The organism is Streptomyces sp. NPDC035033 (genome assembly GCF_040636735.1).
GTDB lineage: Bacteria > Actinomycetota > Actinomycetes > Streptomycetales > Streptomycetaceae > Streptomyces.
This window is the reverse complement of sequence record NZ_JBEZUZ010000048.1, coordinates 1-56,908: the sequence shown is the minus strand read 5'-3', so window position 1 is coordinate 56,908 and position 56,908 is coordinate 1. Positions and strand designations below refer to the sequence as shown.

29 protein-coding genes are annotated in these 56,908 nt (G+C 76.1%); 21 read left to right on the top strand and 8 right to left on the bottom strand.

Annotated features, from left to right (window positions below; all coding sequences use genetic code 11):
- The first annotated feature begins 70 nt into the window (after positions 1-70).
- The 5 genes from AB0E83_RS20460 (at position 71) to AB0E83_RS20440 (ending at position 4,767) form a co-directional block, all read left to right on the top strand.
- On the top strand, positions 71-697 hold the full coding sequence (locus AB0E83_RS20460; RefSeq protein ID WP_362113446.1) for a nucleoside/nucleotide kinase family protein: 627 nt from the start codon (positions 71-73) through the stop codon (positions 695-697).
- Between the two features lie 52 nt (positions 698-749).
- Positions 750-1,835 carry a hypothetical protein gene (locus AB0E83_RS20455; protein WP_362113443.1) on the top strand — a complete coding sequence of 362 codons (1,086 nt, stop codon included), beginning with the start codon at positions 750-752 and terminating at the stop codon, positions 1,833-1,835.
- Between the two features lie 80 nt (positions 1,836-1,915).
- Positions 1,916-2,452, top strand: a complete 537-nt coding sequence (locus AB0E83_RS20450) for a tetratricopeptide repeat protein (protein ID WP_362113440.1) — start codon at positions 1,916-1,918, stop codon at positions 2,450-2,452.
- Positions 2,453-2,564: 112 nt separating this feature from the next.
- Positions 2,565-3,524 (top strand): hypothetical protein, encoded by a 960-nt coding sequence (locus AB0E83_RS20445; RefSeq protein ID WP_362113437.1) that lies wholly within the window; start codon positions 2,565-2,567, stop codon positions 3,522-3,524.
- A 91-nt stretch (positions 3,525-3,615) separates the two neighbouring features.
- Positions 3,616-4,767 (top strand): aminopeptidase P family protein, encoded by a 1,152-nt coding sequence (locus AB0E83_RS20440; RefSeq protein ID WP_362113434.1) that lies wholly within the window; start codon positions 3,616-3,618, stop codon positions 4,765-4,767.
- A 7-nt stretch (positions 4,768-4,774) separates the two neighbouring features.
- Here the strand turns inward: AB0E83_RS20440 and treZ are convergent, their stop codons facing one another.
- A complete protein-coding gene (gene treZ / locus AB0E83_RS20435; protein ID WP_362113431.1) occupies positions 4,775-6,526 on the bottom strand; it encodes a malto-oligosyltrehalose trehalohydrolase in 1,752 nt (583 codons plus the stop codon).
- Positions 6,527-6,582: 56 nt separating this feature from the next.
- Positions 6,583-7,551: a GNAT family N-acetyltransferase gene (locus AB0E83_RS20430; protein ID WP_362113428.1), complete on the bottom strand. Its 969-nt coding sequence runs from the start codon at positions 7,549-7,551 to the stop codon at positions 6,583-6,585.
- Positions 7,552-7,703: 152 nt separating this feature from the next.
- Here AB0E83_RS20430 and AB0E83_RS20425 point away from each other — a divergent pair, with 152 nt between their 5' ends.
- The 3 genes from AB0E83_RS20425 (at position 7,704) to AB0E83_RS20415 (ending at position 10,099) form a co-directional block, all read left to right on the top strand.
- A complete protein-coding gene (locus AB0E83_RS20425) occupies positions 7,704-8,252 on the top strand; it encodes a DUF1707 and FHA domain-containing protein (RefSeq protein WP_362113425.1) in 549 nt (182 codons plus the stop codon).
- 166 nt (positions 8,253-8,418) lie between these two features.
- Complete coding sequence (locus tag AB0E83_RS20420; RefSeq protein ID WP_362113422.1) at positions 8,419-9,510, top strand: cytochrome P450; 1,092 nt, start codon at positions 8,419-8,421, stop codon at positions 9,508-9,510.
- An 88-nt stretch (positions 9,511-9,598) separates the two neighbouring features.
- Complete coding sequence (locus tag AB0E83_RS20415; RefSeq protein WP_362113419.1) at positions 9,599-10,099, top strand: hypothetical protein; 501 nt, start codon at positions 9,599-9,601, stop codon at positions 10,097-10,099.
- 58 nt (positions 10,100-10,157) lie between these two features.
- On the opposite strand, the gene AB0E83_RS20410 is transcribed toward AB0E83_RS20415, so the two are convergent.
- The gene (locus tag AB0E83_RS20410) at positions 10,158-10,373 is read right to left on the bottom strand and encodes a hypothetical protein (RefSeq protein ID WP_362113416.1); all 216 of its coding nucleotides are present in this window, start codon (positions 10,371-10,373) and stop codon (positions 10,158-10,160) included.
- Positions 10,374-10,417: 44 nt separating this feature from the next.
- A complete protein-coding gene (gene treY, locus AB0E83_RS20405; RefSeq protein ID WP_362113413.1) occupies positions 10,418-12,838 on the bottom strand; it encodes a malto-oligosyltrehalose synthase in 2,421 nt (806 codons plus the stop codon).
- A gap of 81 nt (positions 12,839-12,919) precedes the next feature.
- Between treY and AB0E83_RS20400 the strand changes: the two genes are divergently transcribed.
- Complete coding sequence (locus AB0E83_RS20400) at positions 12,920-14,182, top strand: MFS transporter (RefSeq protein WP_362113410.1); 1,263 nt, start codon at positions 12,920-12,922, stop codon at positions 14,180-14,182.
- On the opposite strand, the gene glgX is transcribed toward AB0E83_RS20400, so the two are convergent.
- Positions 14,136-16,256: a glycogen debranching protein GlgX gene (gene glgX / locus AB0E83_RS20395; protein WP_362113407.1), complete on the bottom strand. Its 2,121-nt coding sequence runs from the start codon at positions 16,254-16,256 to the stop codon at positions 14,136-14,138. The two genes, AB0E83_RS20400 and glgX, sit on opposite strands and share 47 nt — an antisense overlap.
- 137 nt (positions 16,257-16,393) lie before the next feature.
- Between glgX and AB0E83_RS20390 the strand changes: the two genes are divergently transcribed.
- The 10 genes from AB0E83_RS20390 (at position 16,394) to AB0E83_RS20345 (ending at position 27,458) form a co-directional block, all read left to right on the top strand.
- Entirely contained in the window at positions 16,394-17,278 is an 885-nt protein-coding gene (locus AB0E83_RS20390) for a Tat pathway signal sequence domain protein (protein ID WP_362113404.1), read from the top strand.
- 68 nt (positions 17,279-17,346) lie between these two features.
- A complete protein-coding gene (locus tag AB0E83_RS20385; protein WP_362113401.1) occupies positions 17,347-18,669 on the top strand; it encodes a copper amine oxidase in 1,323 nt (440 codons plus the stop codon).
- Positions 18,670-18,778: 109 nt separating this feature from the next.
- The gene (locus tag AB0E83_RS20380; RefSeq protein WP_362113398.1) at positions 18,779-20,065 is read left to right on the top strand and encodes an SAV2148 family HEPN domain-containing protein; all 1,287 of its coding nucleotides are present in this window, start codon (positions 18,779-18,781) and stop codon (positions 20,063-20,065) included.
- A gap of 66 nt (positions 20,066-20,131) precedes the next feature.
- Positions 20,132-20,854 (top strand): 3'-5' exonuclease, encoded by a 723-nt coding sequence (locus AB0E83_RS20375; RefSeq protein WP_362113395.1) that lies wholly within the window; start codon positions 20,132-20,134, stop codon positions 20,852-20,854.
- A gap of 183 nt (positions 20,855-21,037) precedes the next feature.
- Positions 21,038-21,880, top strand: coding sequence for an AfsR/SARP family transcriptional regulator (locus AB0E83_RS20370; protein ID WP_362113392.1), 843 nt, complete (start codon positions 21,038-21,040; stop codon positions 21,878-21,880).
- A 330-nt stretch (positions 21,881-22,210) separates the two neighbouring features.
- Positions 22,211-22,612 carry a DUF4440 domain-containing protein gene (locus AB0E83_RS20365; RefSeq protein ID WP_362113389.1) on the top strand — a complete coding sequence of 134 codons (402 nt, stop codon included), beginning with the start codon at positions 22,211-22,213 and terminating at the stop codon, positions 22,610-22,612.
- A gap of 65 nt (positions 22,613-22,677) precedes the next feature.
- A complete protein-coding gene (locus AB0E83_RS20360) occupies positions 22,678-23,571 on the top strand; it encodes an NAD(P)-binding domain-containing protein (RefSeq protein ID WP_362113386.1) in 894 nt (297 codons plus the stop codon).
- 142 nt (positions 23,572-23,713) lie between these two features.
- Positions 23,714-25,222, top strand: a complete 1,509-nt coding sequence (locus AB0E83_RS20355; RefSeq protein WP_362113383.1) for an FAD-dependent oxidoreductase — start codon at positions 23,714-23,716, stop codon at positions 25,220-25,222.
- Between the two features lie 43 nt (positions 25,223-25,265).
- Positions 25,266-26,456 carry a cytochrome P450 gene (locus AB0E83_RS20350; RefSeq protein ID WP_362113380.1) on the top strand — a complete coding sequence of 397 codons (1,191 nt, stop codon included), beginning with the start codon at positions 25,266-25,268 and terminating at the stop codon, positions 26,454-26,456.
- 126 nt (positions 26,457-26,582) lie between these two features.
- Positions 26,583-27,458, top strand: coding sequence for a hypothetical protein (locus tag AB0E83_RS20345; RefSeq protein ID WP_362113452.1), 876 nt, complete (start codon positions 26,583-26,585; stop codon positions 27,456-27,458).
- 84 nt (positions 27,459-27,542) lie between these two features.
- On the opposite strand, the gene AB0E83_RS20340 is transcribed toward AB0E83_RS20345, so the two are convergent.
- From AB0E83_RS20340 to AB0E83_RS20330, 3 genes are all read right to left on the bottom strand, one after another.
- On the bottom strand, positions 27,543-27,902 hold the full coding sequence (locus tag AB0E83_RS20340) for a nuclear transport factor 2 family protein (protein WP_362113378.1): 360 nt from the start codon (positions 27,900-27,902) through the stop codon (positions 27,543-27,545).
- A gap of 132 nt (positions 27,903-28,034) precedes the next feature.
- Positions 28,035-33,653, bottom strand: coding sequence for a thioester reductase domain-containing protein (locus AB0E83_RS20335; protein WP_362113449.1), 5,619 nt, complete (start codon positions 33,651-33,653; stop codon positions 28,035-28,037).
- A 34-nt stretch (positions 33,654-33,687) separates the two neighbouring features.
- Positions 33,688-38,409 carry a type I polyketide synthase gene (locus AB0E83_RS20330; RefSeq protein WP_362113376.1) on the bottom strand — a complete coding sequence of 1,574 codons (4,722 nt, stop codon included), beginning with the start codon at positions 38,407-38,409 and terminating at the stop codon, positions 33,688-33,690.
- 302 nt (positions 38,410-38,711) lie between these two features.
- Here AB0E83_RS20330 and AB0E83_RS20325 point away from each other — a divergent pair, with 302 nt between their 5' ends.
- Together AB0E83_RS20325 and AB0E83_RS20320 are read left to right on the top strand one after the other, a co-directional pair.
- Entirely contained in the window at positions 38,712-40,322 is a 1,611-nt protein-coding gene (locus AB0E83_RS20325; protein WP_362113373.1) for an aminotransferase class III-fold pyridoxal phosphate-dependent enzyme, read from the top strand.
- Between the two features lie 196 nt (positions 40,323-40,518).
- Positions 40,519-56,908 (top strand): SDR family NAD(P)-dependent oxidoreductase (locus tag AB0E83_RS20320; RefSeq protein ID WP_362113370.1); only part of this gene is annotated, 16,390 nt, incomplete at its 3' end.

Genomic DNA, 56,908 nt, shown 5'->3' with positions numbered 1-56,908 from the left:
CGGGCGCCGCTCCGGGCCCGTACCGCGGCGCGCCCCCACCGCCCCGCGGCCCGGTGTGAGAATGCCCCGTATGGACGTGCAGGGGTTCGAGGGGCTGGTCGGGCGGGCGCGGGGGCTGGCCCTGAGCGGCGGGCGGCGGGTGCTGGGGATCGCCGGGGCGCCGGGGGCCGGGAAGTCGACGCTGGCCGCGCGGCTCGTCGAGCGGCTCGACGGGCTCGCCGTCCTCGTCCCCATGGACGGCTTCCACCTGGCGGGCGCCGAGCTGGCGCGGCTCGGCCGGGCCGACCGCAAGGGCGCCCCCGACACCTTCGACGCCGCCGGGTACGCCGCCCTCCTCGCCCGCCTGCGCGCGCCGGAGCCCGGCACCGTCGTCTACGCCCCCGCCTTCGACCGCGCCCTGGAGGAACCGGTCGCCGGCTCGGTCCCCGTACCGCCCCGGACCCCGCTCGTCGTCACCGAGGGCAACTACCTCCTCCTCGACGCCGGACCCTGGGCGGCGGTCCGCCCCCTCCTCGACGAGGTCTGGTACGTCGACCTCCCCGACGCCGTCCGGGTGTCCCGCCTCGTCGACCGCCACGTCCGCTTCGGCCGGACCCGGGCCGAGGCCGAGGCGTGGGTGGCCCGCTCCGACGAGGCCAACGCCCGCCTGGTCGCCGCCCACCGCCACCGCGCCGACCTGGTGGTGACGCCGGACTGACCGTTCGGTCACCATGGGGGCGGGCGTCATGCCCGCGACGACAGGGGGAAGCGTGAACGAGGTCCTCTACGGCGAGCGGTCGTGGAATCCGCTGGCCCGGACGGTGGAGCTGAGCGAGGACGGGGTGCGGCGGGGCGACCACCTCATGCCGCTCGCCGAACTGAACCTGGCCGCCATGGCGGAGGCGTACCTGCGCGGCTGGTGGCTCGGCGGCGGCGGGGCGGAACGGACGCTGGACCGGCTGGGGGAGGGACCCGGCGTCGTCCCGGTCGTCCGCGTCACCGGCACCAGCGTGCCGTTCAAGGTGCGCCGGGCCGCCGAGTTCGCCCGGGCCCTCGGGGAGCTGGCGGTGCGGCACAGCGGCGGCCCGGAGCGGGTCGCCGCGCTGCGGGAACGGGCCCGCGCCGAGGGCGTGCCGCTGTGGATGGCCCGGCGCACCGCCCCCGGGCCCGCCGGGGACGTCACCGTCGCCGTGGACCGGCGGCTGGTGCGGGTGGACGTCTGGGGCCCGTACGCCCCCGCCGTACGGCTCCGCGCGCCGTACGGGTTCCACCAGGACGAGCCCGACCCGTCCCGGGGGCTGGTGCTCACCGTCGGCGACCAGCGGGCCGAGCTCCGCCTGACGAAGAGGAAGCTGCGGAGGTCGAAGAGCTCGGTGGAGGCCGAACTGCCCGGGCAGCGCTGGGAGCTGCGGTGGGAGAGCCCGACCTCCTCGTGGCTGCTGCGCGACGGCCGGCGGGTCGCCCTGCTGGCCCGGCCGCCGCGCCGGCGCCGGGGCGCCCCCCGGCCGGCGGCGCTCCTGCTGCCGCTCGGCCCGGTGGGCCTGGAGACCTCCGACCCGCTGGACGCGGTCATGGCGCACGCCTTCGCCGCCGCCTTCGGCCTCGGCGACACCACGGGCCTCGCCCGCTTCCCGTCCCAGTGGCGCCTGCGGGAGGGCCGCGAGCCCGTCCTCCTCGACGCCGACTGGTCCCGCCACTGGTTCAGCAACCTCGGCACCGGCGGCGACGACAACCAGGCCGGCGGCGGCGACGGCTGGGGCTCGGACGGCGGCGACGCCGGGGACTCCGGCGGCGGGGACGGCGGGGGCGACGGCGGTGGCGGCGGCGACGGCGGCGGTGGCGGGGGCGGCGACTGAGCGCGGACCCGCCGGGGCGCGGACGGGCCGAAGCGCCCCGCCCGCCCGGGCCCCGGGAGCGCCCCGGTTAGGGTGACGCCATGACTGATGCGCACGCCGGGGACGCCGGGTGGGAGGGGCGGGTCGCCGCCCTCTGGGAGAAGATCGACGCGTACGAGCCGGCGGAGTTCCGGGCCCGGATCGCGGAGCTCGCCGCCGAGCGGCCGGAGGACGACGCCGCCGCGCTCTTCGAGCAGGGCGCCGCGCACGACTCCACCGGGCTGCCCGTCGAGGCCGTCGCGTACTACGAGCGCGCGCTCGACCGGGAGCTGACCGGGCTGCGGCGCCGCCGGGCCGTCGTCCAGCTGGCCAGCAGCCTGCGCAACCTCGGCCGCCCCGACCGGAGCGTGGAACTGCTCACCGCCGAGCGGGACCTGCCCGCCGACCGGCTCGACGCCGACGAGCGGGCGCTCGCCCCGGCCGTCGACGCCTTCCTCGCCCTCGCGCTCGCCGACACCGGCCGCGAGCGGGAGGCCGCCTCGCTCGCCCTCGGCGCGCTCGCCCCGCTGCTGCCCCGCTACAACCGCTCCCTCGCGCACTACGCCCGCGCCCTCCTCACCGCCCCCGACGGCTCCTGACCCGCGCCGCCCGCCCGTCCGTCCGCCCGGCGGACGGGTTCGCCGGGCGCCCGATGGGGGCAGGGACCCAGTCGCTACGCTGAACGCAACGGCGACGGAAGGGCGGACGGACGTGGGGTGGCTGCGCAGAAGGCCCAGGCGGGACGGCGAGGACGCGCCGCGCGACCCGGAGTTCGCGTACTTCTCCGAGCGCGAGGCCGCGCTCTTCCGCGCCACCGTCCGCGAGGCCTTCGCCGAACTCGGCCTGGAGGTCACCGTCTACGCGGCCGCCGTCGAGGACGACCGGCAGCGCCGCTTCGGGCTCGGCAACCTCGCCGCCGTCTGCCACCGCGACCGGCGCGGCCCCCGCGTCTGGCCCGACCTGATCCGCCGTCACGTCTCCCTCGTGGTGAAGACCCTGGACGGCCCCTCGGCCCTCGACACGCTGCCGCCCGAGCAGATCCGCGCCCAGCTCTACCCCCGGGTCGTCAACGCCGAGGGCATCGACCCCGGCGCCTTCGGCTACGCCCGGACGCTCGCGCCCGGCCTGTACGAGGTGCTGGCGCTCGACCTGCCGGAGAGCGTCATGATGCTCACCGACGACGCCCTCGACCGGCTCGGCGACCCCGCGCAGCTGCGCGCCCGCGCCCTGAAGAACCTGCGGGGCCTGCCGGTCGAGGAGCACGAGACCGTCCGGGACGCCGACGGGATGTCCTTCGAGGTCGTCCTCGGCGACTCCTTCTACACCGCGAGCCGCGTCCTCGACCTGGACGCCCTGGCCCAGCGGGTCACCGGCCTGCCGCTCGGCGAGCACGGCGCCCTGGTCGCCCTGCCCTTCCGGCACCAGCTCGCCTTCCACCCCATCCGCGACACCTCGATCATCCCGGCGCTCGGCGCGATGGCCTCCTTCGCCGCCTCCGAGTACGAGGACACGCCGGGCGCCATCAGCCCCTACGTCTTCTGGTGGCGGGCCGGCACGCTCACCCAGCTCAGCGAGCACGACGAGGAGGGCGGCGAGCTGCGGATCGTCGTCGGCGACGACTTCCAGGAGCTCCTGGAGCGGCTGATCGCCCAGGGGCCCGGGCCGCGCTGACGGGGCCCGGAGCGGTCGCGGGGGCCGGGCCCGGCGGGCAGGATGCTGGAGGACGCCCGCCCGCTCGCCGCCGCGAAGGAGAGACCGCCCCATGACGAGCACCCCGGCCGCACGCTCCGACGACGCCCCCGCGCCCTTCACCGCCGACGACTACCGGGCCCGGATGGACCGGGCGGCCGCCTCCGCCGCCGACGCCGGACTCGCCGGGGTGCTCGTCGCCCCCGGCCCCGACCTGGTGTACCTCACCGGCTACCGGCCGACCGCGATCACCGAACGGCTCACCGTCCTCGTCCTCGCCCCCGGCCGGGACCCCGTCCTCGTCGTCCCCACCCTGGAGGCCCCCGACGCGGAGAAGGCCCCCGGCGCGTCCGCGCTCACCCTCCGCGACTGGACCGACGGCCAGGACCCGTACGCCGCCACCGCCCCGCTGCTCGACGCCGGGGGCCGCTTCGGCGTCAGCGACAACGCCTGGGCCCTGCACCTCCTCGGCCTCCAGCAGGCCCTGCCGTCCACCTCGTACGTCTCCCTCACCGAGGCCCTGCCGATGCTGCGGGCCGTGAAGGACGCCCACGAGCTGGCCCGGATCGCCGCCGCCGGGGCCGCCGCCGACCGGGCCTACGAGGAGATCCTGAAGGTGCGGTTCGCGGGCCGCCGCGAGACCGAGGTCGCCGCCGACCTCGCCCGGCTGCTCCTGGAGTCCGGCCACTCCCAGGTCGACTTCACCGTCGTCGGCTCCGGGCCCAACGGCGCCGACCCGCACCACGAGGCCGGCGAACGGGTCATCGAACGCGGCGACATGGTCGTCCTCGACTTCGGCGGGCTCAAGCACGGCTACGGCTCCGACACCACCCGCACCGTCCACGTCGGCGAACCCACCGACGAGGAGCGCCGGGTCCACGACGTCGTCCGCGAGGCCCAGCAGGCCGGCTTCGAGGCCGTGAAGCCCGGCATCGCCTGCCAGGACGTGGACCGCGCCGCCCGCGAGGTCATCACCGACGCCGGGTACGGCGAGTACTTCATCCACCGCACCGGCCACGGCATCGGCGTCACCACCCACGAACCGCCCTACATGATCGAGGGCGAGGAGCGGCCCGTCGTCCCCGGCATGTGCTTCTCCGTCGAACCGGGGATCTACCTCCCGGGCCGCTTCGGCGTCCGCATCGAGGACATCGTGACGATGACCGGGGACGGCACCGGCCGCCGCCTCAACGCCACCCCGCACGAGATGGCGATCGTCGAGTAGCCGTCGCCTACCCGTCGGCGAGGACCACCGCGGACTCGCCGCCGAGGCGCAGCAGCCCGTCCCGACCGGGCGCCCCGGTCGGCTCCCAGGCGGCGAGGACCCGGTCCCGGCCGTTGGAGCCCAGCGGGATCACCGCCGGCTCCGGGCCCAGGTTGACCGCCACCCGCACGTCACCGCGGCGGAAGACCAGCCAGCGGGCCTCCTCGTCGAAGGCGACCCGCACCCCGCCCAGGTCCGGGTCGGTCAGGTCCGGCAGGGTGCGGCGCAGCGCGATCAGCTCCCGGTGCCAGGCGAGGAGCCGGCGGTGCGGGTCCCGCTCCCGCTCCGCGCGGTCGAGGACCGAGCGGTCCCGGGTCGCCGGGTCCTGCGGGTCGGGCACCTCGCCCTCGTCCCAGCCGTGCGCCGCGAACTCCCGCCGCCTGCCCTTCCGTACGGCCTCCGCGAGCTCCGGGTCGGTGTGGTCGGTGAAGTACTGCCAGGGGGTGCGCGCCCCCCACTCCTCGCCCATGAAGAGCATCGGCACCGACGGGCCGGTGAGGACGAGCGCCGCCGCGCAGGCCAGCAGACCGGGGGAGAGGGAGGCCGCGAGGCGGTCCCCCAGGGCCCGGTTGCCGATCTGGTCGTGGGTCTGGGCGTACCCCAGGAAGCGGTGGGCGGGGGTCCGCTCGCGGTCGACGGGACGGCCGTGGTGCCGGCCCCGGAAGGACGAGTACGTGCCGTCGTGGAAGAAGACCCGGGTCAGGGTCTTGGCGAGCGCCGCCATCGGGGCGCGCGCGAAGTCCGCGTAGTAGCCCTGCGACTCGCCGGTCAGCGCGCAGTGCAGGGCGTGGTGGAAGTCGTCGTTCCACTGGGCGTGCAGCCCGAGGCCGCCGAGCGCCCGCGGGGTCGTGGTGCGCGGGTCGGCGAGGTCGGACTCGGCGATCAGGAAGTGCTGGCGGCCCTGCTCCTTCGCCAACTCGTCGACGGCCGCCGACAGTTCCTCCAGGAAGGTGAGGGCCCGGTCGTCGGCGAGCGCGTGCACCGCGTCGAGCCGCAGCCCGTCGATCCGGTAGTCCCGCAGCCAGGCGAGCGCGCTGCCGAGGAAGTACGCCCGCACCTCGTCCGAACCGGCCGCGTCCAGGTTCACCGCCGCGCCCCACGGGGTGTGGTGGCTGTCGGTGAAGTACGGGCCGAAGGCCGGCAGGTGGTTGCCGGACGGACCCAGGTGGTTGTGGACCACGTCGAGGACCACGCCCATGCCGAGGCCGTGCGCCGCGTCCGTGAACCGCTTCAGCGCCGCGGGGCCGCCGTACGGCTCGTGCACCGCCCACGGCGCCACCCCGTCGTACCCCCAGCCGTGCGTCCCGGGGAAGGGGCAGAGCGGCATCAGCTCCACATGGGTGATGCCGAGCCCGGCGAGCTCGCCGAGCCGGGCGGCCGCCGCGTCGAGGGTGCCCTCCGGGGTGAAGGTGCCGACGTGGAGCTCGTAGAGGACCGCGCCGCGCAGCCGCAGCCGGGGCGGCTCGTGGCGCCAGACGTGGGCCTCGTGGTCGACGACGGCGCTGAGCCCGTCCGGCCCGTCCGGCAGCCTGCGGCCGCGCGGATCGGGGAGGACGGGCCCGTCGTCGAGGCGGAAGCCGTACCGGTCGCCGTCGGAGGCCGGCACGGTGCCGGTCCACCAGCCGTCCCTCAGGGGGTCCCGGTCGAGGGGGTGCCCGGTGCCGTTCAGTTCCAGGGTCACCCGGTCGCGGGCGTGCGGCGCCCAGACCTCGAAGAGCACGGCGGATCTCCTCGCAGACGTCGGTACGGTCGGTTACGTCGCTCTCATCCTGGCAGTCAGGACGGCGACGCGCCCGGCGCGTCCCACACGTAGTCCACCTGGCGCTGGAAGTTCACGTACCCGGCGCGGGCGAAGGCGGCGGCCATCGGCACGTTCCCCAGGTCGGTCGCGGCCCGGACGCGCGGCATCCCGGCCTCGGCGAGGATCCGGGTGCCCTCGGCGAGGATCTCGTCGATGTACCCCCGGCCCCGGTGGGCGGGGAGCACGCCGATGTAGGCGATGATCGGGTTGTAGCTGTTGCGGGCGGGGACGACGAAGCCGACCGGCTCGCCGGTGCCCGGCAGTTCGGCCACCTGCCACCACTCGCGCGGCGACGCGTAGTGCGGGAACTCGTCGTCGTAGTGCCGCTCGGCGGCCTCCCGGAGCGACAGCCCCTCGGCGAGGTCGGCCCGCCCGTGCGCGTCGAGCGTGCCCTCCATCACCGGGGTCATCAGCGCGAGCAGGTCCTCGCGGTCGCGCACCGGGCGGAAGACCAGCCGGCCCGTCCGCTCCGCGATCGGGGTCCCCGGCAGCCACTCCAGGCGCAGCCGCTCGACCAGCGGCCGGGCCCCCGTCTCCGCCAGCAGGGACAGGAGCAGCTCCACGCGCTCCCGGGTCTCCGGGACCTCGCGCCAGTCGGGCGGCAGGTACCGGTTGAACTCCGGCGGCACGGTGCCGGCCGGGACGACGGCGGGCAGGGCGTCGGCCAGCAGGCGCCGGCCCACCTCCGCGGCCTCCCCGGCCGGGAGTTCCGGGTCGAGGTCGAAGAAGTCGAGGGCGAGCGGCTCGCCCCCGTCCTTGTTGGTCCACCAGGCGATCCGGCCGAGCAGCCGGCCGCCCCGGAGGGCCACCCACAACCATTCGGGGCGGCGGCGGCCGGTGCCGAGGTCGTCGGCGAGTTCGTGGTCGAGCGTGTAACGGAGGCCGAGGAACAGGTCCAGCTCCTCGGGCCCGGCGAGCGGGCGGACGACGAGGTCGTCGGTCATGCGGTGGTTCCCCCACGGGTGCGGTCGGTCGAAGCCCGCAGAACGTATCAGCGATCTTGTGCGGGGGGTACGGGGTTTCGTGCCGGAGCCGGTACGGCCCCGGGACGGGACGCTTCTGGACAGCCCGGCCCGGACACTTGGACAATCACGGTGTGACGACCCCTTACGAGCCTCCGGCGCACTCCCCCCGGCTGACCGACGCCGAGCGGGACCGCGCGCTGGTCCTGCTCCGGGAGGGCGCGGCACAGGGCCGTCTCTCGCACGACACCTTCCTCTTCCGGATGGAGCGGGCCCTCCAGGCCCGCCGCCCCGACGAGCTCGCCGTGCTCACCGCCGACCTGCGCGGCGAGGGCGCCTGGACCCGGCGGGTGGTCGGCGCGGTCGAGCGGATGTCGGCGTTCACCGCCCGCGTCCGCCGGGCCTGGCACGCCGAGCGGCTGCCGAAGCTGCTGCTGCCGCAGCCGGGGCCGTACCCCCTGCGGATAGGCCGCGACCCGGTGAACGGGCTGCGGCTCAGCCACGAGACGGCCTCCCGGCTGCACGCCGAGCTCTCCCTCCAGGACGGCCTGTGGGTGCTGCGCGACCTCGGCTCCACCAACGGCACGACCGTCAACGGGCGCCGGGTCACCGGCGCGGTCGTGGTGCGGGCCGGTGACGTGGTCTCCTTCGGCGAGATGTCCTTCCGGCTCTCCCTGGACTGACCCGGCCCGCCCGGAAGCTTCCCTCCTGGTCAGAGCGGTGCCCTGTCACCCGTTCGGCGGTGCGCGGCGGGCGGGGCGGGGCCGTGGGTGGTGGGGTGGGGGGACGCGCGCCACGATCCCGGCCGCGGCCAGTCACCGCCGAACGAGCCGAACGACAGGGGGCGCGATGCGCGACGAGCCGAACCGCGAGACGGGGGACCGGGGGGCGGGGCGGGGCGCCGGGGACGGGGACCCCTGGCGGCGGCTGCCCGCCATGGGGCCCGCGGGGCGCGCCGTCGCGGTCACGCCCGGACGGGTGCGGACCGTGGCCGACCCGGCCGCGGCGCCGCCCGCGCCGCCCGGCGGACGGACCGTCGCCCCCAGCCCCCTGGACCCGGGCGCCGCCCTCGACCCGTACCCGGTGCACCGGAGGCTGCGCGAGGAGTTCCCGCTCACCTACGACCCGCTGCTGCGCGCCTGGGTGCTCAGCCGGTACGCGGACGTGGCCACCGCCCTCACCGACGCCCGCTTCACCCACGGCCACCGCCCCGGCGACCCGGACTGCGCCCGCGCCCACGTCGACGTGGACCTCGCCGAGCTGCGGTCCGTCGCCGAGCGCACCGCCCACGTCCTGGCCCGCCGGATCGCCGGCCGGCCGCGGGCCGACCTGGTCGCCGACTTCTGCCACTGGCTGCCCGCCGGGACCGTCGCGGCGGCCGTCGGCGTGCCCTACCGGGACATGATGCGGCTGGTCCGGGGCCGGGCCGCGACGGCGCTCGCCGGGGAGTGCGGCGGGCAGATCGCCGTCCGGGAGAAGGCGCTGGCCTCCTTCCTCGGCAACGTCCTCACCGACCCCGACCAGGTCGCCGCCCTGCGCGACGCCCCCCGGGCGCTGGTGGCCCGGGCCTGGGCGGAGTCGCTCCGCCGCGACCCGCCGGTGCAGATCGCCGTCCGGCGCACCCGGGAGGACGTGCCGGTGAGCGGCGGGATCCTGCCGGGCGGCTCCTCGGTCGCGCTGCTCATCGGCTCGGCCGGGCGCGACCCGGAGCGGTTCCGGGAGCCGGACCGCTTCGACCCGCTCCGGGACGACCCGGGCCAGCTCACCTACGGCCCCGGCTTCTGCCCGGCGGTGATGCTGGCCGGGTTCGAGGCGGAGTACGCGCTCCGGGCGCTCTTCGAGGCGATGCCCCGGCTGCGGCTCGCGGACGGCTTCCGTCCGGTGGCGGCCGGTCTGATCACCCGCGCCCCGCGCACGCTGATCGTCCGGCCCGGCGGTTGAGACGACCCGCCCCGCCCCGCTGCTAGGGTGACGTGCGCTCGTCAAAAGAGCCCTTCTGATGAACCACGTCCAACGGGGAAAGAAACACGTGAAGCTTCGTCATGCCCGCGCGATCGCCGTCTTCGGCATCGCCGTCCTCGCCCTCACCGGTGCCCGCGGCTCGAACGGCGGCGGCTGCGACAACAGCAGCTCCGGTTCCGGCTCCAGCTCCAGCTCCGGCGGCAGCGGAAGCCACAGCGACAGCGACAACAACGACAACGGCGGCGGCTCCGGCGGCTCCCTGCCCGGCGGCGGTGGCGGCGGCGACAAGGCGGCCCGCGACATCACCATCGTCAAGTGCGCCTACGACCCGGCGACGAAGAACCTCACCGCCCGGATCACCGTGAAGAACGACGGCGCGCTCGACCACGACTACAGCGTCACCATGAAGTTCACCGGCAGCGGCGCGGTCCCGGCGACCGCCGTGAAGACCGGCATCGCGGTCGCGGCGGGCGCCTCCGCCGACGCCGAGCTGACCACCCCCTACCCGGGCGTCGGCGACGGCTCCGAGTACACCAAGTGCGAGGTCACGCGCGCCGCTCGGCTCTGACCGGCGGGCGGGACACCGGTGGCGCGGCCCGACGGGCCGCGCCACCCGCGTCCCCCGTTCAGCGCCGCCGGTAGGCGTCGCTCTGGTTCGGCGGGGCGTTGTGCACCGCGAAGGCGTTGTACGAGACCCGGTCCTGGGACGCCTGGAGCCGGGCCCGCTCCTCGATGCGCAGGCCCTCCGCGTCCTCGGTCCGGGACCCGCCCCGGCGCAGCAGCACCGTCACCAGCAGGGCGACGGCGCCCCCCAGCACTCCGAACAGCACCCATACAGCCACGGTGTTCCCCCTCGTCCGACCGGCGTGTGCCGCCCAGTATGCGGTCAGTCCGTGATCCGCGCGAGGAGTGCGACCGGCCGGTCGGCGAAGAGCTCCGCCAGCTTGAGCTCGCTCTCCGGGCCGCCGGTGAACTCCCGTACGCCGTCCAGGACGTCGGCCCACCGGCCCTCGGGCAGCACCAGCTCGGTGTCCCGCCAGCCGCCCGCCTCCGCGAGCCGCAGCGACAGCCGGGTCACCGCGGTGACCACCTCCTCCGCGCGGGCGAAGGCCAGACAGTGCGCCGCGGCCGGCCCCTCGGCGACGAGCGGCCGGTAGCCGCCGCCGGGACCGAAGGCCGCCGGGCGCTCCCGCCGCAGCCGCAGCGCCGCCCGGACCAGCGCCGTCCGCCCGTCGTCCGGACCCGGCGCGAACGGCGCCCGGTTGTCGGGGTCGACGAGCGCCCGGTACTCCCGCTCGGTGTTCTGGTACAGCTCCGGCACCCCCGGCATGGTCAGCTGCACCAGCGCCGCGCCGTCCGCGTGCGCCCGGATGTGCGGCTCCAGGGCGAACGCCGCCTCGGACGCCGACCGCAGCGGCACCCGGCCGGGCCCCGCCGCCGTGAACTCGGCCACCGCCCGCTCGTACGCCGGGTCCTGCTCGGTCCACGAGGTCCGCAGCCCCTCCTCCCGCACGGCCTTGAGCACCGCGCCCCCGATCCGCTCCGGGTCCGGCGTGCCGAAGCCGAAGGCGGTCTGCCAGGCCGTCCAGGCGAGGTGCGGGTCCGGCGCCGGGACCGCGGCGACCTCGGACAGCAGCCCGGCCCACACGCCGGGGCACTGGGCGAGGACCGCGATCGCCGCGCGCACGTCGGCGCTGCGCTTGGTGTCGTGGGTGGTGAGGACGGTGCCGGTGGCCGGCCAGTCGCGGGCCAGCCGGGTGCAGGCGGCGTGGAACTCCGTCACGTCCACGGCGGGCCGGCCCGGGTCGCCGCCCACCTCGTTGGCCGACAGCAGCGGGGCGTACCGGTAGAAGGCGGTGTCCTCGGTGGACTTGGCGCGCAGCGCCGAGGAGGTCTGCGCGAACCGGGCCCGCAGCGCCCGGTGGCCGGGCGAGTCGCCGAAGGCGCCGAGGAGGAGCCCCCGGACGGCGTCCACGGCGGCGGCCTCCTCCTCCACCGCGAACGCGGCCCGCGCGCCCCGGGCGGCCTCCGGGGTGAGGACCCGCTCGGCGCCGGTCCGGTAGGGCCGGTAGACCGGCATCCGGACGAGCAGCTCCTCGATCGCGGTCCGCAGGGCCCAGGGCGCGTGGTCGCGCAGCGCGGGGTGGGCGGCGCAGAGCCGGACCGCCGCCCGGGTCAGGGCGGCGGTCTCGGCCGCCAGGTCGTGCCGCACCACCTCGTACGCCGCGCGCCGCGCGGTCGCCTCCCACTCGCCTCCCCGGTCCGCCGCCCGGCCGGTGAACTCCCGGTACACACCGGCGAGTTCGTCCGCCCCGTCGGGGTCGGTGAGGACGCCGTCGACGAGCCGCAGGGCGTCGTAGCCGGTGGTGCCGGCCACCGGCCAGTCGGCCGGCAGGGTCTCGGCGCCGGTGAGGATCTTCTCGACCACGGTCCAGCACCGCCCGCCGGTCACCTCCGCGAGGCGCTCCAGGTACCCCTGGGGGTCGGCGAGTCCGTCCGGGTGGTCGATCCGCAGCCCCTCGATCACCCCGTCGGCGACCAGCTCCAGGACCTTCGCGTGGCTGCCCGCGAACACCTCCGGGTCCTCCACCCGCACCCCGATGAGGTCCGAGACGGTGAAGAAGCGCCGGTAGTTCAGCTCGGTGCGGGCCAGCCGCCACCAGCCGAGCCGGTACCACTGGGCGTCGAGGAGCTCGTCGAGCGGCAGCCCCTCGGTGCCCGGCCGGAGCGGGAACTCCTGCCCGTCCAGGCGGAGCACGCCGTCCTCGACCCGCAGCCGGTCCCGCACCTCGGAGAGCCGGGCGGGCAGCACGGGCAGCAGCATCCGGCCGTCCCCGGCCGTCCACTCGACGTCGAACCAGCGGGCGTACGGGGAGTCCGGGCCGTGCCGCAGCACCTCCCGCAGCGCGTGGTTGTGGCGCGGCGAGGCCGCCATGTGGTTCGGCACCAGGTCCACCACCAGGCCGAGGCCGTGGGCGCGCGCGGCGGCGGCGAGCGACCGCAGTCCGGCCTCGCCGCCGAGCTCCGCCCGGACGGACCGGTGGTCGGTGACGTCGTACCCGTGGAGGGAACCGGGGACCGCCTCCAGGACGGGGGAGAGGTGCAGGTGCGAGACGCCGAGCCCGGCGAGGTGCGGCACGGCCCGCTCGGCGGCGGCGAAGGGGAACGACGGCTGGAGCTGGAGCCGGTAGGTGGCGGTGGGCACGACGGCGGGGGCGCGGGGGACGGCCGGGCCGGGCGCGGGCGGGGCGGCGGCGGGCCTGGAGGGGGCGGGGTCGGGCCGGTGCGGGGCCGGGTTGGGCGTCATGCGAACGTACGTACCCCGTGCGGCGGCTTCCGTGTCATCGCCCGATGCACCCGTTCGGGTGCATCGCGTTAGTTTCGGCCGATGCTCCGGACCTACCGCGCCACCCTCGCCCTGCTCGGCCCCGCCCTTCCGGCCCTGTCCTTCCTCGGCCGGCTGCCGACCGCGACGTGCCAGCTCGGCAGCGTGCTGCTGGTCGCGGAGACCAGCGGCTCCCTCGCCACCGCCGGGCTCGCCGGCGGCGCGCTGGCCGCCGGGCAGACCGTCGCGGGCCCGCTCCTCGGCCGGCTCGCCGACCGGCGCGGCCAGCGCGGCCCCGTCCTCGCCGCCTCCCTCGCCAACGCCCTCGCGGTCGCCGCCCTGGTCCTCGCCGCCGTCGCCCGCGCCCCCGTGGGCCTGCTGGTGCCGCTGGCCCTGCTCGCCGGGGCGACCGTCCCGCAGATCGGGCCGCTCGCCCGGACCCGCTCGGTGGCGCTCGCCCGCCGGGCCGGCGCCGACGACCGGACGGTGGGCGCGGTCCTCTCCTTCGAGGGCACCCTCGACGAGGTGTCCTTCGTGCTCGGCCCGGCGCTCGTCGGCCTCGCCGCCGCCCTCGCCCACCCGGGCGCCGCGCTGCTCGGCGCGGCCCTGCTGCTCGCCCTCTGCGGCACCGGCTTCGCGCTCCACCCCACCGCCCGCGCCACCGCCCCCGCTCCGGCCGGAGCCACCACCCGCACGGGTGCCGCCGAACGGACGCGGCTGCCCGGTTCCGCCTACGCCCTCCGGGTCACGATGGTCCTCCAGGGCGCCATGTTCGGCGCCTCCCAGGCCGGCATCACCGCCCTCACCGCCGGTCTCGGCGCCCCCTCCCAGGCCGGGCTCGTCTACGCGGCGATGGGCGTGATGAGCGCCGCCGTCGGCCTCTCGCTCGCCGCGCTGCCCGCCCGGATCGGCCTCGCCCTCCGCTGGCGCGCCGCCACCGCCGGGCTCGTCCTGCTCTCCCTGCCGCTGCTCGCGGTCGACTCGCTCCCCGGCCTGTACGCGGTGGTGACCGTGCTCGGCGCCGCCTACGCCCCGCACCTCATCACGGTCTTCGCGCTGACCGAGCGGGCCGTCCCGGCCGCCCGGCTCGCCGAGTCCATGGCCTTCCTGACCAGCGGGATCGTCGGCGGCCAGGCGCTCGCCCTGGCGCTCTCCGGAAGGCTCGCCGAACGGCACGGCGCCCCCGCCGCCTTCGCGGTGGCGGTGGGGGCGGCCGTGGCCTGCGCGGTGCTCTCCTGGACCGTACGGACCGCACGGACCGGGGATCCGGCCGGGCGGCTCAGGCCGGCCGGCGCAGCACCGTCAGACTCAGCGGCGCGAGGGTGACGCGCTCGCCCGCCGCGATCTCCGGCCCCTCGTGCGGCGGCATGCCCTCCGGGTCGGCGGTGTCCACCACCGTCCGCCAGCACCGCCCGTGGCTGTCCGGCACCGCGAACTCCAGCTCCTGGGAGGAGGCGTTGAACATCAGCAGGAAGGAGTCGTCGGCGATCCGCTCGCCCTGCGGGCCCGGCTCGGAGATCGCGTTGCCGTTGAGGAAGACGGTCAGCGCCCGGGCGTGCGCGGCCTGCCAGTCCCGGGCCGTCATCTCCTCGCCCTCCGGCGTGAACCAGGCGATGTCGGTGAGCTCGTCGTGGGTGCCCTCCACCGGCCGGCCGTGGAAGAAGCGGCGCCGCCGGAAGACCGGGTGCTCGCGGCGGAGCCGCACCATCGCCCGGGTGAAGCGCAGCAGCGTCGCCTCCGCCTCGCTGTTCTCCTTCGGCCAGCGCACCCAGGAGATCTCGCTGTCCTGGCAGTAGGCGTTGTTGTTGCCGCCCTGGGTGCGGCCGAACTCGTCGCCGTGGCTGAGCATCGGCACGCCCTGGGAGAGCATCAGCGTGGCGAGGAAGTTGCGCATCTGACGGGCCCGCAGCTCGATGATCCCGACGTCGTCGGTCTCGCCCTCCGCCCCGCAGTTCCAGGACCGGTTGAAGCTCTCGCCGTCCCGGTTGCCCTCCCCGTTGGCCTCGTTGTGCTTCTGGTCGTACGAGACGAGGTCGCGCAGGGTGAAGCCGTCGTGGCAGGTCACGAAGTTGACCGAGGCGAGCGGGCGCCGGCCGTCGTCCTGGTACAGGTCGGAGGAGCCGGTGAGCCGGGAGGCGAACTCGGCGAGCGTGCGCGGCTCGCCCCGCCACAGGTCCCGCACGCAGTCCCGGTACTTGCCGTTCCACTCGGTCCACAGCGGCGGGAAGTTGCCCACCTGGTAGCCGCCCTCGCCGACGTCCCACGGCTCGGCGATCAGCTTCACCTGGCTCACCACCGGGTCCTGCTGCACCAGGTCGAAGAAGGACGACAGCCGGTCCACCTCGTGGAACTGCCGGGCCAGGGTGGCCGCCAGGTCGAAGCGGAAGCCGTCCACGTGCATCTCGGTCACCCAGTACCGCAGACTGTCCATGATCATCTGGAGGACGTGCGGGGACCGCATCAGCAGCGAGTTCCCGGTCCCGGTGGTGTCCATGTAGTACCGGGGGTCGTCGGCGAGCCGGTAGTACGAGGGGTTGTCCAGGCCCCGGAAGGAGAGCGTCGGGCCCAGGTGGTTGCCCTCCGCGGTGTGGTTGTAGACGACGTCGAGGATGACCTCGATCCCCGCCTGGTGCAGCGCCCGCACCGCCGACTTGAACTCCAGCACCTGCTGGCCCCGGTCGCCCCAGGAGGCGTAGGCGTTGTGCGGGGCGAAGAAGCCGATCGTGTTGTAGCCCCAGTAGTTCGCGAGTCCCGCGTCGACCAGCCGGTGGTCGTTCACGAACTGGTGCACGGGCATCAGTTCCAGGGCGGTGACGCCCAGTTCCTTCAGATGGCCGATCACCGAGGGGTGCGCGAGCCCCGCGTAGGTGCCGCGCAGCTCCTCCGGGAGGTCCGGGTGGAGCATCGTCAGGCCCTTCACGTGGGCCTCGTAGATCACCGTGTGGTGGTACTCGGTGCGCGGCCGCCGGTCGTCGCCCCAGTCGAAGTAGGGGTTCACCACCACCGAGGTCATCGTGTGCGGGGCCGAGTCCAGGTCGTTGCGCGCGTCGGGGCGCCCGAAGGGGTACCCGTACACCGCCTCGCCCCAGGCGATCGATCCCGACATCGCCCGCGCGTACGGGTCGAGGAGGAGCTTCGCCGGGTTGCAGCGCAGCCCGCGCTCCGGCGCGTACGGCCCGTGCACCCGGAAGCCGTACCGCTGTCCGGGCATCACGCCCGGCAGGTACGCGTGGCGGACGAAGGCGTCCGTCTCGCGCAGTTCGACGGACGTCTCCGTGCCGTCGTCGTCGATGAGACACAACTCGATGCGGTGCGCCGCCTCCGAGAAGACCGCGAAGTTGGTGCCCGCTCCGTCATAGGTGGCGCCCAGGGGGTACGCCTGTCCCGGCCAGACCTGCATGGGTACGAATCTTCCTCTTCTGTCCGGGTTCATGCGTGCTCTTCGGCCAGATCCTGCCCGAAAGAGGCGCAACCTCGTGGGAACCCGCCCCGTCCTACTGGGTGACCGCAGACCAAGCGGGGGATAGAGGGGGAAATGTGTACGAAATAGTACGCCGTCACCTGGGGAAGGTGATGGCCGGCGCGGCCATGGCGGTGACGGGGACCGCCGCCGCGGTCGCGATCACCCTGCCGGGCACCGCCGGAGCGGACGGCGTCCCGTCCGCCGCCGCTCCCGGCGCGTCCGGAACCCCCCGGCCCGGCGGACCCGCCGGGACCCCGGGGACCGACGGGGCGCGGGGGACGGACGGGACCGGCGGGGCGGAGGGGACGAGCGGCCGGGGGGCCGCGGCGCCCCCTCCCGCCCCCGCCGACGTCCTCCCGGCCGCCGCCGAGGGCGACCGGGGCACCGGCACCGACCCGCTCACCGACACCGAACTGGACCGGGCCCGGGCCCTCGCGCTCGCCCCGGCCGACACCGCGGCCCGCCAGGACGTCGACGGCGACCGCGGCCGCCCGCAGCACCTCGGCACCGAACTCGCCGACCCGGAACCCGGCCGGGAGGACGTCCGCCGCGCCCGGGTCCGCTTCTACGACTACGCCCGCGACGAACTCGTCACCCGGACCGTGAACCTGGCCACCGGCGAGGTCGAGTCGAGCGCCGCCCGGCGCGGGGTGCAGCCCTCCGCCCACCCCGAGGAGCTGCGCACCGCCCTGGAGCTCATCCTCGCGAGCCCGCTCGGCGACGGCGTGCGGGAGGACTACCGGGACGCCACCGGCAAGGAACTGAAGGGCGCCGACCAGCTCTGGTTCAACGGCGACGTCTACCGCACCTACCGGGAGAGGAACGTCCCCCGGGCGCTCTCCCGCTGCGGCGAGCACCGCTGCGTCCGGCTCGTCACCAAGGTCCGCGACGGCGCCTGGATCGACACCCGGAACCTGATCGTCGACCTCTCCGCGAGGAACGTCGTCCGCGTCGGCTGACCACCGCCGCCCGCCGTTCCGTCCACCGCCCCGGCCACGGGGCCCGCGCACCCAAGGAGCACGCCCGCATGACCACCCGGCACCACCGGCGAGCCAGGGGGATCCTCGCCGCCGCCGCGGCCACCGCCGTCCTCGGCGCCACCGCCGCCGCGGCGCCCGCCTCCGGCGCCCCCGCCTTCCCGAACCCGCCCGGCCCGCTGCCCACCGCCGTGCCCCCGCCCGTCCAGCCCGCCTGCTCGACGGCGTACCGCATCACCCGGAAGCTCGAAGGCGGCGCCGCCTGGGACATGTGCTGGCGCTACAGCACCGACGCCGGCCTGATCCTCGACCACGTCACCTACCGGCCGCCCGGCGGCGCCCCCGTCCGCGTCCTGACCACCGCCCGGCTCGCCCAGATCCACGTGCCGTACGACGACGGCGGCGCCGAGTACGACGACCTCACCGGCGCCGGCTTCGGCTGGGGCCTCCAGGACCTCAAGCCCGCCGAGTGCCCCGGCGGCACCCTCTCCACCGTCAAGGTCCCCGAAGTCGGCACGGTCAAGGGCCTGTGCACCACCACCCGGGCCCGCGGCCACGCCTACCGCATGGCCGCCGACAGCGGCTCCGGCGTCTACCAGACCCAGGCCAAGGACCTCCTCGTCTACACCGTCAACAAGGTCGGCTGGTACGAGTACATCTCCGAGTGGCGCTTCTCCTCCGACGGCACCGTCGGCGCCAACGTCGGCGCCACCGGCAGCCTCTCGCCCGTCGACTACAACGCCACCGACGGCCGCGGCTGGCCCCTCGGCAAGGGCGCCCGCGGCTACGCCACCAGCCACGCCCACAACGTCTTCTGGAAGCTCGACTTCGGCCTCGACGGCGGCAAGGACCGGATCGAGCAGTACGACTCCACCGTCACCCCGCCCGCCGGCGACGGCGGCCCCACCGTGAAGACCAAGCGCACCGCCGTCACCAGGGAACTCGCCGGCGACGCCAGGAACATGCGCTGGTGGCGGGTGGTCAGCGGCACCGGCAGGAACGCCGACGGCCACGCCCGCAGCTACGAGATCGTCCCCGGCCGCACCGACACCCACGCCGGCCGCGGCTTCACCAAGCACGACGTCTACTTCACCCAGGCCCGCGCCTGCGAGCAGTACGCCAGCAACAACATCGGCAACTGCCCCGCCGGCGCCGGCGACAGCGTGGACAAATGGGTCAACGGGGAGACTCTGACCAAACCGACCGTGTGGGTCAACATCGGGTTCCACCACATCGCCCGGGACGAGGACCAGCAGCCGATGCCCGTCCACTGGCAGGGCTTCCAGCTCGCCCCCAGGGACGTAACCGCTATGAATCCGCTCACTCCGTCCGATCTCGCCTCCCAGAACGGACAGCCGCCCTCCGAGAGTTGAGCAAGCGGCCGACCGATCCTGCTGCACCGCCTCCCGCTCGCGGAGTACCCTTCCTTGATCTTGTCGGAAGAATCGGGACGGGCGTCCGGGAGCAGAAGGCGGTGCGCGGGTGAGCTCGGGAGGTCGTGAGCTGCCCCCAGGTGACGCGGGTCACGAGGGGGGACCGGCCGACCCCGGGGAGGCTCCGGCCGGAGCGGTCCTGCCCCCGGGGACGGCCGGTCCGCCCGGCGCGGTCCCCGTGGTCCGCCCGGTGGAGATCGGCGCCGAACTCGACTGGGGCGCCGAGGCGTGGAGCGAGGTCCGCACCCGCGCCCAGCGCGCCGGCCGCGCCTACATCTGGCTCAACCTCGTCGAGCAGCGGATGCGGGCCGTCGTCGCCGCCGTCCTCCGGCCCGTCTACGAGCCCGTCCACGGCGACGAGTGGGTCGTCGCCGCGGCCGGACCGGCCGGCCAGGAATGGGTCCGCCGCGCCGTCGCCGTCCGCGAGGTCTCCCGCCGCAAGGGCTACCTCCTCGACCCCGCCGACGACAACGTCCTCTCCTTCCTCACCCTGCCCCAGCTCCGCGAGCTGATGGTGCAGCACTGGCCCTGCTTCGAGCCCTACTTCGACGACCGGCGCGAGGTCGAACTGGCCCTCGACGAGCTGGAGGTGACCCGCAACGTCGTCTCCCGCAACCGGGCCCTGTCGCCCACCGTCCTCGCCCAGGCCGAACGGGCCTCCGCCCGCATCCTGGAGATCCTCGGCAGCGGCGCCGGCGCCCCCTCCGCCGACCGGCTGCCCGTCGACGCCGTCGAGGACCTCGTCGGCGACCGCTACGCCGACGTCGTCTCCGTCCACCCCGACCGCGTCCGGCTCCAGCGCCAGCTGCCCGCCGAGGACCTCTTCGGCGGCGCCCGCCGCCTCGACGCCACCGGCATAGGCCTGAACCTGCTCGTGCAGAACTTCTCCGGCCGCCGCATGGTCCGCCTCGCCGAGTCCGGCTGCCGGATACGGCTCCTCTTCCTCAACCCCGCCAGCAGCGCCGTCAAGCGCCGCGAGCGGGAGCTCGGCATCAAGAAGGGCGAGCTGAGCCGCTCGGTCGAGATGAACATCCTGCACATGCGCCGGGTCCGCTCCCGGCTCCGCGACCCCGACGCCTTCCAGATCCACGTCTTCGACGAGACCCCCCGCTTCACCGCCTACCTCGTCGACGGCGACGGACCCGACGGGGTCGGCGTCGTCCAGTCCTACCTCCGCAGGGCCCGCGGCATGGAGGCGCCCGTCCTGGTGCTCCGCGGCGGCGGCCGGACCGTCGTCCGGCACGACCCCTCCGGACGCGACGCCGACCACGGACTCTTCGAGACCTACCGGGAGGAGTTCGAGTCCGTCTGGCTCGACTCCCGGCCGGTCTCCTGACGCCGTTGTCAGTGGCCCGTGCGAGGCTGGTGAACACCACGGGGGAGATCACGTAAGGAGGACCCGATGGCCTGGCACGGTGAACCGCTGGTCGGCTTCGACCTGGAGACGACCGGCACCGATCCGCTGGAAGCGCGCATCGTGACGGCCTCGGTCGTCGGCTTCCACGGCGGACGGGTGGTCCGGCAGCGCGACTGGCTCGCCGACCCGGGCATCCGCATCCCCGAACAGGCCTCCGCCATCCACGGCATCAGCAGCGAGCGGGCCGCCGCCGAGGGCCGGCCGGCCCGCGAGGTCGCCGACGAGGTCGCCGAGACCCTGGCCGGGTACTGGAAGCAGGGCGTCCCGGTCGTCGCGTACAACGCCTCCTTCGACCTCAGCCTCCTCGCCGCCGAGCTCCGCCGCCACGGCCTGCCCTCCCTGGAGGAGCGGCTCGGCGGGACGGAGATCGGCCCCGTCGTCGACCCGTACACCATCGACCGCGCCGTCGACCGCTACCGGCGCGGCAAGCGGACCCTCGAAGCGGTCTGCGGCGAGTACGGCGTGGTCCTCGAAGCCGCCCACCAGGCCGCCGCCGACGCGCTCGCCGCCGTCCGGGTCGCCGTCGCGATAGCCGAGCGCCACCCGCAGGTGGCGGCCCTCGACCCGGCCGAGCTGCACCGGCGGCAGATCGGCTGGTACCGCGCCTGGGCCGAGAACTTCCAGGTCTTCCTCCGCCGCAAGGGCGACGAGGACGCCGTCGTCGACCCGGTGTGGCCGCTGCGCGGGGCCCCGGCCGCCGTCCGCTGACCGGACCCCGGCCGGAGCGGGGGGAAGCCGCCGGGCAGGCGCGCCGCGCCCGCCCACTGGGCTGTCCGACAAGGTGACATTCTCGGCCCGGGGCGGCCGTGGGGACGCGCGCGCCTTCCTACGATGCACGGACCCCCACCAGCACCCACGAGGCGCCCACGCGCCGGAGTAGGAGCGCGCCCCGTGCGGTTCAACCTCATCGGCCCCTTCGAGATCGTGACCGGTGACGGCCGGACGCACGCGCCCAAGGCGCCGAAGATCTGCCAGATGCTCGCCGTGCTCGCGCTCCACCCGGGCGAGGCCGTCGCCACCGACACGCTGATCAGGGAGCTGTGGGGCGAGAGCGCGCCGGGCAACGCGCCCAAGATCCTCCAGACCCACGTCTACCACGCCCGCCGCATGCTGGACGAGACGCTGGGCGACACCGTCGACCGCCGGCTGCTCCTGACCCGGGTCCCCGGCTACCGGCTCGACATCGACGGCGACCAGACCGACGTGCACCTCTTCGAACGGCTGGTGCGGCAGGCCCAGCGGGAACTCGACCAGGGCTTCCCGGAGACCGCCGCCGACCGCCTCGCCCGCGCCCGGAGGCTCTGGCGCGCCCCCATGCTGTGCAACGTCCAGGCCGGCCCGGTGCTCACCGGCCGGGTCGCCCGCATGGAGGAGCTGCGGATCCGCGCCCTGGAACTGTGGGTGGAGTCCGGGACGCGCCTCGACCGGCACCGCGAACTCCTCCCCGAACTGCGCACCCTGGTCAACGACCACCCGCTGCACGAGTGGTTCCACGGCCAGCTCATCTCGGCCCTGCACCGCGCGGGCCGCCGGGGCGAGGCCCTCCAGGCGTACCAGCACCTCTACTCGATCCTCAAGAGCGAACTCGGCCTCGAACCCTCCGCCGAGCTGAGGCGGCTCCAGGCCGAGATCCTGCACGCCCCCGACCCGGACGGCGCGCGCCCGGTCGCCCGCCGCGGGGTGGGGCCGCAGCCGCGCGTCACCCCGCTCTGGCCCTCCGCCGCCGCCAGCTGAACCGACCCCCTTTCCGGCCCCGGGGCCCGCCTCCCCGGGGCCGCTCCGTGTCGCCCTCCGTTCCTCCGGGCATTTCCCGTACCCACCCGCGCATTCACCGGACGAGGGTGCGCCGACCCGCTTTCGGTGAACTCGGGGCCGGGCGTTCCCGCCCGGTGAATCCGCCGGTCACTCACCGGTAATCGGAATCCCCTCCACCCCGGGGAAGAGCGATTACCGGCAGGAGACCGGGGTGGGAGGGGGCCGCTGCTATCGTCCGGATCAGATTTGTGCAGGTGTTTCAGACACGAATGGAGCGAATGCGCCGTGACCGATGCCCATTACACGCTGGTGACCGATATCGAAAAGCACCAGGAGGCTTTCGGAATAGCGTTCAACTCCGGCGACGCGGACGCGGTCAACGCCATGTACGTCGACAACGCGCTCGGAATGTGGGAGCCGGGATTTCCGCTCTACGGCGATGCCCGGCGTGACTACGTGGTCGAGTTCCTGAAGAAGCGCAAGCCCACCGTCGACGCCACGGTGCGCCAGCAGCTCGTGGTCGGCGACACCGCCCAGCTGGTGGTCGAGTGGCAGATGGCCGCGCTCGACGAGGACGGCCGCCCCGAGCTGCTCAAGGGCGTCGCCATCGACGTCCTGCACCGCGGCGAGGACGGCTACTGGCGCTACGTCGTCGACAACCCCTTCGGGGTCAGCGGCCCCTGGGACGCCGAGGGCGCCGCCCAGGGCTGACCGCCCCGCCCCACCGCTCAACCACCCACCGCGGCGCCCGCCGCACGACGTACGGAGAACTCCCCGTGTCCACCCTTCCCGCCGCCGGCGCGCCGGTCACCGTCATCGGCCTGGGCCTGATGGGCCAGGCCCTCGCCGGGGCCTTCCTCGCCCAGGGCCACCCCACCACCGTCTGGAACCGCTCCGCCGCCAAGGCCGACGAGCTCGTCGCCCGCGGCGCCGTCCTCGCCGACTCGGTCGGGAGCGCCGTCGAGGCGAGCCCGCTCGTCGTCGTCTGCGTCTCGGACTACGACGCCGTGCACCAGCTCCTCGGCCCGGTCGGCGAGTCCCTCGCCGGCCGCACCCTGGTCAACCTGACCACGGCCAGCTCCACCCAGGCCCGCGAGACCGCCGAGTGGGCGGAGAAGCTCGGCGCCGCCTACCTCGACGGCGCCATCCTGGCCCTGCCCCAGGCGATCGGCACCGCCGAGGCCACCCTGCTGTACGCCGGCCCGCGGGCCGCCTTCGAGGAGCACCGGGCCACCCTGGAGGTGCTCGGCGGGGAGGCGACCGTCTACCTGGACGAGGACCACGGCCTGTCGGCCCTGTACGACCTCTCCGTGCTCAGCATCATGTGGGGCGTCCTCAACAGCTTCCTGCACGGCGCCGCGCTGCTCGGCACCGCGAACGTCAAGGCGTCCACCTTCGCGGAGCTCGCCGTCACCGCGATCAACGTCACCGCCGAGTACGCCTCCGCCTACGCCCAGCAGATCGACGCGGGCGAGTACCCGGCCACCGACGCCACCGTCAACGTCCACGTGGGCGGCATGACGCACCTCGTCGAGGAGAGCGAGACGCTCGGCGTCAACGCCGAACTGCCCCGCTTCTTCCTGGAGCTGGCCCGCCGCGCCGTCGCCGCCGGCGACGCCGAGAACAGCTACGCCGCGCTGATCAAGCAGTTCCGCAAGCCCTCCGCCTGATCCCGCGCCCCGCACCGGCAGGACAGAGCCGGGAACCCGGACGACGCCCTTCGCGCCTCGGATTCCCGGCTCTGCTGTGCCTCCCGCCGTCAGCACACCGCACCGACACACCACGACAGCACACCTTCACGGGGGAACAACCATGTCCGTCGACCGTGGCCGGAAGGCCGTCACCCGCCAGGCGATATCCCGCAGAAACGCGCTGAGGACGGGTGGCCTCGCCCTCGCCGGCACGGCGCTCGCCACCGGCCTGCCCACCCTCGCCGAGGCCGCCGAGAGCGCCGACCTCACCGCGCAGACCACCTACGACAGCATCGTCGTCGGCGCCGGCCTGGCCGGCCTCGTCGCCGCCCGCGAACTGCGGGCCCAGGGCCGCCGGGTCCTCCTCCTGGAGGCCCGGAACCGCATCGGCGGCCGCACCTGGACCGACCGCTTCAACGACTACGAGATCGAGCGCGGCGGCGCCTGGGTCGACCCGCTCCAGCCGCACGTCTGGCGCGAGATATCCCGCTACCGGCTCAACGTCGTCGCCGACGCCGGACCCGAGCGCGTCCTCATGCCGACCACCACCGGCTTCGCCGAGTCCGACCCGGTCACCGCCTACACCCGGCAGGGCGAGCTGTTCACGCCCTTCTTCGAGGGCTCCCGCGACTACTTCCCCCGGCCCTACGCGCCGTTCACCCGCGAGGACCTCATCACCCCGCTCGACGCGCTCTCGCTGCGCGACCGGCTCGACCAGCTGGCCTACGCGCCCGAGGACGAGATCCGGATGACCAGCACCACCGGCCTGTACGGCGCGCCGACCGCGCGCGGCTCCCTGCTCCAACTCGCCCAGTGGTGGGCGCTGTCGGGCTGGAACTACACCGGCTTCTCCGGGATCAACACCTACCGCATGGAGCGGGGCACCGCCGCGCTGGCCGGCGCGATCCTCGCGGACGGCCGCCCCGACCTCAAGCTGAACTCCCCGGTCGCCTCCGTCACCGAGCAGAACGGGCGGGTCACCGTCGTCACCCGGTCCGGCCTCTCCTACTGCGCGGCCGAGGTCGTCATGGCCGTCCCCGTCAACGTCTGGAAGCGGATCACCTTCAACCCCGGCCTCCCGCAGGCCCACCGGACGGCCACCGAGCAGGGCTACGGCGTCCCCCGGCAGAAGAAGGTCTGGCTGGACCTGGCGACGCCCACCGACCGCTTCCTCGCCGAGGCGCCCGAGGACCACCCCTTCGTCATCATGGGCCGGATGAACGACAACGCCCCCGTCGTCGCCTTCACCGTCGATCCCACCCTGAACCTCGCCAGCCACGCCGCCGTGGAGGCCGCGGTCCGCCGCATCGTCCCCTCGGCGACGCTGCGCTCGTACACCGTCTGCGACTGGCAGGCCGACGAGTTCTCCCTCGGCGGCCCCGCCTACCGCACCCCCGGCCAGCTCACCGCGCTGCACCGGGCGATCGCCCGGCCGCTCGGCAGGATCAAGTTCTGCGGCGACGACCTGGCCCTCGGCTGGACCGGCTACATGGACGGGGCCATCGAGTCCGGCCTGCGGGTCGCCGGCTCGCCCACGCTGGCCCCGCTGCCGGCCGCCGCGCCCGCCACCCACGGGGTCGCCGTACCGCGGGTCGACCGCAGGGTCTACCGCTCGATGATCGGCCTGTGACCCCCGGACCGCACGACCCTCCGACCTCACGACAGGGGTGACCATGACGACCTCCCCGGAGCGCTCCGTCACCGAACCGGTGGACGCGGTGTTCGCCTGGTTCCGCGAGATGCACGAGAACCACCCGATCCACCACGACGAGGAGTACGGCTGGCAGCTCTTCCGGCACGCCGACATCACCCGCGTGCTGACCGACCCCACCACCTTCTCCTCGAACACGGTCCCGCTCTACAACGACCCGCAGCCCGACTTCGACCTCTTCCTCATGGGCAACCTGGTCACCAGCGACGCCCCGCACCACAAGAAGCTGCGCCGCGCGATCAGCGGCGCCTTCACCCCGCGCGCCGTCTCCGGCCTGGCCGGGCGGATCGAGCGCACCATGGCCGCGCTGCTCGACGGCGTCTCCGGCTCGGACGGCTTCGACCTCATCGGGGAGGTCGCCTACCCGCTGCCGATCCTGGTGGTCGCCGAGATGCTCGGACTGCCCGCCGAGGACGTCCCGATGTACCGGGGCTGGGGCGACGCGCTGGGCGCCCTCGACGCCGCGACCGTGCCGCCCGAGGTGATGGCGGCCGACATCGTCCCCGCGATCCGGGAGATGAACGCCTACATCCTGGAACACGTGCGCAGGCGCCGGGAGAACCCCGGCGACGACGTCATCACCATGCTCACCCGCGCCACCATCGACGACGCGCCGCTGCGCGACGGCGATCTGATCGGCCTGATCGGGCTCACCCTCTTCGCCGGCCACGCGGCCTCGATGGCGCTCCTCGGCAACGCGGTCCTCACCTTCGACCGCCACCCCGAGGCCTTCGCCGCGCTGCGGGCCGACCGGGAGCTGCTGCCCAACGCCGTCGAGGAACTGATGCGGCTGTACCCGCCGTTCTCCCGCCTGGCGCGCGTCACCACCACCGATACCGAGCTGCTGGGGCGGACGATCGGCGAGGGCGAGCTGGTGACGCTCTGGTCCGGCGCCGCCAACCGGGACCCGCTGCGCTTCCCGGACCCGGACCGCTTCGATTTCCGCCGGGACACCAGCGGGCACATCGCCTTCGGCCTCGGCGCCCACTTCTGCCTCGGGGCGCCGCTGGCCCGGCTCCAGGGCCGGATCGCGCTCGACATGCTGTTCGACCGCTTCGAGACCATCACCGTGGACCACGCCGCCGGCGTCGAGTTCGAGGACCCGATGCAGATCGTCTGCCCGAGGCGGCTGCCCGTACGGGTCTCCGGCTGACCCGGCCGACCGATCCCGAGGAAACCCATGTCCCTGTCATCGAAGAGCTCCGCGCCGCCCGAGGCGGCGACGGAGCCGGCCCCGTGGCGGTCGTGGCACCGTCCGCTGCTCCTGGCGGCGGCGCTGATGGTCCCCGCGGCGCTCGTGTCCGCCGTGGGGCTCGTCGTCGACGACCGCTTCCTGATGGGCGCCCCGATCTGGCTCAAGCCGTTCAAGTTCGCGCTGTCCTTCGCCGCCTTCTGCCTCACCCTGGGGTGGATGGCGTCGTTCGTCCCCCACCGCCGGCGCCTCGTGTGGTGGGCGGGGACGGTCGTCGCGGTGGGCAGCGTCATCGAGATCGTGATCATCTCGGGGCAGGCGGCGCGGGGGAGGCGCAGCCACTTCAACTACGCGACCGCCCTGGACGAGACGCTCTACAACGTGATGGGAGGGACGGTCGTCCTGCTGTGGCTGGCCACCCTCACCCTCGCGGTGCTGCTGGTCCGCACCCGCCCGGCGGACCGGGCCTCGGCCTGGGCGATGCGCTGCGGCATCGTCCTCGCGCTGGCCGGGACCGCCGTCGGCTTCCTGATGGACCGGCCGGCGCCGGGCCAGAAGGCGGGCGTCACCGACATCGTGGGCGCGCACAGCGTCGGCGTCCCGGACGGCGGCCCCGGCATGGCCCTGACCGGCTGGTCCACGACCGGCGGGGACCTGCGGGTGCCGCACTTCTTCGGCATGCACGCGCTCCAGCTCCTGCCGCTGCTCGTCCTCCTGCTCGCGCTCCTCGCCCCGCGCTTCGCCCGGCTCGGCGACGACCGGGTGCGGCTGCGGCTGGTGCTGCTCGCCTCGGGCACGTACGCCGCGGTCTTCGCGCTGATCCTCTGGCAGGCGCTGCGCGGCCAGGCGCTGCTCGACCCGGACGGGGCGACGCTGACGGCGGCCGGCCTGATCCTGGCCGCCGCGGTCGCCGGGACCCTGGTGGCGCTGCGGCCGGGCGGCGCCCGGGCGGACGGCCCCTGACCCGCGTGCCGGTCCCCCCGCCGGTTCTCCCGGGGAAGAGGGAAGGGCGGAGGGGGGAGGGAGGAGGGGGGAGGGGGAAAGGGCTCAGAAGCCGTCGAAGAAGCCGTACAGCCGGCCGATCCGGCCGTCCTCCGCCACCCACGCCACGTCGGAGCCGCTGGCCACCGGCGGCCGGCCGTCGGGGCCGACCCGCCAGGTGAAGTGCACGGCGTCGTGGTGCGCCAGGACGGTGCCGAAGGTGAACCGCATTCCCCGGAAGTTCTTCTGCGCCGAGGCCAGGTACGCGTCGATGGCCGCGGGGCCCGCCGCGTCCGCCACCGGATCGGTGTAGGTGCCCTCCGGGGTGAAGACCTCGTCGACCAGAGCCCGCCGCGGCCCCTCGTCCGTCTCGTTCCACATCGCGATGTACTTCTCGACCAGTGCGGTCGCGGCCTTCTTGTCCATATCCGCAGACTACAACAGGGAAGAGGCCCGGAAATCGCCAACGGGCCTTTTCCGTCAGGTGGTTGGTATTCCCGGGGAAAAGAACGAGCCGCCTTCCGGACCGAAGTCCGGAAGGCGGCTCGATTCGGCCGGTCATTCCCCCGCGCGGTCCCCGACGGGCGGGAAATACCCCGCCCGGACGAAGAAGTCGACGTACGTCGCGAACAGGTCGCGGTCGACCGGCGGACAGACGAGGCCGGTGCCGGCGAGGGCCCGTTCGGTCTCCGAGACGTCGATCGGCGGGTAGGTCGTCGTGCCGGACCCGGCGTTCATGCCCTCGAAGGAGTCGAGCAGCGGCACCATCGCGTTCTTCCGGTCCGCGCGGACCCGCGCCGACCACGACTCCCAGTCCAGCGCGGGCAGTTCGTACCCGAGGGAGCGGAGGTGGCCGACGAGCTCGGTGAACGTCTGGTCCTGCCGGTTGTAGAGGTGGAAGGTCCGGCCCGCCGCGTCCGCCCGCCGCGACAGCGTCACGATCGCGCCGCTGACGTAGTCCACCGGCACCATGTGCAGGACGCCGGCCAGGCTCTCCGGCACCGCCCCGGTCTCCAGCAGCCCCTTGAGGCTCAGCCAGACGAAGTCCTTGGTCTGGCAGGCGCCCGTCTCCCGGTCGCCGCAGACCACGTCCACGCGGTAGACCGAGACGGGCAGGCCGCGGTCCCGGGCGAGCTCGATGACCTGCTCGGCCACCCACTTGCTCTGCAGGTAGCCGTTGTGCAGCAGGTGCCCGGGCCCGGTCGGGTCCGTCACGCCGGCCGGGGCCGCGCCGGGGCCGGGCGCGGGGAACACGCCGGTCGTCGACACGTAGTGCACCGGAACGGTCCGGTGGGCCGCGGCGAGCCGCAGCACCTCCCGGGTGCCGCCCACGTTGCCCGCGGCGAGCGCGGTGTACGGCCGGACCCAGCTGACCGTCGCGCCGGCGTGGTAGACGGCGTCGGCCCGGCGGGCCAGCCCGTCGAACTCCTCCTCGGACAGGCCGAGCCGGGGCGCGGACAGGTCGCCGACGACGACGCGGACCCGGTCCGGGTCGATCTCGTCCGCCACCCGGTACCAGGCGAGCCCCTCCCACAGCCGGGCCGCCGCCTCGGCCGGGCCGGCGCCCCGCACCAGGCAGTGGACCACGGCCCGGGTCGAGCGCATCAGGTCGCGCAGCAGGAAGGCGCCCAGGAAGCCGGTGGCGCCGGTCAGCAGCACCTCCCGGGGGTCGGCGGCCACCGGGGAGGCGTCCCCGGACGGCCGGACGTCCTCGTCGAGGCGGACCTCGGCGGCGAAGTCGACCGCCGGCGCCGCCTCGGCGCCGTCGGACGCGGCCCCCAGCAACGCACCCAGCCGGCCCGCCAGTTCCTCCGGCGTGGGGTGCTCGAAGATCAGCGAGGGCGGCAGCCGGAGCCCGGTGGCCTCGGCGAGCCGGTTGCGCAGCTCCACCGAGGTGAGCGAGTCGAAGCCCATCGCGGAGAACCGCTGCCGGGGGTCGACCGAGTCCGGCGCCGCGTGCCCGAGCACCAGCGCCACCTCGCGGCGGATGAACTCCGCCACCGCCTCGTCCCGGTCCTCCGGCGTCAGCCCCGCCAGCCGCTCCGGCAGCAGCTCCGCCCCGGCCGGCTCCCGGCCCTCGGCCCCGTCGGCCGGCTCGACGAGCCGGCGCAGCAGCAGCGGCGCCCGCCGGCCGTGGGCGCGCAGCGCGGCCCGGTCGAGCGGGGTGACCACCAGCGCGGGCCGGGCGGCCAGCAGGGCCCGGTCCATCAGGGCGGGACCGGCCCCGTCGGTGATGGTGCTCAGGCCGGACCGGGCGATGCGGTCGAGCTCGGTACGGGTCAGGTGGCCGCTCATGCCGTCCTCGTGCGCCCACAGCCCCCACGCCAGCGAGGCCGCCGGCAGCCCGAGGCCGGCCCGGTGGGCGGCCAGGGCGTCGAGGAAGGTGTTGGCCGCCGCGTAGTTGGCCTGGCCGGTGCCGCCGATGACGCCCGCCACGGACGAGAACAGGACGAAGGCGTCCAGCTCCCGGCCGAGGGTCAGCTCGTGCAGGTTCCACGCGGCGTGCACCTTGGGCCGCAGGACGGCGGAGAGCCGCTCCGGCGTGAGGTCCTGGAGCATGCCGTCGTCGAGCACGCCGGCGGCGTGCACGACCGCGGTGAGCGGGTGCTCCTCCGGGACGGAGGCGAGGAGCGCGGCGGTCTCCTCCCGGTCGGCGAGGTCGCGGGCGACGATCCGCACCTCGGCGCCGAGCGCGGTGAGCTCCTCGGCGAGCGCGGCCGCCCCGGGCGCGTCGGGCCCGCGCCGGCCGACCAGCAGCAGCCTGCGGACGCCGTGGGCGCGGACCAGGTGGCGGGCGAAGAGGCCGCCGAGCGCCCCGGTGCCGCCGGTGATCAGCACCGTGCCGTCGGTGCGCCACCCGTTCCCGCGCGGCGGGGTGCCCGCCCGGGACACGGTGGCCAGGCCGGGGACGAGCACCCGCCCGGAGCGGACGGCGAGCTGCCCCTGGCCGGTCGCCAGGGCCGCGGGCAGGGCCGCCGCCGAGGCGTCCTCCGCGTCGACGTCGACCAGCACGATCCGGTCCGGCGCCTCCGACTGGGCCGAGCGGAGCAGGCCCCACAGCGGCGCCGCCGCGAGGTCCGTGAGGTCCGTGCCGTCCGGGCGGGCGGAGACGGCCCCCCGGGTCAGGACGACCAGCGGGATCCCGGCGGCCCGCTCGTCCGCCAGCCACTCCTGGACCAGCGCCAGCGCCCGGCGCGCGGTCTCCTCGGCCCGCCGCGGCACGGAGCCGTCCGGCGCGGGCACGAGGGGGACGAGCAGGGCGTCGTACGCGGGCGGCGCGGCCAGCGCCTCCGCCACGTCCCGGAAGACGCCGGCGGCGGGCTCCGGCAGGCCGGCGGGGCCGGAGCCGTCCGGGCACAGGGCCGCCAGGACCGGCGGGGCGGCCGGTCCGGCCGGGGCGGGCTCCGTCCAGCCGACCCCGAAGACCGCCTCCTCGACCGCCCCGCCGGCGGCCGCCGACGGGGTGTGCGTCACCCAGTACCGCTCCCGCTGGAAGGGGTACGCCGGCAGGTCCACCGGCCGCGCCCCGGAGCCGGCGAAGAACGGCGCCCAGTCCACGGCCACCCCGGCGGACCAGAGCCCGCCCAGCGCCGCGACCACGTCGCGCGCCTCGTCCGGGCCCTTCCGGACGGCCGGCACGGGCGTCAGCGGGGCCGCCGCGGCGACCAGGGCCGAGAGCACCCCGGCCGGGCCCAGCTCCAGGGCGGCGGTCACGTGCTGCCCGGCGAGGGTGCGGACCGCGTCGTGGAAGCGGACCGGCCGCCGCACCTGGTCGACCCAGTACTCCGGCGAGCACAGCTGCTCCGCGGTGGCGGGCCGGCCGGTCAGCGTGGAGACGAGGGGGACGGCCGGTGGGCGGAAGGTGACCTTCCGCAGGACCCGCCCGTACTCCTCCAGCATCGGGTCCATGAGCGGCGAGTGGAAGGCGTGGCTGACCGTCAGCTCCTTGGCGCGGCGGCCCCAGGAACGGACCGTCGCGGCGATCTCCCCGACCGCCGCGCGCTCCCCGGACACCACCGTGGACACCGGGCCGTTGACGGCGGCGAGCGTCGCGCCGGGGTGGTCCCGCAGCAGCCGCGCCAGCTCCTCCTCGGTGGCCTGGAGCGCGGCCATCGCGCCGCCCTCCGGCAGGGCCTGCATCAGCCCGCCCCGGGCGGCCACCACGGCCGCCGCGTCGGGCAGCGACAGCACCCCGGCCACGTGGGCGGCGGCGAGTTCGCCGATCGAGTGCCCCACGAGGACGTCCGGGACGATCCCCCACGACGCGAAGAGCCGGAAGAGGGCGACCTCCATCGCGAACAGCGCCGGCTGGGCGTACCCGGTCCGGTCCAGTCCGGTCCCGTCCTCGATCACCCGGCGCAGCGGGACGTCCAGGTACGGGTCGAGCTCCGCGCACACGGCGTCGAACGCCGCCGCGTACGCCGGGAACTCCGCGTACAGGCCGAGGCCCATGGCGGTCCGCTGGGCGCCCTGGCCGGTGAAGAGGAAGGCGAGCCTGCCGCCGTCCCGGGCCGCGGCCGGCGCGGGGCGCGCCCCGCCGTCGGCGAGCGGCCGGAGCGCGGCGAGCAGCGACGGCACGTCCGAGCCGACCGCCACCGCCCGGTGGGGGAGCGCGGCACGGGTCGTGGCCAGGGAGAGGGCCAGGTCCGCCGGGGCCGGCACGGGGCCCTCCTCCAGGAGGGCGACCAGGTCCCGGGCCCGCGCGGCCAGGGCCGCCGGGGAGGCGGCCGACAGCGGCAGCGGCAGGAACGGGGGCACCCGCACCGGCGCCCCGTCCGCCGGCTCCGCCGGGAGCTCGGCCGGCGCCTGCTCGATGATGACGTGCGCGTTGGTGCCGCTGACGCCGAAGGAGGAGACCGCCGCCCGGCGCGGCCGGCCCGTCCTCGGCCACGGCCGCGCCTCGCCGAGCAGCTCGACCGCCCCCGCCGACCAGTCGACCAGCGGGGTCGGCTCGTCGAGGTGCAGGGTGCGGGGCAGCTCGCCGTGCCGGATCGCCTGCACCATCTTGATCACGCCGCCGACGCCGGCCGCCGCCACCGAGTGCCCGATGTTCGACTTCAGGGAGCCCAGGTACAGGGGGTGTTCCCGGCCGTTCGCGGCGCCGTAGGTGGCCAGCAGCGCCTGGGCCTCGATGGGGTCGCCGAGCCGGGTCCCGGTGCCGTGCGCCTCGACGGCGTCCACGTCGGCCGCGTCGAGCCGGGCGGCGGCGAGCGCGGCCCTGATCACCCGCTCCTGGGAGGGGCCGCTCGGCGCGGTCAGGCCGTTGGAGGCGCCGTCCGAGTTGACCGCCGAGGAGCGCAGCACGGCCAGCACCCGGTGCCCGTTGCGCACCGCGTCGCCGAGCCGCTCCAGCAGGAGCAGCCCGACCCCCTCCGACCAGCTGGTGCCGTCGGCCGCCGCCGCGAAGGACTTGCACCGCCCGTCGGGGGCGAGGCCGCGCTGCCGGGAGAAGTCGACGAAGCCGCCGGGGGTGCCGGCGATCATCACCCCGCCCGCGAGCGCCAGGGCCGACTCGCCGGACCGCAGCGACTGCGCGGCGAGGTGCAGGGCGACCAGGGACGACGAGCAGGCCGTGTCCACGGTCATCGAGGGGCCCTCGAAGCCGAAGGAGTACGAGAGCCGGCCGGAGGCGACCGCCCCGAGCTTCCCCGTCAGGAGGTACCCCTCCAGCTCCGCCGGGCCGTCGAGCCCCAGGTAGGACTGCTCCACGGCGCCGACGAAGACGCCCACGTCGGAGCCCCTGACGGAGTCCGGGGTGATCCGCGCGTGCTCGAAGGTCTCCCAGGCGGTCTCCAGGAGCACCCGCTGCTGGGGGTCCATCGAGAGCGCCTCGCGCGGCGAGATCCCGAAGAACCCGGCGTCGAACTCGGTCGCGCCGTCGAGGAAGCCGCCCTCCCGGGCGTACGTCGTGCCGGGGACGTCCGGGTCGGGGTCGTACAGCGCCTCGACGTCCCAGCCGCGGTCGGCGGGGAAGCCGGTGACGGCGTCCCGGCCCTCGGCGACGAGCCGCCACAGGTCCTCGGCGGAGCGGACCCCGCCGGGGTAGCGGCAGGCCATGCCGACGATCGCGACCGGTTCGGTCCGGCCGGACTCCAGCTCCGCGATCCGCTGCCGGGCCTTGCGCAGGTCGGCGGTGACCCATTTCAGATACTCGGCGAGCTTGTTCTCATCCACCATCGGGAGGTCCACCTGTTCCTGGGGGCGGGCGGGGTCAGTCCCGGCCACGGCCGAGCTCGTTGTCGATGAAGGCCAGGAGTTCGGCGGTCGACGCCGCCTCCAGGGCGTCGGCCGGTTCCTCGCCGGCGCCGTCCGGCGGCGGCGCGCCGGCCTCCAGCCACCGGGACAGGAGGGTCTGGAGCCGGACGGTGATCTCGTCGCGGTCGGCCTCGGCCGCCCCGTCCCCGCCGGCGAGGGCGGCCTCCAGGCCGTCCAGGGCGAGCAGCGCGGCGGCGCGCGGCGGTCCGGCGTCCGCCGGGCCGAGGAGGGAGAGGAGGAAGGCGGCCAGCCGCGCCGGGGTGGGGTGGTCGAAGACCGAGGTGGCCGGCAGCTGCAGACCGGTGACCGCGTTGAGCCGGTTGCGCATCTCGACCGCCGTCAGGGAGTCGAACCCCAGCTCCCGGAAGGGCTGTTCGGGATCGACCGCCGCCGGGTCGGCCAGGCCCAGGACGGCGGCGACCCGGCCGCGCACCAGCTCCAGGACGGCGTCCGCGCGCTCGGCGTCGGTCAGGCCGGCCAGCCGCCCGGCCACGGACTCCTCGGCGCGGTCCCCGGCGGTACGGACGCGGGCGGGGACCAGGGCCCGCAGCAGCGGCGGCACCCGGTCGAGCTCCCGCAGCACCTCCAGGTCGAGCGGGGTGGCGGCCACCACGGGCAGGTCCGCGGTGACGGCCGCGTCGAACAGGGCCGTGCCGCCGGGCACGTCGATCGTGCCGAAGCCGTCGCGGGCGAGCCGGGCGCGGTCGATCGCGCCCAGGCCCGCGTTGACGCCGCCGTCGGCGTCCCACGGCCCCCAGGCCAGCGAGGCCGCGGGCAGGCCGTGGGCCCGCCGGTACTGGGCGAGGCCGTCGAGGTAGCCGCTCGCGGCGGCGTGGGCGCCCTGCCCGGGGCCGCCGAGGAGCCCGGCGGCCGAGGAGAACAGCACGAACGCCGACAGGCCGGCGTCCGCGGTCAGTTCGTGCAGGTGGCGGGCCGCGTCGGCCTGGGGCCGCAGGACGGCGTCGAGCCGCTCCTCCGTCACGGTCGTGACCAGGCCGTTGTCCAGGACGCCGGCCGCGTGGACGACGCCGCGCAGCGGCCGGTCGGCGGGGATCCCCGCGAGCAGCGCGGCGAGCTCCTCCCGGTCGGAGACGTCGCAGGCGGCGAGGGTGACGGTCGCGCCGAGGGCGGTCAGCTCCTCCCGCAGGGCCTCGGCGCCCGCCGCCCCGGCGCCCGAACGGCTCGCCAGGACGAGGCTGGTGACGCCGTGTCCGGAGACCAGCCGGCGGGCCGCGGTGGCGCCGAGCAGGCCGGTGCCGCCGGTGATCAGGACGGTGCCCTCCGGGTCCCAGACCGGGTCCGTGCCCGCGCCGCGCAGGGCGGACGGCCGGAGCCGGTGCAGGCGGGGCACCCAGAGGTGCCCCTCGCGGACGGCGGCCTGCGGCTCGTCGGCGGCGAGCAGCGCCGCCAGGAGCGCCGGGGGCACGGGCTCCGCCGGGGCGGATCCCGCACCGGGCTCCGCGTCCACGAGCAGGACCCGGTCCGGGGCCTCCGACTGGGCGGAGCGGACCAGCCCCCACACGGCGGCGGCGGCCGGATCGGGCGCCTCGGCGTCGGTCACGGCGACCGCGCCCCGGGTGACGAGGACCAGCCGGACCCCGGCGAACCGGTCGTCGGCCAGCCACTCCCGCAGGAGCCGGGCGGTCTCCAGGACCGGCCCGCGCGCGGGCGCCGCTCCCGGGCCCCCGCCGGCCACCGGCACGACGAGGGCGTCGTACGCGCCTCCGGCCGCGCGGGCGTCCGCGAAGGACGCCAGGTCCCGGTGGGCGGACGGGCCGTCGGAGTCCGGCGCGAGCAGGGCCCACACCGGCGCGCCGGCGGCGGGCGGCACCTCGTCCGGGACCCAGCCGACCCGGTGCAGGGCGGCGAGCACCCGGCCCGGCCCGTCGGGCCCGGCGGCCCCGTCCGCCGGACCGGCCAGCGGGTCCAGCCAGTACCGCTCGCGCTGGAAGGGGTACGTCGGCAGCTCGACCGGCTCCGCCCCCGACCCGTCGAAGAAGGCCCGCCAGTCGACCGGCACGCCCCGCGCGTGCAGCGTGGCGAGGGCGCCGACCAGGGTCCGCGGCTCCGGCTTGTTCCGGCGCATCGCGGCGATCGCCAGCGTGTCCTCGCGCTCGGCGCTCGCCGCCGCCATCGCCGACAGGACGCCGTCGGGCCCCAGCTCCAGGAGGGTGGTCACGCCCTCCGCCTCCAGGGTGCGGACCGCGTCGAGGAAGCGCACCGGGTTGCGGATCTGGTCCACCCAGTACGCGGCGGAGGTCCAGCGGTCACCGGACTCGACCTCGCCGGTCACCGTGGAGACGATCCCGAACTTCGGCCGGTGGAAGGTGAGTTCCTCGGTGATGGCCCGGAACTCGTCCAGCATCGGGTCCATCCGGTGCGAGTGCGAGGCGCGCAGGATCGGCAGGACCTTGACGGACCGGCCGCGCTCCTTCCAGAGGGCCGCGACCGCGTGGACGGCGTCCTCGTCGCCCGAGAGCACCACCGCGCGCGGGCCGTTGACGGTCCCGACGACGGCCCGCCCCTCGGCGTCCAGGGTCTCGCGCACCTCCTCCTCGGTCGCCTCGACGGCGACCATGGCGCCGCCCTCCGGCAGCGACCGCATCAGCCGGCCGCGCGCGGTCACCAGGACGGCGGCGTCGGCCAGCGACAGCACGCCCGCCAGGTGCGCGGCGATCAGCTCGCCCGTCGAGTGGCCCACCAGGTAGTCGGGGCGCACCCCCCACGTCTCCAGGAGGCGGAAGAGCGCCACGCCGACGGCGAAGAGGGCGGCGAGGGTGTAGTCGATCTGGTCCAGCTCGTCGCCGGTGGCGATCACCTCGCGCAGCGGCCGGGGCAGGTGCTCGTCCAGCGCGTCGCAGACCTCGTCGAAGGCGGTCGCGAACGCCGGGAAGGACGCGGCCAGTTCACGGGCCATGCCGACGCGCTGGGCGCCGCCGCCGGTGAACATGAAGGCGAGCTTGCCCTCGCCCTTGGCGCCGAGGACGGCTCCGGTGCCCTCCTCGGCGAACTCGGTCAGCCCGGCGAGGAGCCCGTCCCGGTCGCCCGCGAGCGTCACCGCCCGGTGCCGCAGCGCCGTCCGGGTCGTGGCCAGCGCGTACGACAGGTCGGTGAGGTCGAGGCCGGGCCGCTCGGCGAGGAGCGCGGCGACCCGGCGGGCCTGGGCGCGCAGCGCCTCGGGGGAGCGCGCCGACAGCACGTACGGCAGGACCGGCGCCGGCGGCACCGGCGCGCGCCGCCCGCCGGACGGCGCCGGCGACGCGGCCTCCTCCCCCTCCTCGGGGACGGGCAGCGGCGGCTGTTCCACGATCACGTGCGCGTTGGTGCCGCTGAACCCGAAGGCGGAGACGGCGCCCCGGCGCGGACGGTCGAGGTCCGGCCACTCCCGCGCCTCGGTGAGCAGCGCCAGCGCGCCGGTGTCCCAGTCGACGTGCGGCGTGGGCTCCTCGGCGTGCAGCGTCCTCGGCATCAGGCCGTGCCGGATGGCCTGGACCATCTTGATGACGCCGCCGACGCCGGCGGCGGCCTGGGTGTGCCCGATGTTCGACTTCAGCGAGCCCAGCATGAGCGGCCGGCCCTCCGGCCGGGCCTGCCCGTAGGTGGCGAGCAGGGCGTTGGCCTCGATCGGGTCGCCGAGCGGGGTGCCGGTGCCGTGCGCCTCGACCACGTCGATGTCGGCGGCCGACAGGCCCGCGTTGGCGAGCGACTGGCGGATCACCCGCTCCTGGGCGGGGCCGTTGGGGGCGCTGAGCCCGTTGCTCGCCCCGTCCTGGTTGACCGCCGAGCCGGAGACCACGGCGAGGACCCGGTGGCCGTTGCGGCGGGCGTCGGAGAGCCGCTCCACCAGGAGCAGGCCGGCGCCCTCGGCCCAGCCGGTGCCGTCGGCCGAGGCGGCGAAGGACTTGCAGCGCCCGTCGGCCGACAGGCCGCGCAGCCGGGAGAACTCGACGAACGCCTGCGGCGTCGACATCACCGTCACCCCGCCGGCCAGGGCCAGGTCGCACTCTCCCCGGCGCAGCGCCGTCGCCGCGAGGTGGAGGGCGACCAGCGAGGAGGAACAGGCGGTGTCGACGGTGACGGCCGGACCCTCCAGGCCGAAGACGTACGAGAGCCGGCCCGAGGCCACGCTGCCCGCGCTCCCGCTGTACAGGTACCCCTCGAACTCCTCCGGCGGCAGGTGGGGGCGGGCCCCGTAGTCGTGGTACATCGAGCCGACGAAGACGCCGGTCCTGCTGCCGCGCACCGAGTCGGCGGGTATCCCGGCCCGTTCGAAGGCCTCCCAGGCCGTCTCCAGGAGCAGCCGCTGCTGCGGGTCGGTGGCCAGCGCCTCCCGCGGCGACATGCCGAAGAACTCCGGGTCGAAGCCGTCGGCGTCGTGCAGGAAGCCGCCCTGGTCGGTGTAGGACGTGCCGACCCGGTCGGGGTCCGCGTCGTAGAGCCGGTCGAGCGGCCAGCCCCGGTGCTCGGGGAAGGGGGTCACCGCGTCCACGCCCTCGGTGACGAGCTGCCACAGGCGCTCCGGCGAGTCGACGCCGCCGGGGTAGCGGCAGGCCATCCCGACGATCGCGATGGGCTCCCGCTCCTTCTCCTCGATCTCCCGCAGCCGCCTGCGTCCGGCGTGCGCCTCGGCGACAGCGCGCTTGAGGTACTGGCGGAGCTGGTTCTCGTCAGTGCTCACGCGCCCTCAGCTCCCTGGATCGCCCCGGCTCCCCGGATCGCCTCTGGGGAGGTGGCCGCCGACTCCTCTGCACCGTGCACGGTCGTCATTTCCTTTCCCGGAGAAAAACTCCTGCGATTCGCAGTTCTCGCATTGTCGCCCGGCTTCTTCCGGCGCCCGGTAATCCATCGTTCGCGGCCCGCCGGCGGACGTCCGGTGACTGCCTGCTTCTGTGCCAGTGAGTGACGGATTACAGGGCCGTTACGGCCCGTCGCTACGGTTCCAGACGCAGTGGACCGTATCGGCTGGGGAGCGGATCGAATATGAGCCCGGAAGCACCGGAAACAGCAGGGCGCGAGCTCGCGGAGGCGTATCTCGGGGGCCTGCTGGCCTCCCTCGGACTGGGCGTCGAATACGTCCGGGCGGAGAAGGACACGCTCTTCCGCCGGGACGCGGAGGGACGCGAGAAGGCCGTCCTCGACCTGGTCGGCGGCTACGGCTCGACCATCCTCGGGCACAACGCCCCCGAGCTCGTGGCCTACGCGAAGGAGCTCCTCGACCGGGGCGTCCCGGTGCACGCGCAGTTCTCCCGCCACCCCTACGCCAACGACCTCGCGCTGAGGATCGACGCGATCGTCAAGCGCGAGCTCGGCGCCACCGAGGAGTACGCCGCGATCTTCGCGAACAGCGGCGCCGAGGCCGTCGAGATCGCGATGAAGCACGCCGAGCTCGACCGGGGCATGAAGGCGGCCGCGCTGGCGGCCGAGATCGACGCCTCCGTCGACCGGGCCCGGGCCGCCGCGGCGGGCGGCGCCGCGCTCCTCGCCGACGAGACCCACCGCAGGCTCGCCGCCGAGGCCGGACTGCCCGACGGGGCCCCGCTCGACGCGGTGATCGACGGGCTGCGCCGGATCAACGCCGAGCGCACCGCCACCGCCGCGCCCGTCTTCCTCGCCCCCGAGGGCTCCTTCCACGGCAAGCTCGTCGGCAGCGTCCAGCTCACCCACAACGCCGGCTTCCGCACCCCCTTCGGCGCGCTGGCCGCGCAGTGCCGGTTCGTGCCGGTGCACGAGCCGGACGGGCCGGCCAAGGCCGTCGAGGCGGAGCGCAGGACCCTCTTCGCCCTCGCCTCCGACGCCGGCACGGTCCGCGTCGTGGAGCGCGACCTGCCGGTCATCGCCGCCTTCCTCCTCGAACCCGTCCAGGGCGAGGCCGGGATCAGGCCCTTCGACCGGGAGACCGTCCGGCGCGTCCAGGACGCCTGCGCCACCGTGGACTGCCCGGTCGTCGTGGACGAGGTGCAGAGCGGCATGGGCCGCACCGGCACCTTCTTCGCCGCCGCCCCGCTCGGCCTGCGGGGCGACTACATCACGCTCGCCAAGAGCCTCGGCGGCGGCCTCGCCAAGACGGCGCTGACCCTGATCCGCTCCTCCCGCTACCGCGAGGAGTTCGAGCTCGTCCACAGCTCGACCTTCGCCAAGGACGCCTTCTCCACCCTCATCGCCACCCGCACCGTCGACCTCCTGGAGGCGGACGGCGGCGCCGCCTACCGCAAGGCGGCCGAGCGCGGCGCCCGCCTCCAGGAGATGCTGCGCGGCCTCCTCGACGACTTCCCCGACGTCGTCGAGGAGGTCCGCGGCCGGGGCCTGATGATCGGCCTCGCCTTCCGCGACCAGTCCGGCTCCGCCTCCGCCCCGATCGCCGAGCAGGCCCGCGCCGGGCTGCTCGGGTACGCGCTCTCCGGCTACCTGCTGCGCGTCCACGACCTGCGCGTCCTGCCGACGGCCAGCGCCACGGACACGCTCCGGCTCGAACCGTCCGTCCACATCACCGACGCCGAGATCGACCGGCTGGAGGCCGGCCTGCGCGACCTGCTCGCGGTGCTGCGGGCCCAGGACGGCGCCGCCCTCGCGCCGGGGACCGCGGCCGGATAGTCCGGCCGCCGGGGGAACCGCCGGTCCCCGGGGAATTCCGGGCGCGGAGCACGCGCGCGGAAAGGACCGCACACGCGCACCACGCGCCCGGAAAAATTCTGAAGCTTTCTGAACTCATCGAGGAAAGAGCTCTCACATGACGACAGGACATGACGGTCACGGGGATGTTCGCGACGATTCCGTCGCGATCGTCGGAATGTCTTGCCGGTTGCCCGGAGCGGCCGGGAAAAACGATTTCTGGGAGCTCCTGAGAGAGGGTCGCACCGCCGTCACCGACGTACCGGAGGACCGGCGGGACGGAATATCGGGCTCGGTCGGATTCGAGGACGGAGCCCGCTTCGGGGCGTTCCTGGACGGGGTCGGCGACTTCGACGCCGCGTTCTTCGGCATCTCCGCGCGGGAAGCCGCCGCCATGGACCCGCAGCAGCGCCTGGTCCTCGAACTCGCCTGGTCGGCCCTGGAGGACGCCGGGATCGTCCCCGCCGCCCTGGCGGGCAGCGCCGCCTCCGTCTTCGTCGGCTCGCTCCGCGACGACTACGCCGGCCTGGTGCTCAGCGGCGGCGACGGCGCGATCACCCAGCACACCAACACCGGCACCCACCGGGGCGTCATCGCCAACCGGGTCTCCTACGCCCTGGACCTGCGCGGACCGAGCGTCGTCGTGGACACCGCCCAGTCCTCCTCGCTCGTCGCGGTCCACCTGGCGGCCCAGAGCGTCCGCTCGGGCGAGTCGCCCGTCGCCCTCGCCGCCGGCGTCAACCTCAACCTCCTCGCCGAGGGCGCGCTGGGCGCGAAGCGCTTCGGCGGCCTCTCGCCCGACGGCCGCAGCTACGTCTTCGACGCCCGCGCCAACGGATACGTCCGCGGCGAGGGCGCCGTCGTGCTGGTCCTCAAGCCGCTGTCGACCGCCCTCGCCGACGGCGACGACGTCTACGCGGTGATCCGCGGCAGCGCCGTCAACAACGACGGCGCCACCCCCGGCCTGACCGTGCCGAGCCCCCAGGCCCAGGAGCGGGTGATCCGGGCCGCGCTGCGGCGCGCCGGGACCGCCCCCGAACAGGTCCAGTACGTGGAGCTGCACGGCACCGGCACCCCGGTCGGGGACCCGATCGAGGCGGCCTCGCTCGGCGCCGTCTTCGGCGGGCGGACGGCGGACGGCACCGGCCGGGACGGCGACCCGCTCCTCGTCGGCTCGGTCAAGACCAACATCGGGCACCTCGAAGGCGCCGCCGGCATCACCGGCCTCCTCAAGGCCGTCCTCGCCATCCGCCACCGCCGCGTCCCCGCGAGCCTCAACTTCGAGACGCCCAACCCCGCCATCCCGCTCGACGACCTCGGACTGCGGGTCCCCACCGCCCTCGCCGACTGGCCGCGCCCCGACCGTCCGCTCGTCGCCGGCGTCTCCTCCTTCGGCATGGGCGGCACCAACGCCCACGTCGTCCTCGCCGAGCCCCCGGCCCCCGCCGGACCCCCGGCCGGGGAAGCCGCCCCGGCGGACGCGGCCCCGGGCCGCGCCGTGCCGGTGCCCGTCTCGGGCCGGACGCCGGCGGCGCTGCGCGCGCACGCCGCCCTCCTCCGGGACGCCGGGCACCACCCGTACGACCTCGGCTTCTCCCTGGCGACGACCCGGACGGCGTTCCGGCACCGGGCCGTCGTCCTCGCCGCGGACGCCGAGGAGCTGCGTACCGGCCTCGACGCCCTCGCGGCGGGCACCCCCGCGCCCCACGTGCTCACCCGGCGGGACACCGACGCCACCGAGGCCGCCGGTGCCGCCAGCGCCACGGACACCGAGGCCACCGACGCCGCCGGCGCCACGGACACCGACGCCACTGACACCGCCGGCGCCGGGCGCGCCGAGCGCTTCGGGGACGCCGGAGTCGCCGAGACCGCCGAGGCGTTCGTGCGCGGCGAGGACGTCGACTGGACGGCGGCCTACGCGGAGCTGGGGGCCCGGCGGGTGCGGCTGCCGGGCTACCCCTTCCAGCGCGAGCGGTACTGGACGGGCACCGACCCGGCCGCCCGCCGCGACCCCGGCCCCGACGCCCCCGGGACGGCCATCGACGCGGCCGCCCTGGTCAAGGCGGAGGTCGCGGCGGCGCTCGGCGCCCCCGACCCGGACGCCGTCGAACTGGACACCAACTTCCGCGACCTCGGCTTCTCCTCGCTGATGACCGTGGAACTCATCGAGAACCTCTCCGCCGCCACCGGCCGGACCCTCGCCCCCGGCCTGCTCTTCGACCACCCCACCCCCCAGGAACTCATCGCCCACCTCGCCGAGACCGGGATCGAGCCGGGCGCGCGCCGCCCCGCCGCGTCCGCCCCGGCCCCGCGCGCCCGGACCGGCGCCGGCGGCGACGAGGACGCGATCGCCATCGTGGGCATGGCCTGCCGCTTCCCCGGCGGCGTCGAGTCGCCCGAGGACCTGTGGCGGGTCGTCGCCGAACAGCGGGACGTCGTCGGGGCCTTCCCCCACGACCGCGGCTGGACCTTCGGCGAGGGCTACTCCCGGGTCGGCGGCTTCCTCACCGGCGCCGCCGAGTTCGACCCGGCCTTCTTCGGCATCTCGCCCCGCGAGGCGCTGGCCATGGACCCGCAGCAGCGGCTGCTGCTCCAGACCTCCTGGGAGGCCCTGGAGCGGGCCGGCATCGACCCGAAGACGCTGCGCGGCAGCCGCACCGGCGTCTTCGTCGGCGGCACCGCCTCCGACTACGGCCCCCGGATGCACGAGGCGGGCGACGAGGTCGCCGGCTACGTCCTGACCGGCACCACCACCAGCGTCCTCTCCGGCCGCATCGCCTACCAGCTCGGCCTCGTCGGCCCCACCCTCACCGTCGACACCGCCTGCTCCTCCTCGCTCGTCGCCCTGCACCTCGCGGTCCGGGCCCTGCGGTCCGGGGAGGCGACGGCGGCGCTCGCCGGCGGCGTGACCGTCATGGCCACCCCCGGCATGTTCGAGGAGTTCTCCCGGCAGCACGGCCTGGCCGCCGACGGACGGTGCAAGCCCTTCTCGGACACCGCCGACGGCACCGGCTGGGCCGAGGGCGTCGGCATGCTGGCCCTGGAGCGCCTCTCCGACGCCCGCGCCCAGGGCCACCCGGTCCTCGCCGTGATCCGCGGCTCGGCCGTCAACTCCGACGGCGCCTCCAACGGTCTGACCGCCCCCAGCGGCCTCTCCCAGCAGCGCCTCATCACCACCGCCCTCGCCGACGCCGGCCTGACCGGCAAGGACGTGGACCTGCTGGAGGCCCACGGCACCGGCACCTCCCTCGGCGACCCCATCGAGGCCGGGGCGATCCTCGCCACCTACGGACAGGACCGCGACGCCCCGCTCCACCTGGGCTCGCTGAAGTCGAACATCGGCCACACCCAGGCCGCCGCCGGCGTCGCCGGCGTCATCAAGGCCGTCCAGGCCATGCGCCACGAGGTGCTGCCGCGCAGCCTCCACGCCGAGGTGCCGACCAGCCGCGTGGACTGGACGTCGGGCCGGGTCGAACTGCTTACCGAGGCCCGGCCCTGGCAGCGGACCGACCGCCCGCGGCGCGCCGCCGTCTCCGCCTTCGGCATCAGCGGCACCAACGCCCACGTCGTCCTCGAAGAGGGCGAACGGACCCCCACCGCCCTGGTGTTCACCGGCCAGGGCGCCCAGCGCCCCGGCATGGGCCGCGAACTCCACGCCCACTCCCCGGTCTTCGCCCGCGTCCTCGACGAGGTGTGTGCCGCCTTCGAGCCCCACCTCGACCGGCCGCTCAAGGAGCTGATGTTCGGCGACGACCCGGCGCTGCACCAGACCCGCTACACCCAGCCGGCGCTCTTCGCCTTCGAAGTGGCCCTAGCCGAGGCCGCCATGGCGGAGGGCCTCGTCCCCGACCTGCTCGCCGGGCACTCCATCGGCGAGCTGGCGGCCGCCTACGTGGCCGGCGTCTTCTCGCTGCCGGACGCGGCGAAGCTGGTCGCCGCGCGCGGCCGGCTGATGCAGCGGGCCCGCTCCGGCGGCGCCATGATCGCCGTCGAGGCCACCGAGGACGAGATCACCGGCAGCCTGGTCGACGGCGTCGTCGTCGCCGCCGTCAACGGACCGGTGTCGGTGGTGATCGCCGGCGACGCCGAGGCCGCCGAGACCGTGGCCGCCGGCTGGCGGGAGCGGGGCCGCAGGGTGACCCGGCTGACCGTCAGCCACGCCTTCCACTCCCCGCACATGGACGAGGTCCTCGACGAGTTCCGCGCGGTGGCGCGGACCGTCGACCACCGGCCGCCGGCCCTCCCGGTCGTCTCCACGGTGACCGGCCGCCCGCTCCCCGCCGACACCTCCGGCTACGCCGAGCACTGGGCCGCCCAGATCCGCGGCACCGTCCGCTTCCACGACGCCGTCACCGCCCTCCGCGAGGCCGGGGCCGCCCTCTTCGTCGAGGCCGGCCCGTCCGCCGCGCTCACCCCGCTCATCCGCTCCGCCGGGATCACCCGGGTCGTCCCGCTCGGCCGCTCGACCGGCTCCGAGCCGGACGTCCTGCGGGCCGCCCTGGCGCGCGTCCACGGCGCCGAACCCACCCACCCCTTCCTCCGGGACCGCTACTGGCTGCCGCCGCGCCCCGCGCGCGCCGCCTCCGGACACCCGCTGCTCGACTCGGTGGTCGAACTGGTCGACCGCGACGAGGTCGTGCTGGCCGGCACCGTCTCGCTCGGCGACCACCCCTGGCTCGCCGGCCACGTGGTCGGCGGCACCACCCTGCTGCCCGGCACGGCCTTCCTGGAGCTCGCCCTCCTCGCGGGCGAGCGGGTCGGCCTGCCCGAGGTGGCGGACCTGACCCTGGAGACCCCGCTCGCCCTCCCCGCCACCGGCCCGGTCGCGATCCAGGTGACCGTCCGCGAACGCGAACTGACCGTCCACTCCCGGCGCGACGGCGAGCGGGAGTGGACCCGGCACGCCTCCGGCCTGCTCCGGGACCCCGGCCCCGCCCCGGACCCCGACCCGGCCGGCCTGCCCGAAGGGCCGCCGCCCGGCGAACCGGTGCCGGTGGAGGACGCGTACGAACTCCTCGCCGGCCGCGGCTACGCCTACGCCGGCCTCTTCCGCGGCCTGCGGGCCGTCCACCGGGACGGCGACGCCCTGTACGCCGAGATCCGGCTCCCGGAGGAGCACCTCGGCGCCGGGGACGGCTTCCTGCTCCACCCCGCCCTGACGGACGCCGTGCTCCACCCCCTCGTCCTCGGCCTGGCCGACGGCGGGGAGGGCACCCGCCTGCCGTTCGTCTGGAGCGGCGTGCGCGTCCACCGCGCCGTCGCCCCGGGCGCCGGGCTGCGGGCCCGGATCACCCCCGCCGGACCCGACACCCACGCCCTGCTGCTCACCGACGCGACGGGCGCCCCCGTCGCCACCGTCGACGGCATCACCCTGCGGGCCGCGACCCCGGGCGCCGCCGCCGACCCGCTGTACGAGGTGGTCTGGCGCCCCGCGCCCGCCGCCCCGGCCGCCGACGCCCCCGTGCCGCCCACCGTCGTCGAGCTCGCCCCGGCCGGGGACCCGGCCGCCGCCGTCGCCCGGGCCCTCGGCGCGGTCCAGGAGTGGGTCACCGGCGAGCACGACCCGGCCGAACGGCTCGTCCTCGTCACCCGCGACGCCGTCGCCACCGCCCCGGGCGACCCGGTCGCCGACCCGGCCGCCGCCGCCGTCTGGGGCCTGGCGCGCACCGCCCAGAGCGAGTACCCCGACCAGATCGTCGTGGTCGACGCCGACCCGGCCGGCGCCGCCGACGTCCACGCCGCCGCCGACGCGGCCGTACGCACCGGGGAGCCGCAACTCGCCCTGCGGGACGGCGCCTTCCTCGTCCCCCGGCTGGCCAGGACCGCCCCCGGCACCGACGACGGCCCCGCCGGCCTCGGCTGGGACCCCGCGGGCACCGTCCTCGTCACCGGCGGCACCGGCGGCCTCGGCGCCCTGATCGCCCGCCACCTCCACCACCGGCACGGCCTGCGCAACCTCCTCCTCGTCAGCCGCCGCGGCCCCGACGCGCCCGGCGCCGCCGCCCTCCTGGCGGAGCTGGACGGCGCCCGCGCGGTCGCCCTCGACGTCACCGACCGCGCGGCGCTCGCCGGCCTGATCGACGGCCTGCCCGCCGACGCCCCGCTCACCGCCGTCGTCCACACCGCCGGCGTCCTCGACGACGCCACCGTCACGGCGCTCACCGAGGAACGCGTCCGCACCGTCATGGGCGTCAAGGCCGACGGCGCCCGCCACCTCCACGAGCTGACCGCGCACCTCCGGCTCGACGCCTTCGTCCTCTTCTCCTCCGTCTCCGGCCTGCTCGGCACCGCCGGCCAGGCCAACTACGCCGCCGCCAACGCCTACCTGGACGCCCTGGCCGCGCACCGCAGGGCCGCCGGCCTGCCCGGCACCTCGCTCGCCTGGGGCCTGTGGGAGGAGGGCATGGGCCGGTCCCTCGGCACCGCCGACCTCGACCGCTGGACCCGCGCCGGCATCGCCCCCCTCACCGCCGACCAGGGCCTCGCCCTCTTCGACCGCGCGGTCACCGGCGACGCGGCCCTGCCCGTCCCCGCCGCCCTCCGGCTCTCCGGGATCCCCGCCACCGCCCCCGTACCGGTCCTGCTGACCGGCCTGGCCGGCCGGCGCCGCAAGCCGGCCGCCGCGACCCCCGCGGGACCGGCCGGCACCGTCCTCACGGAGAAGCAGGCCCGGGACGTCGTACGGACCCACACCGCCGCCGTCCTCGGCCTGGCCGGCCCGCACCTGCTCGACCTGGACAAGGCCTTCCGCGAGCAGGGCTTCGACTCGCTCGCCGCCGTCGACCTGCGCAACCGCCTGGGCGCCGCCACCGGCCGGCAACTGCCCGCCACCCTGGTCTTCGACCACCCCACCCCGGAGGCCCTGGCCCGCTTCCTCGCCGCCTCCTCCGCCGAGGCCGCCGGGCCCCGCGCCGGCGCCGGCCGGACCCGGCGGACCGGCCCCCGCGCCGACGAGCCCATCGCCATCGTCGGCATGGCCTGCCGCTTCCCCGGCGGGGTCCGCTCCGCCGACGACCTGTGGCGGCTCGTCCGCGACGGCCGGGACGTGATCTCCGAGTTCCCGGCCAACCGCGGCTGGGACCTGGACGGCCTCTACCACCCCGACCCCGACCACCCCGGCACCAGCTACACCCGGCACGGCGGCTTCCTGCACGAGGCCGACCTCTTCGACGCCGCCTTCTTCGACATGTCGCCGCGCGAGGCCCTGGCCACCGACCCGCAGCAGCGGCTGCTCCTGGAGACGGCCTGGGAGACCTTCGAGGACGCCGGGATCGACCCGACCGGCCTGCGCGGCAGCCGCACCGGCGTCTTCACCGGCGTCATGTACGACGACTACGCCGCCCGGCTGCCCGTCACCCCCCGCGAGGTCGAGGGCTTCCTCCTCGCCGGCAACACCTCCAGCGTCGTCTCCGGCCGGCTGGCGTACGTCTACGGCCTGGAGGGCCCGGCGATCACCGTCGACACCGCCTGCTCGTCCTCGCTGGTCGCGCTGCACCTGGCCGCGAACGCGCTGCGGCAGGGGGAGGTGGACCTGGCCCTGGCCGGCGGCGTCACCGTGATGGCGGGACCGAGCACCTTCGTGGAGTTCTCCCGGCAGAACGGCCTCTCCGCCGACGGCCGCTGCAAGTCCTTCTCCGCCGCCGCCGACGGCACCGGCTGGTCGGAGGGCGTGGGCCTGCTCCTCGTGGAACGGCTCTCCGACGCCCGCCGCAACGGCCACCGGGTCCTCGCCGTGCTCCGCGGCTCGGCCGTCAACTCCGACGGCGCCTCCAACGGCCTGACCGCCCCCAACGGCCCCTCCCAGGAACGGGTGATCCGCGCCGCCCTCGCCGACGCCGGCCTCTCCGGCCGCGACGTCGACCTCGTGGAGGCGCACGGCACCGGCACCCGCCTCGGCGACCCGATCGAGGCCCAGGCGCTGCTCGCCACCTACGGCCAGGACCGCGAGGAGCCCGTCCGCCTCGGCTCGCTGAAGTCGAACCTCGGCCACGCCCAGGCCGCCGCCGGCGTCGGCGGCGTCATCAAGGCGGTCCAGGCCATGCGCCACGGCGTCCAGCCGCGCACCCTCCACCTCGACGAGCCGTCCCCGCACGTGGACTGGACGGCCGGCGCGGTCGAACTCCTCACCGAGCAGAAGGACTGGCCGGAGCTCGGCCGTCCCCGCCGCGCCGCCGTCTCCGCCTTCGGCATCAGCGGCACCAACGCCCACGTCATCCTCGAACAGGGCGAGACCCCCGCCCCCGCCCCCGGCGCCCCGGCCGCCGAGCCGCCGATCCTGCCGCTGGTGCTCTCGGCCCGGACCGAGGCCGCCCTGAGGACCCGGGCGGCCGACCTGCGCGCCCACCTCGACGCCCACCCGGAGCTCGACCCGGCCGACGTCGCCGGCACCCTGGCCACCCGCCGGGCCCGGCTCGACCAGCGGGCCGTGGTCCTCGGCACCGACCGCGAGGCCCTGCTGCGCGGCCTGGACGCCCTCGCCGAAGGCGCCCCGGCGCCCGGCACGGTGCGCGGCGACGGCACCGGCCGCGGCGCGACGGCCTTCCTCTTCACCGGCCAGGGCGCCCAGCGGCTCGGCATGGGACGGGAGCTGTACGAGCGCTCCGACGCCTACCGGACCGCGTTCGACGAGGTGTGCGCGCACCTCGACCCGCTGCTCGACCACCCGACGGCCGGCGTCGTCTTCGCCGCGCCCGACAGCGCGGACGCCGCGCTCCTCGACCGGACCGCCCACACCCAGGCGGCCCTCTTCGCCGTCGAGGTCGCGCTCCACCGCTTCGCCGAGCACCACGGCCTCACCGCCGACCTCCTCCTCGGCCACTCCGTCGGCGAGGTGGCCGCCGCCCACGTGGCGGGCGTCTTCGACCTCCCCGACGCCTGCCGCCTGGTCGTCGCCCGCGGCGCCGCCATGGAGTCGGCCCGCGACGACGGGGCGATGGCCGCCCTGGAGGCCACCGAGGCCGAGGTCCTGGAGACGCTCGTCCCCGGCGCGGAGATCGCCGCCGTCAACGGCCCCCGGGCCGTGGTGGTCTCCGGCGACGCCGACGCCGTGACCGCCGTGGCCGCCCACTGGGCGGACCGGGGCAGGCGCACCCGGCGCCTCGTCGTCAGCCACGCCTTCCACTCGGCGCACATGGACGAGGCCCTGGCCGGCTTCCGGGCCGCGCTGGACGCCGTCGCCTTCCACGAGCCCCACACCCCGGTCGTCTCCAACGTGACCGGGCGGCTCGCCGAACCCGGGCAGCTGACCTCGCCCGACTACTGGGTCACCCACGTCCGGCAGGCCGTCCGCTTCGCCGACGGCGTCCGCACCCTCCGCGAGCACGGCGTCACCGAGTTCGTCGAACTCGGCCCGCACCCGGTGCTGACCGCGATGGTCGCCCAGACCCTCGCCGACGAGGACGCGGACACCGGCACCCCCGGCACCGGCGTCCGCGCGGCGATGCTCCGCTCCGGCCGCGACGACGTGGAGACCGCCTACGCCGTGCTCGCCGCCCTGCACACCCGGGGCGCGGCGGTCGACTGGACGGCCCTCCTCCCGGCGACCCGGCAGGTCCCGCTGCCCCGCTACCCCTTCCAGCACCGCCGCTACTGGCTGGAGGACCCGGACCCCGCGCACCCGCTGCTGGGCACGGTCGTGGAGCTCGCCGACGGCGCGACGCTGCTGACCGGCGAGGTCTCCGCCGCCGGCTGGGCCGGCGACCACCGGATCCGCGGCGAGGCCGTCCTCCCCGGCACGGCGGTGCTCGACATGGCGCTGTACGCCGGCGAGCTGCTGGACTGCCCGACCGTCGCCGAACTCACCCTCACCACCCCGCTGGTCCTCCCCGAGGACGGACCCGCCGCCCTCCAGATCAGGGTCGAGGCGCCGGACGCGGGCGGAGCCCGTACCGTCGCCCTCCACTCCCGCCCCGTCCCCACCGGGGACGACGCGGACACCGCCTGGACCCGGCACGCCCACGGCGTCCTGCTGCCCGGCCGGACCGCCCCGGGTCCCGCCCCCGAACCGGCCGGCGACGCGACCGACCTGACCGGGGCGTACGAGCGGCTGAGCGGCCACGGCTACGACTACGGCCCCGCCTTCCGCAACCTGCGGACGGTGCGCCGCGACGGCGACGTCCGCTTCGCCGAGGCCGAACTCCCCGAGCGGCAGCGGGCCGAGGCGAGCCGCTTCGGCCTCCACCCGGCCCTGCTCGACGCCGTCCTGCACGTCCTGCTCCCCGGCGTCGCCGACGCCGACGCCCCGGCCGTGCTGCCCTTCTCCTGGAGCGGCGTCACCCGCCACGCCACCGGCGCCACGGCGCTGACCGCCGCGGTCACCGTGAGCGGCGGCACGGCCCGGCTGACCGCCCACGACCGGAACGGCGACGCCGTGCTGACCGTGGACGAGCTGGCCCTGCTGCCGCTCGGCCGGGGACCCGTCCCGCCGGGCCTGCACACCGTCGTCTGGCGCGCCGCCGACGCCGCCGACCCGGCCGGCGAACCGGCCACCGCGCACCACCTCGCCCCCGGCGAGGAAGGCGAGAACAGCGGCAACGACGGGAACGGCGAGAACGGCGAGCACACCGCCGCGGCGGCGCGGCACGCCGTCCACACCGTCCTCGCCGAACTGCGGCGGATCCTGGCCGCCGAGGACGAGCGCCGCCACGCCTTCGTCCTCGCTCCCGGCCTCCGGCACGCCGCCGTCCGCGGCCTCCTCCGCAGCGCCCAGGCGGAGAACCCCGGCCGGATCCAGCTGATCGAGGCCGACGCCCCGGTGGACGGCGCGCTCCTGGACGCCGCCCTCCGCTCCCCGGAGCCCGAACTCGCCCTCCGGGACGGCGCCCTCCTGGTGCCCCGGCTCGCCCGCCCGGCCGGCCCGGCCGCCGACACCGCCGTGGACTGGAGCGCGGGCCCGGTGCTGATCACCGGCGCGACCGGCACCCTCGGCGCGATCGTCGCCCGCCACCTGGTCACCCGGCACGGCGCCCGGCACCTGGTGCTGGTCAGCCGGCGCGGCCCCGCCGCACCCGGCGCCGACGCGCTCCGCGCGGAGCTGGCCGCCCTCGGCGCCGAGGCGATCCTGGTGGCCGCCGACGTGAGCGACCGCGCGGCGCTGGCGGCGGTGTTCGCCGCGCACGACCCGGCCGCGGTGGTCCACACGGCCGGCGTGAACGCCGACGCCACCCTGACCGGCCTGACCGCCGAACAGCTCGACTCCGTCCTGCTGCCCAAGGTCGACGCGGCCTGGCACCTGCACGAACTGGCCGGGGAGAAGCCCCTGGTCCTCTACTCCTCCGTCGCCGGCCTGCTCGGCACGGCGGGCCAGGCCAACTACGCGGCCGGCAACACCTTCCTCGACGCCCTCGCCGCCCACCGCCACGCGCTCGGCCTGCCCGCCGCCTCCCTCGCCTGGGGCCTGTGGGCCGAGAGCAGCGGCATCTCGGGCGACCTGACCGAGGTCGACCTCCAGCGCCTGGCCCGCACCGGGCTGCGCCCGCTGGAGACCGCCGAGGCGCTCGACCTCTTCGACGCCGCCCTCGACCGGCTCGACGGCACCGGCGCCCCGGTGTTCGCGCTGACCCGCGTCGACCGCGCCGCCCTCCGCGGCCGGACCGGCCTGCCCGCCCTCCTGCGCGACCTGGCGGGACCGGCGGCGGGCCCGCGGCCCGGCCCCGCCGCCACCCGCCCGGACGCCGCGGACACCGGACCGGCGCCCGTCCTCGACCGGGCCGGACTCCTCGACGCGGTCCGCCGGCAGGCGGCCGCCGTCCTCGGCCACGCCGACCCCGACGAGGTCGACGACCAGCGCTCCTTCAGCGAACTCGGCTTCGACTCGCTGACCGCCGTCGAGCTGCGCAACCAGCTCGGCGCCGCACTCGGCCGGCGGCTGACCGCCACCGTGGTCTTCGACCACCCCACCCCCGCCGCGCTCGCCGCGCACCTGTGGACCCTGGTCGAGGCGGACGCCGAGCGGACGCCGGACGGGGCGACGGCACCGGCCGGACCCCGCCCGGCGGCGGAGCCCGCCGCCGACGACGAGCCGATCGCGATCGTCGGCATGGCCTGCCGCTACCCCGGCGGCGTCGCCTCGCCGCAGGACCTGTGGCGGCTGGTCGCCGAGGGCCGCGACGCCACCTCGGACTTCCCCGTCAACCGGGGCTGGCCGGCCGACCTGTACCACCCCGACGCCGACCACCCCGGCACCTCCACCACCCGCCGCGGCGGCTTCCTGCACGACGCCGACCTCTTCGACGCCGAGTTCTTCGGCCTCTCGCCCCGCGAGGCGTCCGCGCTCGACCCGCAGCAGCGCCAGCTCCTGGAGACCACCTGGGAGGCGGTCGAGAACGCGGGCCTGGAGCCGGGCACCCTGCGCGGCACCCGGACCGGCGTCTACGTCGGCGTCATGTACAGCGACTACGGCTCCCGCCCCCACCTGCCCGCCGAGGGCGTCCAGGGGTACCTGTACAGCGGCAGCGCCGGCAGCATCGCCTCCGGCCGCCTCGCCTACACCTTCGGCTTCGAGGGCCCGACCCTCACCGTCGACACCGCCTGCTCGTCCTCGCTCGTCGCCGTCCACCTCGCGGCCAACGCGCTGCGGCGCGGCGAGTGCGAGCTCGCGGTGGCGGGCGGCGCGACGGTGATGTCCACGCCGACGCCGTTCATCGAGTTCTCCCGGCTGCGCGGACTCTCCGAGGACGGCCGCTGCAAGTCCTTCTCCGACGACGCCGACGGCACCGGCTGGTCCGAGGGGGCCGGCATGCTCCTGCTGGAGAAGCTGTCGGACGCCCGCCGCAACGGGCACCGGGTCCTCGCCGTCCTGCGCGGCTCCGCGGTCAACTCCGACGGCGCCTCCAACGGCCTGACCGCCCCCAACGGCCCCGCCCAGGAGCGGGTGATCAGGGCCGCCCTGGACTCCGCGCGCCTCGCGCCCGCCGACGTCGACCTGGTCGAGGCGCACGGCACCGGCACCCGGCTCGGCGACCCCATCGAGGCGCAGGCCGTGATCGCCACCTACGGCGCCGACCGGGAACGGCCGGTGCTGATGGGCTCGCTGAAGTCGAACATCGGCCACGCCCAGGCCGCCGCCGGCGTCGGCGGCATCATCAAGGTCGTCCAGGCCATGCGGCACGACCTCGCCCCGGCCACCCTGCACCTGGGCACCCCGTCCCGGCACGTCGACTGGGCGGAGGGCAAGGTCGAACTGCTCGACCGGGCCCGCCCCTGGCCGCGCGGGGAGCGCCCCCGCCGGGCCGGCGTCTCCTCCTTCGGCTTCGGCGGCACCAACGCCCACGTGATCATCGAGGAGGCGGAGCCCGCACCCGCCCCGGCCCCGGCCGGGCCCGCCCCGGCCCCGCTCCCGTGGGTGCTGTCCGCCCGGACCGAGCGGGCGCTCGCCGACCAGGCGGAGCGGGTCGCCGGCCTCTCCTCCCCGGACGAGGCGTACACGCTGGCCACCCGCGCCCCGCTGCCGTACCGCGCGGCGGCGACGAGCGCGGCCGGGCTGCGGGACGCGGTCCCGGTGCGGCCGGCCGGCGGCCCGCTCGCCTTCGCCTTCACCGGGCAGGGCGCCCAGCGCGCCGGCATGGGCCGCGAACTGGCCGCCGCCCACCCCGTCTTCGCCGCCGCCTTCGACGCGGTGTGCGCGGAGTTCGGCGAGGCGCTCGGCACGACCGTCCGGGAGGCGATCGCCACCGGACGGGGCCTGGACGAGACCGGCACGGCCCAGCCCGCGCTCTTCGCCGTCGAGGTGGCGCTCTTCCGGCTGATGGAGTCCTGGGGCGTCCGCCCCGGCCTGGTCCTCGGCCACTCCGTCGGCGAACTGGCCGCCGCGCACGTCGCGGGCGTCCTGACGCTGCCCGACGCGGCCCGGCTGGTCGCCGCCCGCGGCGGTCTGATGCAGGCCCTGCCGCGCGGCGGGGCGATGGTCGCCGTCGAGGCCACCGCCGCCGAACTGGCCGGGCGGGACCTGCCGCCCGGTGTGACGGTCGCCGCCGTCAACGGCCCCGCCTCGCTGGTGCTCTCCGGGGCGGAGGAGGCGCTGCTCGCCTTCGCCGCGGAGGAGTTCGCCGCCCGGGGCCGGCGCACCAAGCGGCTCTCCGTCAGCCACGCCTTCCACTCGCCGCTGATGGAGCCGATGCTGGACGACTTCCGGGCGGTCGCCCGGGAGCTCTCCTACCACCCGCCGGTTATCCCCGCGCTCTCCACCGTCACCGGGGGACCGGCCGAGGAGTGGACCGACCCCGAGTACTGGGTGCGGCAGGTCCGGGAGACCGTCCGCTTCCACGAGACGGTGCTCGCCGCGCGGGAGCGGGGCGTGCGCACGGTCCTCGAAGTGGGCCCGGACGCGGTGCTCACCGGCATGATCGCGGCCGGCTTCCCCGCCGACGAGCCCGACAGCCCCGTCGCCGTACCGCTGCGCCGGGACGGACGGCCCGAGCCGGAGACCCTCGCGGCGGCCGTGGGCACCCTCTTCGCCCGGGGCTTCGACCCCGACTGGAACGCGGTCTTCCCCGCCGCGGCCCCGGTCGACGTGCCCACCTACGCCTTCCAGCGCAAGCGGTTCTGGCTCACGCCGTCCGCCGGCACCGACGTGTCCGGCACCGGACTGCGCCCCTCCCCGCACCCCCTGCTGGGGGCGGCGGTCGACCTCGCGGGCGGCGCCACCACCGTCTCCACAGGCCGGATCTCCCTCGCCACCCACCCGTGGCTGGCCGACCACCGGATCCGCGGCGCCGTCGTCGTCCCCGGCACCGCCCTGGTCGAACTGGCCGCCACGGCGGGCCCGCTGGAGCGGTTCACGATCGTCGAGCCGGTGGTCGTGCCGGAGACCGGCGCGCTCACCCTCCAGCTGGTGGTGGACGGGACCGAGGTCACCCTCCACTCCCGGAGCGACGACCCCGACGCCGGCCCCGAGGACCTGCCGTGGACCCGGCACGCCGTCGGCACCCTCGACGGGGACCACCGGCCCCCGGCCGGGGACGACCCCTGGCCGGACGACGCCGCCGAGATCGCCCTCGACGGCCTGTACGACCGCGTCGCCGAGCACGGCTACGCCTACGGCCCCGCCTTCCGGGGGCTGCGGTCCCTGCGCCGGCACGGCGAGGAGCTCCTCGCCGAGATCGCCACGGCGCACGTCGCGGGGGAGGCCCCGGACGGGCCGGAGGGCTTCGCCGTCCACCCCGCCCTCCTCGACGCGGCCCTGCACCCGCTGCTGCCCGGCGTCGCCGACGACACCCGCCCGGCCGCGCTGCCCTTCTCCTGGTCCGGGGTGCGCTTCCGCCCCGGCGGCCTGCCCGGCGGCACGGTCCTGCGCGCCAGGATCACCCCCACCGGCCCCGAGTCGGTGCGGCTGCTCGTGAGCGACGCCGACGGAACCGTCCGCGTCGAGGTCGAGGAGCTGGTCCTGCGCCCGCTCACCGGCCTCCCGGCCCCGGCCGCCGCGAACCTGCTGTACGCCCGGGCGTGGAAGCCCCTCGGCGCGGCCCCGGAGCCCGCCGGGGACACGGCCCTCGACGTGGTGCAGCCCGACCCCGGCCGGGGCGGACCGCCGGAGCGCGCCCGGCACGCCGTCCACCACGTCCTCGGCGTCCTGCGGGACCGGCTGGCGGACGACGCCGCCGGACGGCTCGCCGTCGTGATCGGCTCCGACCCGGCCCACGCCGGGGTCCGGGGCCTGGTCCTGAGCGCCGCGACCGAACACCCCGGCCGGTTCCTCCTGGTGGACCGCCCGGAGTGGGACGGCACCGGGGACGTCCGGGACGAGACCGCCGCCGCCCTGGCCCCGGCCGCGCTCGCCGACGAGCCCCAGGTGCGGCTGGCCGCCGGCGAGGTCCTGGTGCCGCGGCTGGTCCGGCACCGCCCGGCCGGCGGCACGGAGCCGGACGGCCGGCAGGACGGCTCCGCCCCCTGGACGGAGGGCACCGTCCTGATCACCGGCGCGAGCGGCGCCCTGGGGACGCTCCTCGCCCGCCACCTGGTGGAGCGGCACGGCGCCCGCTCGCTGCTCCTCGTCAGCCGGAGCGGTACGGCGCCGCGGATCGAGGGCGCCGGCGACGGCGTCCGGATCCTCGCCGAGGCGTGCGACGCCACGGACCGCGAGGCGCTGGCGGCGCTCGTCGCCCGGCACCGCCCCGCCGCCTTCGTCCACGTCGCCGGAACCCTCTCCGACGGCACCCTGGACGGGCTCACCCCCGAGCAGGTCGACACGGTGCTCCGGCCCAAGATCGACGCGGCCTGGCACCTGCACGAACTGGCGGGGGAGAAGCCCCTGGTGCTGTTCTCGTCGATCGCCGGCCTGCTCGGCACGGCGGGACAGGCGAACTACGCGGCCGGCAACACCTTCCTGGACGCCCTCGCCGTCCACCGCCGGGCGCTCGGCCTGCCCGCCGTCTCACTGGCCTGGGGCCTGTGGGAGACCGGCATGGGCGGCGGGCTCGCCGAGGCGGACCTGCGGCGGATCCGGGGGCTCGGGCTGCGCGCCCTCGCGGAGCCGGAGGCGCTCGCCGCCTTCGACCTCGCGACCGCGCGGCCGGCCGGCCCGCCCGGTCGACGCCCGTCACGGCGAGCACGGCCTCCTCGGGCGGGCCGGC

Coding starts and splice junctions, on each gene's coding strand:
- AB0E83_RS20340 (WP_362113378.1), bottom strand. CDS start 27,902: ATGGACAAGAAGGCCGCGACCGCACTGGTCGAGAAGTACATCGCGATG.
- AB0E83_RS20400 (WP_362113410.1), top strand. CDS start 12,920: ATGCTCCGGACCTACCGCGCCACCCTCGCCCTGCTCGGCCCCGCCCTT.
- AB0E83_RS20335 (WP_362113449.1), bottom strand. CDS start 33,653: ATGGTGGATGAGAACAAGCTCGCCGAGTATCTGAAATGGGTCACCGCC.
- AB0E83_RS20355 (WP_362113383.1), top strand. CDS start 23,714: ATGTCCGTCGACCGTGGCCGGAAGGCCGTCACCCGCCAGGCGATATCC.
- AB0E83_RS20430 (WP_362113428.1), bottom strand. CDS start 7,551: ATGACCGACGACCTCGTCGTCCGCCCGCTCGCCGGGCCCGAGGAGCTG.
- AB0E83_RS20420 (WP_362113422.1), top strand. CDS start 8,419: ATGCGCGACGAGCCGAACCGCGAGACGGGGGACCGGGGGGCGGGGCGG.
- AB0E83_RS20460 (WP_362113446.1), top strand. CDS start 71: ATGGACGTGCAGGGGTTCGAGGGGCTGGTCGGGCGGGCGCGGGGGCTG.
- AB0E83_RS20450 (WP_362113440.1), top strand. CDS start 1,916: ATGACTGATGCGCACGCCGGGGACGCCGGGTGGGAGGGGCGGGTCGCC.
- AB0E83_RS20325 (WP_362113373.1), top strand. CDS start 38,712: ATGAGCCCGGAAGCACCGGAAACAGCAGGGCGCGAGCTCGCGGAGGCG.
- AB0E83_RS20375 (WP_362113395.1), top strand. CDS start 20,132: ATGGCCTGGCACGGTGAACCGCTGGTCGGCTTCGACCTGGAGACGACC.
- treY (WP_362113413.1), bottom strand. CDS start 12,838: ATGACGCCCAACCCGGCCCCGCACCGGCCCGACCCCGCCCCCTCCAGG.
- AB0E83_RS20440 (WP_362113434.1), top strand. CDS start 3,616: ATGACGAGCACCCCGGCCGCACGCTCCGACGACGCCCCCGCGCCCTTC.
- glgX (WP_362113407.1), bottom strand. CDS start 16,256: ATGCAGGTCTGGCCGGGACAGGCGTACCCCCTGGGCGCCACCTATGAC.
- AB0E83_RS20345 (WP_362113452.1), top strand. CDS start 26,583: ATGGTCCCCGCGGCGCTCGTGTCCGCCGTGGGGCTCGTCGTCGACGAC.
- AB0E83_RS20350 (WP_362113380.1), top strand. CDS start 25,266: ATGACGACCTCCCCGGAGCGCTCCGTCACCGAACCGGTGGACGCGGTG.
- AB0E83_RS20385 (WP_362113401.1), top strand. CDS start 17,347: ATGACCACCCGGCACCACCGGCGAGCCAGGGGGATCCTCGCCGCCGCC.